Here is a 57,184-nt window from a genome sequence, read left to right on the forward strand (position 1 = left end):
TATTCAAGATGCCGACCCACCGGATGCGCCTTGCGCGTATCGGTTTAAGGTCGCGCGCGATGATGCCGTCAGGTCTCGGCGAGGGTGCCGACGTGATCGGCAATTGCCAACGAGGAAGTCAGCCCCGGCGATTCGATGCCGAACAGGTTGATTAGCCCGGCGACTCCGTGGTCGCGCGGGCCCTGGATCATGAAATCCTGCGTTGCGACGGCCGGGGGCACGATTTTCGGGCGAATTCCGGAATAGCTCGGCATCAGCGCCCCGTCCGGCAGCGTCGGCCAATAGCGCCGGATCGCAGGGTAGAAGCGGTCTGCTCGCGCAGGATCTACCGCGTAGTCGACACTCTGGACCCATTCCACGTCGGGCCCGAAGCGCGCCTGTCCCGCCATGTCCAGCGTGAGATGCACCCCCAATCCGCCGGGCTCCGGCACCGGATAGATCAGGCGCGAGAAGGGTGCCCGCGCGCTGCAGCTGAAATAATTGCCCTTGGCCAGATAGGCAGGCGGGATCATTTCGACCGGCATGCCCTTGATGCTGCGCGCCACTGCTGGCGCGCCAAGGCCCGCCGAATTGACGAGCAAGCGGCAGGCAATGGTCATGGGCGCATCGCCGCCGGCCTCGAACTCGATGCCGCCGGCATTGGCGCGGGCGTACAACAGCGGAGTATGAAACGCGAAGTGGGCTCCGGCTGCTTCGGCGTCGCCCTGCAGCGCCAGCATGTAGGCGTGGCTGTCGATGATGCCGGTGGACGGCGAGAGCAGCGCGGCTTCGCAGTTCAGCTCCGGCTCCAGCGCGCGCGCCGCTTCACCCGAGATCAGTTGCAGGTCGCTGACGCCGTTGGCTTCGGCGTGCGCGCGGATCGACTGCAGCTTTTCGGTTTCCTGCGGAGTCGTTGCGACGATCAGCTTGCCGCAATTGCGATGCGGGACGCCGTGGTCGCGGCAATAGTCGTACAGGGCGCGCTTGCCGGTCACGCACATCTGCGCCATCAGGCTGCCGGCGCGGTAATAGATGCCGGCGTGGATCACCTCGCTGTTGCGGGACGACGTCACGGTGCCGATTCCCTCGGCGGCTTCCAGCACGATCACTTCGCGGCCTGCTCTTGCCAGCTGCCGTGCAATCGCGAGCCCGACGACTCCCGCTCCGATAACGACGCAATCAACCTTGTCCATGTCAGGTTCGGGCCTGGGGATTTGGCGCGGCTATTGCTTGCCGCACCTCGCCATGATCGCCGGTTTTGGGGAAATCGTCCATTAATCAGCCGCTTTGCCGCGGAGTCCGCCGCGCCCGCCTCGTTAATGAAGCATTAATCATGTCAGGGCAATTGCCCTAATTCTGGGCTGCATTCCAGGATTGCAAGGGTAGCCGTTTACCTGATTCAAACCCCCCAGGCCAGACACTGCGTCCGCAATCCGTAGGGTGGGCGATGGCTGAGAAGAACTGGCAGTCAAGCGGCAGGAATTTTATTCCAGCGCTGGCCTCCGCATGTCTGTTCGCCATAGCCGCGCCCTGCGAATTGGCCTGGGGCGCGCCTGCGGCGTCTGGCGGCTATTCGCCGCCCAGTTTCATCAGCGAGTTGGACCCCCGCATGGTCTGGGAATTCCTGATCGGCGGCGTCGTTGTCGGCTCCTTCCTGGCGGCGGTCTGCGTCTGGCTGTTTACGGCTCTACGCGGCTCCAGGCGCGAAAAACGGCGACGCAGCGCGTTCATCAACTCCGCCCTCAACAATCTCAGCCAGGGCGTGCTGATGACCAACGCGCAGAACCGCGTGATGTTCTGCAACGATCGCTTTCTCGAAATGTACGGGTTTAGTCGCGCCGATCTGTCGAGCGAAATGACCGGCCGCGACCTGGTCGAGTTGAGGCGCGTCCGGGGACTACTGAATCTCACCGCCGAAGAATTCGGCGTGCTTGCCCGCCGTCCGGAAGGCATCGTCACCGAACTGCCCGACGGACGATCGATACTTTCGAAGATGTTCCGCCTGCCCAACGGGGGGACGATCGGAACGCATGAGGATTGCACCGAGCAGCGCCGGCTGTCCCGGGAGCTGGCTTCTGCGACGCAGTTTCTGGAATCGGTGCTCGACAACGTTCCGGTCTGTGTCGCCGCCAAGAGCATCGAGGATGGCCGCTACATTTTCGCCAATCGCGCGTTCGAGCGTTTCTCCCGCTTCTCGCGCGACCAAATCGTCGGCAAGCGCGCCAATCAGATCTTCCGGTCGGAAACCGCCAGGAACATCGAGGCCGCGGACCAGGCGGCGCTGAGGGCGCCGGGAGGTCATCACTACAGCGAAATTCTGGTCGAACGCGGAAAAGAAACGCGCGTTCTCTCTTCCAATCGCGTGGTCGCCCGCAACAAGAACGGCGAGCCTGAGTTCCTGATCGCACTGTTCGAAGACGTCACCGAACGGCGGTCGCTGTCGCGGGAACTGGAAGACACCAAGAAATTTCTCGAGCTTGTGCTCGACAACATCCCGGTTTCGCTGACCGTCGAGAGCGCCAGCGACGGACGGTATCTGCTCGCCAACCGCGGCGCTGAGGCTATTCTCAATCGGCGCCGCGAGGACGCCACCGGCCTGACCGCTTCCGACATCTTCAATCCGCGGGAAGCCAAGCTGATTACTTCACGCGACGAGGCTGCGATCAGGAAACGCGGCCTGATCACCGAGGAGCATCCGATCTCCACCAAGGAGGGTCTGCGACTGTTCCTGACCCGCCGCATGACGGTTCTCGACGAGGCCGGCGAGCCGCAATATCTGATCAAGACTCACGAAGACGTCACCGATCGCCGTCAGACCGAATCGCGGATGGCGCACATGGCCTATCATGACGGTCTGACCGATCTGCCGAACCGCGCCGCCTTCCTGCAGGCGCTGGCCCAGATGATCGAGGCCTGCGCGGGCACCGACGAGGAATTCGCGGTGCTCTGCGTCGACCTCGACGGGCTGAAGGAAATCAACGACGTGTTTGGCCACGCCATGGGCGACAAGCTTCTGATCGCGGTCGCGGGCCGCATCCAGGCTTGCGCCAGCGGCGGCGTGGTGGCCCGGCTGTCCGGCGACGAATTCGGCCTCATCATTGACGGCAAGCAGCCGGAAACGGGCAGGGCGCTGGCCGAACAGATCGGCGCAGCCATCGCGGAAGAATTCCTGATCGATGGCAAGTCGGTGCGCGCCGGGATCACCACCGGCATCTCGGTGTTTCCACACAACGGCTCGACGGCGGCGTCATTGCTGGCCAATTCCGGCGCCGCGCTGTTTCGCGCCAAGCAGAAGTCGCGCGGTTCGGTCGGCATTTATGAACCCGAGATGGACCAGCAGATCCGCGACCGCCGGGTGCTGCATCAGGACCTCTCGATGGCGATCAGGAACGACGAGTTGTCGCTGCATTACCAGCCGCAGGCTGCATCCGGTGCAACGGTCGCCGACAGCAAGGTCACCGGTTTCGAGGCGTTGGCGCGCTGGAAGCATCCGGTGCGCGGCTTTGTCTCGCCGGGCGAGTTCATTCCGCTGGCGGAAGAAAGCGGGCTGATTGTCGAAATGGGGGTCTGGATCCTGCGCGAAGCCTGCCGGGAGGCCGCATCCTGGCCGGCGCCGCTGCAGATCGCGGTCAACCTTTCCCCGGCCCAGTTCATGCACGGCGACGTCGTCAGCCTGGTTCATTCGATCCTGCTTGAAACCGGCCTCTCGCCGCACCGGCTTGAGCTTGAGATCACCGAGGGCGTGCTGATCGAGGACTTCGATCGCGGCCTGGCGTTGCTGCGGCGGCTGAAGGCGCTGGGCGTGCGCATTTCGATGGACGATTTCGGTTCGGGCTATTCGTCGCTGAGCTATCTGCAGGCGTTTCCGTTCGACAAGATCAAGATCGATCGGGCCTTCGTCATGAACCTCGGGCGAAACCCGCAATCGGCCGCGATCGTGCGCGCCATCATCGACCTCGGCCACGGCCTTGGAATGTCGATCGTCGCCGAGGGCGTGGAGACCCAGGAGCAGCTCGGCTTCCTCTCGGAAGAGGGATGTGACGCGGTGCAGGGTTATTTTCTCGGCAGGCCGGCGCCGATCGGGCAATACGCCACGCTGGTCAGACGAAGTGGCGCGAACGAAGTCGAAACCGACCGCAAATTGGCCAGCGCCTGAGTCGCTGCGCTGGCTGGTTGACGCACTCCGCTGCAATGCGACCGCGACATCCACTTTTGGCCATCTTGCCCTGTCTAGTGTAGCGGGCCTCTCCAGTGCCCGAAGTAACATTTCCGCATGGCGGATTACGATCTTGCGATCATCGGCGGCGGCTTGAACGGCGTCGGCATCGCGCGCGACGCCGCCGGCCGTGGCCTGCGCGTGATCCTGCTGGAGCAGGGCGACCTCGGCGCCGGCGCATCCTCGGCTTCGCCACGGCTGATTCATGGTGATCTGGCGGAGCTCGAGCGCCGCCATTTTCTTCGCGTTCGTTCGGCGCTCGCCGAGCGCGACGTCTGGCTCCGGATCGCGCCGCATGTGGTGCGTCCCGCGCGCTTTGCCATCCCCGCGCATTCCGACCAGCGCCCGCCCTGGCAGCTGCGTTCCGGGCTCTTGCTCTACGACAAGTTGGCCCCGCGCAACGCGCTGCCGCTCTCCGCCACCATCGACGTCACCCATCACCCGCTGGGCAACGCGCTGAAGCGGCCGTTCGGCACCGCCTTCGAATATTCGGACTGCGTCGTGGACGATTCCCGGCTGGTGGTGCTGACCGCCGCCGACGCCGCAGCGCGCGGCGCGGTGATCCGCACCGGCGCGCGCTGCACGCGCGCCGAACGGGGCAAGACCTGGCGGCTGGCGACGATCGATCGCGGCTTTCGTCAGGTGATCACGGCACGGGCGCTCGTCAACGCCACCGGGGCGTGGACGGCCTCCGTCGCCGAGACGGTGCTGCGCGTGCCGCCGCCAAAAGTCGCGATCATGCAGATGAGCCAGATCGTCGTCCGTCGCCTGTTCGACGGCGACAACGTCTATGTGTTTCAGAACAGCGACGGGCGGCTGGTCTTCGCAAGCCCCTATGAGCGCGATTTCACGCTGATCGGCACCGCGGTCCACGCCTTCAAGGGTGATCCCGCCATCGTCGCGGTGGCGGCCAGCGACGTCGCCTATCTCTGCGATGCGGCGAACCGTTACTTCCGCGAACGGATCGAGGCCGTTGACGTGGTGCGCACGCTTTCCGGCGCCAACATGGTGACAGTCGCCGCGCGGCGTCAGCGCGACGGCGTGATCACGCTCGATCATGGGCGCGGCAAGGCGCCGCTGATCACGATCTTCGGCGGCGATATCACCACCGCGCGGCTGCGCGCGGAGAGGGCGGTCGGCAAGCTGACGCCGTTCTATCCGATGTCAGCGCGCTGGACCGCGAGATCGCCGCTGCCCGGCGGCGATTTCTCCTGGCGCCGCTTCGATGACGAGGTTGACGGCGCGCGCGAGCGTTGGCGGTTTCTCGACGAGGATCAGGCGAGACGGCTGGTCGGGGCCTATGGCACCACCGTCAGGGCGGTGCTCGGCGATGCCAGGCAGCGCGGTGACCTCGGTCCGGCCTTCGGTCCGGAACTGACCGGCGCCGAAGTGCGCTATCTCATGAATCACGAATGGGCGCGGTTTCCCGACGACGTACTGTGGCGTCGCACCAAACTCGGCCTCACCATGCCGGCCCGGGATCGCGAGGCGCTGTCGGCATTCATGGCCAACAGCACCGCACCGAGATGACGGCGTCTCCCTGAATGCTGCCAGAGCATGATCCGGAAAATTGTACAGCGGCTTTCCGAAAAGATCATGCTCAAACCAAGAGCTAAGGCGCGATGATGATTCATCCCAATCTCATCGCGCTTCAGGCCGCGCCTTGCGCCGCGCGCGACCATGCCTCGTCGCGCGCCGACGGCCGGCGGTCGAGACGGGCGGCGATACGGCTCGCGGCCTTGTCGGATTGGCCGGCGCGCAAATAGGCCACGATCAGCGTGTCCTCCCACAATTCGCGCTGGGCGTGGCTGCCGCCGATCCGCGCCAGTCCGGACATTGCAGGCTCGAGATGGCGGATCGCGCCCCCATGGTCGCCCTCGGCGAACGACCGGATCCCGCGGCACAGCTCGATTGCGGTTTGGCCCGGCAGCAGTTTGCCGCTGGCTTCGCGCGCCTCCAGCTGCGCCAAGCGTGTGCCGAACGCCTCACCTCCTGTCGTCGCCGCGGCGAGGGCGAAATGAACGTCGGCGAAGTGCGCCCCGGCCTGCGGGAAGTACTTCCCGCCATAGGCGCTGATCTCCCGCCAGTGCGGCTCCAGGCCGGCGCGGCCCGCCAGCGTCAGCCGCCACAAGAGCGAGGCGCCATCGGTAAAGATGTTCAGCGGCGGATAGGGCCGGCCCGCGGGCTTGATGTGCTGTTCGTAGATCGCAAGCGCAGTATCGGTATCGCCGGCATCGAGTGCGGTCAGCGCCACGTGCCAGGCCAGATGCCCATGCAGGAAGCTCTGGCGGTCATGGGCCGGCATCCATTGCGCAAGAAACTGGCGGCCCGCTGCCATGTCGCCTTGCTCGAACATCGCGTGCGACAGGCCGTGGGCGGCGTTGGCGTTGGCCGATCGCAAGCCCATTGCGCGTTCGGACAGGCTCCGGCCGGTAGAGAGATTTCCGGCCTCGGTGTGCGACCAGCCGAGATAGCTGACGAACCACCAGTCCTCGCCATAATGCCGCGCGTGGCGCTCGCAGATCGCGAGCTTGGCCGCATCGTGATCGGGGCGGCCCGAGAAGGCGTAAAGCCCGAACGCGCCGAGCAGCAGCGCCAGCACCAGGGCGTCGCGTGGATACTGTTCGAGGTGCGCTTCGGCGCCGCTGATGGCGAGTTTCGGCTGGCTCTCGATCACGGCGGCCATGATCTCGACATGGCTGGCCTCGCGCGGCGTGGCGCCGGCCGCGAGTTCGCGGGCCTGCGCGGCCATGGCGCGCGCCTTGCCGCCTTCCATGTTGAGCTGGTGCAGCCGGGCGCGCCCGATATGCGCCAGCGCAAAGCCGGGATCTGCCGCGATCGCCTGGTCAAAGGCATCCTCGGCCCCGTGCCAGGCCGACAGCATGCAATCGACGCCGTTGCGGTAATGCGCCGCGGCGCGGTCGGAGGCGGTGGTTAGCCCAAGATCGTATCGGTCCCGATGCATTGTTCTTGTCCCAGACCTAAGGCAGCCCACGGCGAGTCTAGAAATCGAGCTTGTCGCGTACCGCCTCGATGCCTGCCTTGGCGCAGGCTTCGTCCGCGTCGCCGCCGGGCGCGCCGGAGACTCCGACGGCGCCCAGCAGTGCGCCGGCGGCCTCGATGGGCAAGCCACCGCCGACGATGACGGCACCCGGAAGGTTGCGGATTCCGGCCTGCATCATCCCGGGCTGGCTGATGGCGTTGAGCTCGGTCGTGCTGGTGCGAAAGCTGACCGCGGTCCAGGCCTTGCCGGTAGCGGTCGAAACCGTGTGCGGACCGGCGAAGCGGTCGCGCAGCAGAACCTGCGTAACGCCGAAGCGATCGACGATTGCGACCGTCACCTGGAAGCCGCGCTTGCGGCAATCCGCAATGGTCGCGCGCGCCAGATCCAGCGCCAGTTCGGGGCTCAGTGACTTGTAGGTCACGAGAGCATCCTGGGCGAGGGCGGCGCCGCCAAGCATCGAGCAGATCGCGGTGGCGGCCAGCAGGTTCCTGACGATCATGATGTTCCTCCGCGATCCGTCGCGCCGCGATGAGTTGCGGGCCAAGGGAGCCCCAGACCTTACCAGAGCTGCGAGCATCGGCATCCATAATCTTGTGGCCGCGGCTGCCGAGGCGGTTGAGCGGATGCCGATCCGCCGCTAGCCTGCAGCCTGCGACGGGGCCGCCGGGTGACATGACCGAGGAATCGCCTGATATCGATGCGCCTGCGGCGCTGGCCGGGTCCGCGCCGCCGGTGGATGCGTCCGCCGACCTGCCGCTGCTTCGCATCGAGGGCGTCGGCAAGAAGTTCGGCGCTTTCCGCGCGGTGGACCGGCTTTCGCTCGACATCAGGGAAGGCGAGTTCTTTGCCCTGCTGGGGCCAAGCGGCTGCGGCAAGACCACGCTGTTGCGGATGCTCGCCGGCTTCGAGACGCCGGACGAGGGCCGCATTCTGCTCGGCGGTCGCGACATCGCGCCGATGCCGCCGCATCAGCGGCCCGTCAACATGATGTTCCAGAACTACGCGCTGTTTCCGCATCTTTCAGTGCGGGACAATATCGCGTTCGGATTGCGGCGCGCAGGGATGGCGCGCGCCGCCATCGATATCCGCGTGGCCGAGATGGTCGCGCTGGTCAAGCTCGATGGGTTGGAGAAGCGCAAACCGGATCAGCTTTCCGGCGGCCAGAAGCAGCGCGTGGCGCTGGCGCGGGCGCTGGCGCGTCGGCCGCAGGTGCTGTTGCTGGACGAGCCGCTGGCCGCGCTGGACAAAAAGCTGCGCGAAAGCACGCAACTGGAACTGATGGCGCTGCAGCGCCGCCTCGGCATGACCTTCATCATCGTCACCCACGACCAGGAAGAGGCGATGACGATGGCGAACCGGATCGGCGTGATGGACGCCGGCCGGCTCGAGCAGGTCGCGACCCCGCGCAATCTCTATGAGGCGCCGCATTCGCGCTGGGTCGCCGAGTTCATCGGCGACGTCAATCTGTTCGACGGCGAGATCGCTTCGCGCGATCCGCATCGACTGATCGTATCGACCCGGGACGGCGGAACGATCGTGGTCGCGGAGCCGCGCCAGCCGGTCGGCAAGACCGCGGTGTCGATCGCCATCCGCCCCGAGAAGGTCAAGCTGTCGCGCCGCGGTCCGGCGCTTGACGCAATCGACTCGCACGCCATCAACCGGCTCGAAGGCGTCGTTACCGACGTCAGTTACCTCGGCGGCTTGACCGTCTACCAGGTCAAGCTCGATTCCGGCGCGATGGTGCGCTCGTCGATGGCCAATACGGTGCGGATCGACATCGACGCCTACAGCGCCGGCCAGCGCGTGGTGGTCTGGTTCACGCCCGACGATTGCGTGGTGCTGGAGCAATGAGCGCGCGCAGCATTTTCGCGCGGCCGGCGCGCTTCGCCGCGGTCGCGCCCTATCTCTGGATGGTGCTGTTCTTCCTGGTGCCGTTCGGTTTCGTGCTCAAGATCAGCCTGTCGCAAACCGCGATCGCCCAGCCGCCCTATGTGCCGCTGTTCAACCTTACCGCGGGGTGGGACGCGATCGTGGCGGCGTTGAAGCAGTTGTCGCTGGACAATTTCAGGCTGCTCGTTTCCGACAATCTCTATATCACGTCGTACCTGCGCAGCTTCGTCGTCGCCGTAACCTCGACATTGATCCTGCTGCTGATCGGCTATCCCGTCGCCTATGGCATGGCGCGGCTGCCGCAACGCTGGCAGGCGTTCGCCATGATGCTGGTCATCGTGCCATTCTGGACCTCGTTCCTGATCCGCATCTATGCCTGGATCAACATCCTGCAGCACGACGGGCTGCTCAACAAGGTTCTGCTCGCGCTGCATCTGGTCGCGACGCCGGTGGTGTGGCTGTCGACCGACAGCGCCATGTATATCGGAATCGTCTATTCCTATCTGCCGTTCATGATCCTGCCGCTCTATGCCACGCTTGTTCGGATGGATCCGTCGCAGCTGGAGGCGGCCGCCGATCTCGGCGCATCGCCGCGGCAGGCGTTCTGGCTGGTGACCTTTCCGCTGTCCTTGCCCGGCGTCGGCGCCGGCGCGCTGCTGTGCTTCATCCCGATCGTCGGCGAGTTCGTGATTCCTGATCTGTTGGCCGGATCCGCCTCGATGATGATCGGCCAGACGCTGTGGCTGGAATTCTTCGCCAACAAGGACTGGCCGGTCGCATCGGCGGTCGCCGTCGCGCTGCTGGTTCTGCTGGTGCCGCCCTTGCTGTTGTACGACCGCCTGCAACGCCGCACGCTCGGAGGCGCGGGCTGATGACGCACAAGGTCGGCAGGATATCGCCCTTCAACATCACCGCGCTGGCGCTGGGGCTGGCGTTTCTCTACCTGCCGATCGTCATCCTCGTCATCTATTCGTTCAATGCCTCGCGGCTGGTGACGGTGTGGGGCGGCTGGTCGCTGCGCTGGTACACGGAGGTGTTCAACGACCGCGCGACGCTGGAAGCCGCCTGGATGAGCCTGCGCGTCGCGGCCGTGTCGGCCACGTCGGCGACGCTGCTCGGCACGCTGGCGGCGGTGGGGCTGGCCCGCGGCGAGCGCTTCAAGGGCCGCACGTTGTTTTCGGGTATGCTCCTCGCGCCGCTGGTGATGCCGGAGGTGATCGCCGGCCTTGCCCTGCTGCTGCTGTTCGTTGCGCTGGACGTCGAGCGCGGCTTCTGGACGGTGACGATCGCCCACACCACGCTGACGATGTGTTTCGTCACCGTGGTGGTGCAGTCGAGACTGGTTTCGCTTGATCGCACGATCGAGGAAGCTGCGATGGACCTCGGTTGCGATCCGCTGCAGGCGTTTGTTCGCGTGACCCTGCCGCTGATCTTCCCTGCGATTGCCGCAGGGTGGATGCTGGCGTTCACGCTGTCGCTCGACGACGTCGTGATCGCCAGCTTCACCACAGGGCCGGGATCGGCGACGCTGCCGATCCGGATCTATTCGGAAGTGCGGCTCGGCGTGAAGCCGCAAATCAACGCGATCTGCACCATGATGATCGCGTTCATCGCCGTGGTGATCGTGATCGCCTCGCTCGCCTCGAAACTGTCGAATGCGCAAGGCAGGAGCGCCGCGCCGCTGTAGTTGTTCGTCAGGGCGACAAGGCGGTCGTGCCGGTCGGCGACCCGATGGAAGCAGTGACGGCCAGCCTAGTTCGGCTTCACCGCCTCGGCGGCGGGCGCGGCTTCCGGTGTTGCCGGCCTGACGCCGCCGCCAGTGAAGCGCTCGATCACCGACTTCACCGCATCGCGGGTTTTCCGATCCTTCACCGCATCGAGCAGCGGGGCGGCGCCGGGGGAGCGGCGGATCAGGCTTTCCGGATCGGGAAATACCAGCGGATCCTCCCATGGGCCCTGCACCACGAACGGCAGGTCGAAGCCGGGCGGGGCGTTCGGGGCCGAGGTCAGGCTGGCGACGCCTTTCAGATCGTATTCGCGCGCCGGCACCGAGGCGGTGCCGGTGAGGGTCAGGCGTGTCGCTGATCCCTCGACGCGGATATCCTCGGCGGTGGCGATGCCGTCGTTGAACCGCACCGAGACCGTGAGCTTGTCATACGGCGTCGAACCGCTGCGGAAATTGCCGCCGCCCGACAACGGCCGCCGCTCCAGCCGTTTCAGCAATTGCTCGACGTTGAAACCCGCGATCGCGCCATTCTGGCCGGTCAGGGTCGCGGTCCCGTCGAGCGAGGAGGCGAGCCCGAACGGACTTGCGCCTGACGCCACCAGCGCGACGCTGATATTGCCGCGTCCGGACAGCTTGTTGACGCCGAACAATTCGCTGGCGCACGCCTGCAAATCGACATCGGTGAACTGGAACTGCGCCTGGACGTCGGCGACCGTGTCCGAGCGTGCGATCCCGAGCGAGCCCTTGGCGATGCCGCCATAGATCTGCGCCTCGCCGACCGAGAGCGCCAGCGCGCCGCCGCGCAGGTTGGCGCCAAAGGCGGTGCGGCCGAGTTTGGTGGTGCCGACCGTTACCCTCGCCGCCGACAGGCGCATGTCGAGGTCGGTTGCGGACAGCGAAGTCAGGTCGAACAATTGCCGGTTCCAGTCGCGGGCGCCGCTGGCGAGCAGGCGAACGGTGGAGATATAGGGGGTGAAATCGAGGTTGCCTGCGGCCAGCGTTGCCTGCAGCGTCGGGCGGCCGCTGTTGGCGATGGTCATCACGCCTTCGGCTACGTTGCCATCGAGTTCGACGTTCACGCCGGTCAGGGCAAGGGAGGTGCCTACCACGCTGGCGCGAGCCCTCAGCGCGAAACGGCCGAATCCGCCGCTGCCCGGCGGCGGCTGTCCGGTCCAGCGCAGCGCGTTGCGCAGCGACGGGCTGTCGATGGTGAGATTACCCTCCATCATCAGGCTGCTGCGGTTGGCCACCGAACCGTCGAAGGCGAGCTTGATGGGCGCGCTGACCAGCCGCGCCTTGAGTCCCGAACGGTCGCCTGACAGCATGGCCACGAAGTCGCCTGCGGACAGCGAGCCCTCGACGCGCTCGCCGCGCCAGTCGAATTGGCCGGTCGCCGCGAAGGAGCGCGAGATCGAGGGCCAGGCCAGCGAGAGATCGATATCGCCCAGCAGCTCGGAGATTTGATTTCTCGCGTCCTCGTATTTGAGTACGCCGTCCTGAATCCTGATCTCCGAGAACGACACCTGGTTTTCGGCGCCGGGCTTCATGGTGCGCGCGATGGTATCGAGGAACGGCGTCCAGTTGCTGTCGCCCGGTCCGTGCCTGACCACCCTGATCTGCGGCCGCAGCATCATGACATCGGCGATTTCGAACCGGCGCAGCAGCAACGGAAGCAGCCGCAGATTTGCGGTCAGTACGTCGACCTGAAGCGCCGGATCGACGGTGTCGCTGCCCTTTAAGCCGACGTTGTGAAAGGAAATGTAACTGCCAGGAAACACCGACACGTCGATCGCGCCCATGACCACCAGATCGAGCCCGGTCACGGCGCGGATTTGCGCCTCGACCGCCTGCCGGAGCGCATCACGGTTGAGGAGCCAGGATGTGCCGATCAGGCCAATCAAGGCTGCACCGAACAACACCGCAACCGGCAGCCCCAGGCGCTTGATTGCTTGAGTCATCGTCAATGGCGTATCCGGATCTGACTAAACCGAAGTCGGGTTGATGAAGGTCTATATCGATTAAGCGTCGCTTCGGTCCTGGCAGATGCGCTTCGGTATGTCCGTGCCAACCTACGCAACTTGAAGGGTTTTCTTGACACTTTCAAGGCCGTCATGACGCTGCTTGCGGGCTTGCGGGTCGAAATCCACCGTCATTGACGCGCTGCGAAGAATTCGCCTAATAATCTCGCCATTGTCGGCCTGCAGCCGCTCCCTCCACCAGGTCATGGTTCCATGAACAAGGTCTATCCCGACGCCAAGGCGGCCCTCGATGGCGTCCTCAAGGACGGCATGATGATCATGTCGGGCGGCTTCGGTCTGTGCGGCATCGCCGAGACCCTGTCGGACGCGATTCGCGACTCCGGCGTCAAGAATTTGACGGTGATCTCCAACAACGCGGGCGTCGACGGCATCGGCCTCTCCAGGCTTTTGGAAACGCGGCAGATCAGGAAGATGATCTCGTCCTATGTCGGCGAGAACAAGCTGTTCGCGCAGCAATACCTCGCCGGCGAACTGGAGCTGGAATTCAATCCGCAGGGCACGCTGGCCGAGCGCATCCGCGCCGGCGGCGCCGGCATCCCGGCGTTCTACACCAAGACCGGCGTCGGCACGCTGATCGCCGAAGGCAAGGAAGTGAAGGAATTCGACGGCGAGAAATACATCATGGAACGCGGCCTGTTCGCCGACCTCGCCATCGTCCACGCCTGGAAGGGCGATACCGCGGGCAACCTCGTCTATCGCAAGACCGCGCGCAATTTCAACCCGATGATGGCGACGGCGGCCAGGATGACCGTCGCCGAGGTCGAACACCTGGTGCCGGCCGGCGAGATCGATCCGGACCATGTCCACACGCCCGGCATTTTCGTCAAGCGGATCATCGAAGTGGGCGCCGGCAAGAAGCGGATCGAATTCCGCAACACCCGCCCGCGGCCAGCAAAGGCGCCGGCGGCTGCAACGGGGAGTGAAGTCTGATGGCCTGGACCCGCGAACAGATGGCCGCGCGTGCCGCGAAAGAGTTGCGCGACGGCTATTACGTCAATCTCGGCATCGGCATTCCGACACTGGTCTCTAACTACATTCCCGATGGTATCGACGTCAGCCTGCAGAGCGAGAACGGCATGCTCGGCATGGGGCCGTTTCCCTATGAGGGCGAGGAGGACGCCGACCTCATCAACGCCGGCAAGCAGACCGTCAGCGAACTGCCCTCGACCAGCTATTTCTCGTCGGCGGATTCCTTCGGCATGGTGCGCGGCGGCCATATCGACCTCTCGATCCTCGGCGCGATGCAGGTGGCCCAGAACGGCGATCTCGCCAACTGGATGATCCCCGGCAAGATGGTGAAGGGCATGGGCGGCGCGATGGACCTCGTCGCCGGCGTCAAGCGCGTCGTCGTGGTCATGGAACATTCCGCCAAGGACGGCCCGAAGCTACTGAAGAAGTGCAACCTGCCACTGACGGGGGAGAAGGTGGTGGACATGGTGGTCACCGATCTGGCGGTGTTCACCATCGACAAGCACGGCAAGGACGGCATGGCGCTGATCGAGCTCGCCGACGGCGTCACGCTGGACGAAGTGAAGGCGAAGACCGAAGCCGAATTCCGCGTCGCGCTGAAGAACGCTTAAGAAACGCGAGGCAAAATGATTTTCGTCGTCCCGGCCAAGCGAAGCGCGAGCCGGGACCCATACCCCGACGCCTATCGTTAGGGCGCTGAGGTAGAGACCTTCTTCAAGCAACAGACTACCGGGGCTATGGGTCCCGGCGTTCGCCGGGACGACGGATGCTTGATCCTGTGTCGCAACCTTTACGCCGGCCCCGCCGGCACGTCCGAGAACCGCGTCAGCCACGCCACCGGACCGATGCTGGCGGCGACGATCAACAGTGCGGCGAGCGCGCCTTCCTCGAAACTGCCGCGGCTGGCGTACTGGTAGATCGAGGTCGCCAGCGTTTCGACGTTCAGCGGCCGCAACAGCAGCGTCGCCGGCAGCTCTTTCAGGCAATCCACGAACACGATGATCGCGGCGCCGAGCATCGCCGGCCGCAGCAGCGGCAGATGGATCAGCCGCATCGTCGTGGTCTGCCCGGCGCCCGCGGCGCGCGCGCTGTCGTCGTAGTCGCGTGGAATTCGCTCGAAGCCTGATTTGATGAAGCCGGTCGGCACCGCCAGAAACCGGATCACATAGGCGATGATGACGGCGGCGCCGGAGCCGATGATGATCAGCCCCGGCAGCGAACCGCCGAACCATAGGACGAGCGCAACCAGGGTGTTGTCGATCGCCAGCAATGGCGTCAGCAGGCCGAGCGCCAGCACCAGCCCGGGCAGCGCGTAGCCGGTCTGGGCGATGTTCATGGCGGCGAAGCGCAGCTTGCTCGGCCGCCAGCGCCAGGCCAGGATGGTCGCAAAGCCGAGCAGCAGCGCGGCCAGCGTGGCGAGGCTCGCGAACGCGACCGAGTTGAAGGCGTCGCGCCACAGCGCCATGTCGAAATTCTCGAACAGGCCGCGCCTGAAACTCTGCTGGATTAGAAACAGCAGCGGCACGAAGAAGCCCAGCGCGGCCGGCAGCAGGCAGGCGGCGAACGCGCAAGCGCCCCTGACGCCGGTGAGCGGGGTCCGCTGCGTCAGGCGGGGGCTTTCGGCGGAGAATTCCGTGGTGATGCTGCGGCGGCCGTACCGCTCGATCGCGATCAGGCAGGTCACGATCGCCAGCATGAAGCAGGAAAGCTGGGCGGCGCCGGCGAGGCTGCCGCGGTTCAGCCAGGTGGTGAAAACCGAGACTGTGAGCGTGCGGACGCCGAGATACTCGCTGGCGCCGATGTCGTTGAGCGTTTCCAGCGATACCAGCGCCACGCCGACCGCCAGCGCCGGCCTCGCCATCGGCAGCGAGATCCGCCAGAACGTGGTCCAGCGGCTGGCGCCAAGGGTCTTGGCAACCTCGGCGTATTCGGCGCTCTGGAACTGGAACATGGTTCGCGCCGAGAGATAGACGTAAGGGTAGAGCACCAGCGCGATCACGACGATCGCGCCGGGCAGGGAGCGCAGATCGGGAAGCACCCGCATCGCGTCGTGCAGCGGGAAAAACAGCGCGAGCGCGCGATGAGCCAGGCCAAGCGGCTCGAACAGGTCGACATAGACGTAAGCGGCAAGGTAGGTCGGGATCGCAAGCGGCAGCGGCACCAGCCACAACAGTATTCCTCGGCCCGGGAACTCGTGCAGCGAGATCGTCCACGCCGCGCCGGCGCCGATCACCAGCGACAAGGCGCCGACGCCGCCGAGCAGCAGCGCGGTGTCGCGCAGGGTCAGCGGCAGAACGTAGTCGATCAGATGGCGCCAGACGTCTGGCGCGGGTTGCATCGCCAGCCCGATGATCGAGATGACGGGCGCTGCGACCAGGATTGCAGTGCCTGCCGCAATCGCCGCCGCGATTCGTCCGACGTCGAGGGTTCGGCTCACGCCGGCTCCCGTCCGCTTAAGGCCGGGATCCCACGCAATGCGCCGTCTCCCGCGACGGGCGGGCAGAATTCGGCCGAAGCGCCTTTGCGGACCGATACGATCAATTGTCGAACCCGACCTTGTCCACCAGTGTCGAAGCCGCCTTGCGGTTTGCGGCGATCCTGGCGACCGGCAGCGGATCGGCCTGCAGCTTGCCATAACCCGCAATTGTCGGGTTGAGGCCGACGCCAGCGCGGACCGGGTATTCGTAATTGGCGTCGGCATAGATCTTCTGCGCCTTTTCACCGACCAGCCACTCGATCAGTTTGACGCCGTTGGCCTTGTTGGGCGCATGCTTGGCCAGCAACACGGCCGAGAGGTTGACGTGCGTGCCACCGCCCTCGAAGGTCGGCAGGATAACCTTGGTGGCCTCCGCCCACGCCTTCTTTTCGGGATCGTTGTTCATCATCAGCGCCCAGTAATAGGTGTTGCCGATGCCGATATCGCATTTGCCGGCCGCGACGTCGCGCGCCGCCTCGCGGTCGCCGCCGGAGGGCTTCTGCGCCAAATTGGCCTTGAGGCCGCGCAGCCATTGCTCGGCCTTGGCCTCGCCGTATCTGGCCACATAGGCGGCAAACAGGCCGTTATTGTAGATGTGCTGGCCCGAGCGGATGCAGATCTTGCCCTTCCATTTCGGGTCGGCGAGTTCTTCATAGGTGATCGCCTGCTGCTGGACGCGGTCCTTCGACGCATAGATCACGCGCGCGCGCATCGAAATTCCGGCCCAGTGGCCGTCCGGATCGCGGTATTGCGCCGGCACGGTTTCGTCGACCACCACCGACTTGATCGGCTGCGTGACGCCGGCCTGCACCGCCTCGTCGATGCGGCCGATGTCGACCGTCAGCAGCACGTCGGCGGGGCTGTTGGCGCCTTCCGCCTTCATCCGCTGCTCCAGCCCCGAACTTGCCGAGACGACATTGACCTTGATGCCGCTGTCGCGGGCGAAGGCGTCGAACAGCGGCTGGACCAGCTTGGTTTCGCGATAGGTGTAGACGTTGACCTCGCCATTTCCGGCCGATGCCGTCGGGGCGGCAAGCGCGGTGAAACAAAGCAACGTCGCGGTTGCCGCGGTAATGTGAAAGCTTGACATGAAAGTTGCCCCTGCGGAGGTGGTGGAGACGCCGGTTTCAGTAGCGCGGCGGCCGTCGCGCTGTCAGCAACCGAATGCCTGGAATGCCTTGATTTAGAGGGATTCCAGCGGCGTGATTTAGAGTGATTCCAGGATTGGGGATCCTGTGCGAAGCGCTTGACACCGGGCGGAATGGCGTTGGCATGCTTTGTACTCCGAACTGGCGCGCTTCTGCGCGTGGCGGCATCCCGCGACGCTTGAAGGCGACGGACGAACCGATGTCGAGCGCGTCGGCCTCAATCCCTGCCGTGCTGCCGTTCAGACCTTGAGATGTATCAGGTTGCTGACATCGCGCTGGGGCGCAAAGCGTCCGCTTCCCGCACGATAGCTGCGAGCTTTTCGTCGTAGGTGCGCGGCGCGGCCTTCGTCGCTCCCGCTGCCTGGGACGGGGGCCGCGCGATACGCCAGTCGAGTTCGGTGCGTTTCTGTGGTTCAACGAACTGGACCGCGAATCCGTCGGCCAAATGCCTGACAACGCGTCCGACGCAAGTTCCGACAGCCAGCGGAGTTCCGATCGGCGGCTGCACGTCGGCCGAGATGGCGACGCCGCTTACCGACATGTCGATGACAAAGCAGCTATGGATGGTGCCATCGGCGAAGGTCAGGGCGGAGTGCGGGCTCGCTGGAATGATGCGCGCTTGCTTTCTGACGTCGCGGATACTGGAATCATTTTGCTTCTTTTCAAGCCAGGTGAGCTGGTCCGCCATCTTCGCGCGCTGGGGCAGGTCGATCAAGAGTTCGAGCAGGAAACTGCCGGCCGTGGTGTCGCTGATGCGCCCGTCGAGCTTGCCGAATTCGGCGAAATAGCAGGAGATCTTCTCGCCGATCCTCCCGACGACGGGCACGTCGACCAACATCCGGAACGGCGAAACCCGGCTGGTCCGGCACGCAAAGGAGCGTGGCCTTCCCTCCGGGTCAAACCAGTTAGGAAGCGTATAGCTGCCGCCCACGGCGATCTTGACCGCTCGTTGCTTCTGAAATTTCGCGATCGTCACTGCACAGGCTCCTCGCGATAGAATCTCATCTGGGGTGATTTCGTCTGAACCTTAACATCCGTAAATATACGCGGTCTTGCGAAAGTAGTTCTATTCGCAAGCCTGCGACGGTTTTTTGTGATTCAAGATAATCAAATTCTTTCCAGTTCGTCGTTAATGCAAATTAATGGAATTGCGCCACCACATGCGGGAACATCACCTCGATCAGCGTGCCGGAGCGGCCGCCGGTCCTGACCTGGAACTTGGCGCGGTTGGCTTCGACCAGGGCCTTGGTCAGGGACAGGCTCACGCCCGAGCTTGAGGCCCGGTCCGACGGCGCCGGCATGCTGAATGAATCCAGCGCCGCGGCGACCTCGTTGTCGTTGAGGCCGTGGCCGGTGTCGCGGACCCGCAGCATCACTTCGCCGAAATCCGACAACGCCGTGGAGACGATGACCTGACCGCCGGCATTGGCGAGATGGATCGAATTGCCGATCAGGTTCAGCGTGATCTGGCGCAGCGCCCGCGTATCGGCGATCACCGGCGGCAGCGCATGCGCCAGCGAGGTGCGGATGATGATGCGCTCGCGGTTGGCCTGCGGCTGCATGGCGGCGACGCAGCTCTCGACCAGCTCGTTGAGGTTCTGGCTGGTGAAAGCCAGGTCGAGCTTGCCGGCTTCGATCCGGCTGAGGTCGAGCAGGTCGTTGATGATCGCGGTCACGCGCGCGCCGGAAGCACGGATGTCCTTCAGGTATTCGAGGTAGCGCGCGTTGCCGAGCGCGCCGAAACGCTCACCGATCATCACCTCGGCAAAACCGATAATGGCGTTGAGCGGCGCGCGCACCTCATGGCTGATCCGGGCCAGCACGTCGGCCCTGGCGCTGGCGGCGCGATCGGTCAGCCGCCGCGCCTCGCGCAATTCGCCTTCGATTTTGCGGGCCTGCGACAGGTCGCGGAACACCGCGAAAAACTTCGGGCTGTCGGCGCGGGTGCGCCCTATCGTCATCGACAGCGGAAGGACGCCGCCCTTGCTTTCGCGACCAAGCACCTCGCGCCCCTGACCAAGCAGGCTGGCGATGCCGGCGGACTTCATGCGGGCGAGATATTCGAGGACGTCCTGCCGGCTCTCGGGTGCGAACAGCTCCGCCAGATTGAGGCCTGCCAGCGCCGCGCCGTCGTAGCCGAACAGGGCTTCGGCGCTGCGATTGCAGGAGCTGATGTTTCCCGCGGCGTCGAACATGACGATGCCTTCGGCTGTGGTGTCGAGGATGGCGGAGAGTTCTTCGGCGCGGGCATGGCCGACCGCCGACGGCGCGTCGCGATCGGCTTGATCGACCGTGGGTTCGCCAATTTCAGCCGTCGGGACCGGTCTCGTGTCAGCGATCGCAGCCGCGACCGCGGGGTTCTCACGGCGCGCGTCCGAAAAGATCAGGGCGAGCGCCGAATCGCCGTCCCACGAAATCGTATAGAGGCGGGCATCGGCCGCCGATGATGGTGCGTCCGCGCCGGGAAGCTGGCTCGCCGAAATCGTCACCGGCGTGCCGGTGTCTGATGTCGAGGAGGCACTCGATACGCCGGGTTCGACATAGAGCGCGTCGATACCGCCGGCATCCTCCAGCGCGTGCAGGCTCGGATAGCCGAGCTGGATCAGGAACGCCGCATTGGCGTAGAGCAGCCGGTCCAGCCGGTAGACCAGCACACCGACCGGCAGCAGATCGAGCAACATCTTGTCGCGTCGGGCTTCGCCGCGCGCGGGCGGTTCGGGCGGCGCGAGCCATTCGGGCGGCTTGCTGATGGGTTCGCGCGCGACCGATGCGGCGGGGGATTCCAAGGCGGCGGCCAGGGCGATCTCATTGCCCGTCTCGGTTTCCAGTCGCGCCGACAATTGCCGGGCCAGTTCGTCGAAGGCGCCGTTCTCGATCGGTGTCAGCGGCGCTGGCTTCAACTCGCCGGGGGCGCGGAACGGCAACACGTTCTTCGGTGCGTCCGCGGGCAGATCCGGGATGACCGGCGTCAATGCCCGCCGTTCGGTTTCCAGGGGCGCTGGAATATCGGTTGGGCGAGGGGCCTCGCCGGCAAACGACTCGGTCAAGACGGGCGCCTCGCCCGATGGGGTCGGCCGTTCATCGACGGAAGCCGGTTGCGGGGCCACGGGTTGCCGCGTGACCGGCGGGCTCGGCGGCGGCGTTGGCGTTTCCGTTTGACTGGATTGCAGCGCGGCCTGCGCGGATGCCATCGGGGGGAGGTTGGCGGTGACGATCAGAACGCCGTGACTGCCATCCGGGAAATCGAATCGGGAACAGCTGCAGGTCGCGAGCATGCCGGGCGATGCGCCAAAACCTTGCAGCCGTTCCAGCCGGATGGCGCCATTCGCCCGCAACCGGCTCGCCAGCCGCGCGATTTGCCGCCGATGCCGGTCAACAGGTTCGAAATTTTTTTCGGCAAGAGCCGTGACGTTGGCCGCGCCGAACAGGCGCAGGCCGGCCGGGTTGGCCCAAAGGATCCGGGTGCCATCGGCCGTCCACAACCACGCTGGCATGGCGTTGGCGGCATAGACCGCCAATCGTGGATCGCCGGGCGCGGGCAGCTGAAATTCCCCGTCATTCATCGAAAACGACTTCACCATCCGGCGTCAGGGTCGGCCGCCGGTAGGATGGCAGCTCAAAGGCGCCGCTACTATCGCAAGCCCCGCGCGTCAGGTCCACGGCTGGTTCCTGCCGATAACGTCCATGCGGCGCATGGACTTTATCCGGCGGCCTCTTCCGACCCGCTCGAACCAGAAGCCGTCAGTGGCGTTGTTGATTTGCACGGCTTGATCGAAGGTCTAATATCAAAATCTGGAGGCGCCGGCTTGAGCCGGATACCAGAGACGAGTTTCCCGGCAACGGAACAGGAGTAAACCATGAGCGAGGATGGACGCGAGCGTTTCGAGATACCGACGGACATGCGAGCGATGGCGGAAGCAAGCTTTGAGCAGGCCCGCAAGACGTTCGAAAAATTCGTCGCCTCCGCGCAAGCGACCGTCGGCGTAGTCGAGGAGCGCAACGCCAGCGTTCGCGCCGGCGCCAGGGACATCAGCACCAAGGCCATCACCTATGCCGAGAAGAACGTGCAGGCCTCTCTCGACTACGCCCAATCCCTATTGAAAGCCAAGGATCTCTCGGAGGTCATGCGGCTGCACAGCGAATACGTCCAGGGGCAGATGCGGTCGCTCGCGGAGCAGGCCAGCGAAATGGGCCAGATCGTCAGCAGGGCGGCGATGGACGCCGCGAAGCCCAAGGTCTGACATGAGCTGACGGGACCTGCAGCGGCGGGCGGCCATCGATTGCCGCGCTCCGAAAGCGGGCTGGAATATGCATCCGGCACAGGTCAATCATGCGGCAATGCACCACAGAACGCATTGCGTTGCACAAATTTGCCATGATAGGCATGCTAGATCAACGCGCGCCCATTGATGTGCGCTTCCATCATGCCCGACCTGATCCCTTCGGCGTTGCCGGCCGGTCGCCTGCGTCCGCGAGAGGGAGGAACTGAACCCCATTTATGAAGGATGCATGCCGTGACCAATCCCACCACCCCGTTCTCCGCCTCCATCATCCCGTTCGAAATGCCCGAGCAGGTGCGCGCGTTTGCTGAAAAGGGTGTTTCGCAGGCCCGCGACAGTTACGCCAAGTTCAAGGATGCCGCCGAGGCTCACAACGGCACCATCGAGGCCGTTTTCACCTCTGCCAACAAGGGCGCCAGCGAATACTCCGCCAAGCTGGTCGAGTTCTTCAAGGCCAATACCTCATCCTCGCTCGACTTCGCGCAGGAGCTGTTGGGCGTGAAGACGCCGGCGGCGGCGCTGGAGCTGTGGACCTCGCAGGCCAGGAAGCAGTACGAGACGTTCGCTGCCCAGGCCAGGGAGCTCGCCGAGCTGTCGCAGAAAGTCGCGACCGAGACCATCGAGCCGATCAAGGCAAGCGCGGCGAGATACGACAAGCCGGCCGCCTGACCAAACTGCGATTGTGAGCAGAGGCCCGGGCAATCGGCCTGGGCCTTCTTGTTTCGGGACGGGTTTGCCGGCCGGGTGCGATCCGGCCGGCACCCCGCACTTCAGCGATCGCCCGCTCCGAAGCCTTGCTCCGAAGCCTTGCCAAAGCGAGGCGTTGCACCTAGTTTCCGGCCCATTCGCGACCCCTTTCTTGGGGCTCCGCAAAGGATGCAGTTGTAGCTCAGTTGGTTAGAGCGCCTGTCTGTGGAACAGGAGGTCGGTGGTTCGAGCCCACCCAACTGTACCAACGAAATCAGCCAGTTGGCCTCGTAACCTCGAAGTTGGCTTCCGCCATGGCTGACGGTTGGCGACCGTTGCTTCAAGCAAGGCACGATATCCAGCGCCGAAATGCGCTTTCATCTTTTCGTTCGATGTGAGGCGCCGAGCCGAATACGCCCCGTCACGGGTTCCGGCGCTTGACCGATCGGCGCCCGGTCAGTCCTGTCTGCTCTCGACGATCGAGACCTCCGCGCTCAAGCCGTTCACAAACCGGATCGAACAACTCCCTGACGAAACGGCTCTTGCGATCTTGATGGCGCCGATATCGAACATCTGATGGCGGCGACAAATCGTGGCGAGCGTGTCGCTGCATCCCTATCGTGAGATGATTCCTCGTAGGGGGCAGACCAAGAAATGCCAAAAAAGTTCAGAATGCGCCAGCAGCGCTGCTTTTCCCAATTTGGTCGTTACCGCTGCGTTGCGTTCAGTTGCTGGGTGATAAGGCAAAACTAACGGTTGTCCGCCTACATTTTTGGGGCGGAGGCTCAACCCGGATGTTTTCAGTTCTATCGGAGTGGCGACACGCTGCGGCTCGCATGACCGCAGGACCGAGCGGCTGCGTCAAACCGAATGACGCTGCCAGAGGATGTGCCAGTCGTGCCGCAGGCATGAATGTGCCCTCGCAGGAGCCCTGCAGCAAGCTGCTGCAAGCTCCGAACTTGATCGCTGCGAATATTTCGGCCGCCCACCGGGCTCACGCGTGATGCCTGCACCTCTTGTAAACCATTCCCTCCCGGAAAGCGGCCTGGCCGACGTAATGCTGAACCGGCCCGCCAATGTCGGCGAACCCGAGATGCGCCGGATTCGGGCGGCGCAGATCAACAGCGTGATGCAGCTGGTGCCGCTCACCATGAGCATCGTGGTTGGCAACGCCGCGCTGGTTCTGTTCATCTTCTGGGATTCAAGCTCGTACGTTTTCCTGGCCTCTTGGGCGTCCGGAATCGTGTTGGCGAGTGCCATCGCGCTGCGATCATGGGCCCGATCGCGGCATAATCCTCCCAGGGAAGCATCGCCGCGCGCGACGAGGCGGATGGCGATCCAGGCCTTTGCGCTTGCCGTGGCCTGGGGGATGTTGCCGCTTGCGCTGTTTCAGGAATCTGATCCCACTCGTCAGCTGATCATGAGCTGCCTCATGGCGGGAATGATCGCGGGCGGCGCGTTCTCGCTCTCGATAGTGCCCCAGGCCGGAATCGCCTACACGTGGACCCTGTCCCTGATGGTCGGAACGGCGCTGTTGTCCACCGGCCAGCCGATCTTCATCGCGACCGCGATCTTCGCGCTGATCTATACAATCTTCATCTCGCGCCACATGATCGCGCACGGCAACCTTTTCCTGAACAATCTGAAGGCGCAGTTGGAGCTTGGACAGCAGACCGAAATCATTTCGTTGCTGCTCAAGGAATTCCAGGAGAACGCCAGTGACTGGCTGTGGCAAACCGACGCCGACGCCCGGTTGATTTACGTTCCGCAGCGTTTCGTCGATGTTTCCCGGATGCCGCTGGCATCGCTGCTCGGCGTCCACTTTGCGGAAGTCTTGGGCGTGTTGTGCCCCGACGACGGGGCAGCGGTCGCGGTTCTTGCCGAACAGATGGCGAAACGTGAATCTTTGCAGGAAGTATCGGTCCACGTGGTTGTCGGCGGCAACCCGGGAATGTGGTCACTGAGCGCAAAGCCGACATACGACCATGATGGAACCTTCTCCGGCTATCGCGGCGTCGGCCGCGACGTCACCGAGCGCTCAAGAGCCGAACGGGCAGAGCAGGGACAGGCCCTGGCGCGAGAACGCTTCGAGATTGCCGTCAATAACATGAGGCACGGCCTGTTGTTGTTCGATGCATCTCACCGACTGATCGTGTGCAATGATAGCTATATCGAGATGTACGGGCTGTCGCCGGAAATGATCCAGCCAGGCTGCAGCCTGCGCGAGATCGTTGCGTGTCAGAAACAGACCGGGTCGTTTGGCGGCGACGTCGATCGCTACTGTGACGAAGTGCTGCGCAACATCGCTTTCGACCACGTCGCGGTCGTTGGTACCCGGGATGGGCGCACGATCCGGATAGCGAACAGGCCGCTGGCAGACGGCGGATGGGTAGCGACGCACGAGGACATTACCGATCTGAAGCGGCGGGAAGAAGCGCTGAAGATCCGGTCGGAACAGCTCATTGAAGCCCAGTCGCTCGGAAAGATCGGCGACTGGAGCTACCGGATCGGCGACCGGGACGTGTGGTGGTCGCCGCAGATTTTTGAACTCCTCCGCCATGATCCGGCGACGTTCGCGCCAACCCGGGAGGCGATCATCTCGGTCTATGAGGGAGACGGCGCCGCGAGGGTGCTCGCGTCCCAGGCCGAAACATTGCGCACCGGCAGCACCAGAAGCGTCGATGTAAAGGCCAAGCGCGGCGACGGGTCCGTCGGCGATTTTGTCGTTACCAGCAAGGCGATGAGGGATGCCGGGGGGCGGATTATCGGTTTCGCCGGCACGATTCAGGACATCTCTGACCGTAAATCCGCCGAAGAGAAACTGGAGAAGCTGGCTTATTTTGATCCTCTCACCGGGCTGGCCAACCGGGCGCTGTTTCACCGCGAACTGAACGATGTCCTTACCTACTGCGCGCAAACCGGCTCGCAAGCCGCGCTGCTGATGCTCGACCTCGATCGTTTCAAGGAAGTCAACGACTCGCTCGGACATGCGTCCGGCGATGAACTGCTCGCCAAGGTCGCTCGACTGATATCCCGGGCGCTGGGCAACGACTGCTTCATCGCGCGCCTTGGGGGCGACGAATTTGCCGTCATTCTGCGGGACTGCGCCGACCGAACGGCCGTCCGGGAGATGGTCGCAGACGTGCTTGCAGTGGTTTCCGGAACGGTTCAGCTGGAGCGAGGCGAGATCACGATCGGCACCAGCATAGGTATCGCGTTGATCCCGAGCGATGGCGCAACAACGACTGATCTTCAGAAAAATGCCGATCTCGCGCTATATCGCGCCAAGGAGACCGGTCGTGGCCGCTGCGTGTTCTTCGAGCCTGAACTCGGCGCTGCGATGCAGCACAAGGTCGTGCTGGCCCGCGAATTGCGGAAGGCGATCTCCGAAAACGTCGGTCTTGCCGTGCACTATCAACCGCAGGTCTCGCTCTTGAGCGGCCGTGTCACCGGCTTCGAGGCGCTGATGCGCTGGACCCACCCGACCCTTGGCAATGTTTCGCCTGCTGAATTCATAGCGGTTGCCGAAAGCTCGCAAACCATCTGCGATCTCGGTCTCTGGATTCTGCGCGAGGCGGCGGTTCAGGCCAAGGCCTGGCTCGATGCCGGCGAACCCGCTCGTGAGATCGCAGTCAACGTATCGGCAGCGCAAATCTGGCACACCGACTTCGCGGTCCACGTCGAGAAGGTATTGAACGAGACTGGCCTGCCTCCTCATCTACTTTGCCTCGAACTGACCGAAAGCCTGTTGGCCGATCATGCCGAAGGAAGGGTGCGCATCGTGCTGCTGCAGCTGAAGCGCCTGGGCGTGACGCTAGCGCTCGACGATTTCGGCACCGACTACTCTTCTCTCGGCTATCTTACCCAGCTACCATTCGACAAGATCAAGATCGACCGTATCTTTGTCGATGGTATCACTGAATCGGCGCGCGCCCGAAATCTCATGGGCGGTATCATCGCGCTCGGCCGCGGCCTCGGCATGACGATCGTGGCCGAAGGCGCTGAAACCCCCGATGAGGTCGCCATCCTCGGTGAAATGAGATGTGATACGGTCCAGGGCTATGTATTCGCTCGCCCTGCGGTCGCGACAGAAGCGCTGGTCGTTGCGCAATCTTTTGAGGGCCAGGAATGCCGGGTGGATCAGACGTTGCCCACCATGCTAGCCACGCTGCAAGGTGACCGAAAGACAGCGGCTGTGGCGCGATGATGGCCAGCAGGCCAGGACTTGGTGCCTGCGTCGATTGAACACCGGCAACAGGCTACATCGATGACCGGCGGCTCAAAGTGTCTCCCGCGCCAGGCGCGATATGCTAATTGCTGCGGCCTGTGGCCCGCGCGTGCTTGCGAATCCGAAATCCTTCAATCACACTTCCTTCAGCTGATTTGCGCCGGGGGGATCAAATCGATGTCGTTTTTTCGGACCGGATATCTTCACTTTGGCTTGTTGCTGGGCACCGCGTGCTTGGTTTCGATGTGGCCCGCCGCAAGCAGGTCCCACACTCCCGAGCAGGAGCAGGCCTGCACCGGCGATGCGTTTCGGCTCTGCAGCGCCGACATTCCCGACGTCAACCGCGTGACGGCCTGCATGATCCGCAACAAGTCCCAGCTCTCGCCGCAATGCCGGGCGCATTTCAGGCCCGGTCCCGAGACGGACGAGGTTGCGGTCAGGCCCGTCGGACGGCCAACCGTGATCCGGCCCTAAGCTCGGCACACGGGGTGAGCGCCAAACCTCGAAAATCCAGACGACCTCCTATCCGACGATCAAACCCGCCACGGCCTCTCGGCTATCGCGCAACGGCGCCTTCGCGCGACAGACTGACGCCCTTGCCGGCGGCATGTTTCGTGGACATCTCTCTGGGAAGGAGGAAGTCCATTGAGCGAACACAAGCAGGAGCTCGACCGGCATTTTGCATGGTTCGAAGAGAAGCTGCCGCCACGGCCGGCAAGATTCGTCGGCTGGCTGCGCAAGCCGTCGTCGCGCTACGCGCGGATCCCGGTGGCCATCCTGTTGATGGTAGGCGGGATTTTCGGATTCTTGCCGGTGCTGGGAGTCTGGATGCTGCCGCTCGGACTCGTTTTGTTCGCGCAGGACGTGCCGGCGTTTCAAAAGCCGATGGCGAAGGGGCTCGGATGGGTCGAACGCAAATGGATCGCGCGCGAGCGTGCCAAGGACATGCGTTGAAGCCTCAAGCCACCCGTCGATCCATCATTGCGATTCCATCCCTGGTTGTTCTGCTACCGAGTGTGACTCAAAAACCAGCCTTGTTGGCAAATCCGTGGCTTTGTGGCGACAGACGTTAAATTTTTCTTTCACGAATCAGCGCGGTGATTCATTTTCGTCTCCTAGGGTCAATCTGGAGGCCAAGGTATGAACGTCATAGTTTTCGCTTCGCGTAAGGGAGGCTCGGGAAAAAGTACCCTGGCTGCTCATCTCGCTGCCCATGTTCACAAGGCAACGAAACCCATCCTGCTGGTCGACGCCGACCCGCAGGGCTCTCTCACGCTGTGGCACAAGCTGCGCGGCACCAACGAACCGCCGATCAAGGCCGCGGTGAATTCCGTCAGCGGAATCGTCGCTGCTGCCAAGCGCGACGGCGTTGAATGGGTCTTCATCGACACGCCGCCGAATCTGTCGGCGGTCGTCGAAGACGCCATCAAGAACGCCACGATGGTGATCATCCCGGCGCGGCCCGGCGTGTTCGACGTCAACGCCGTGCAGGAGACGATTCAAACCTGCCGCACGGCGCGCAAGCCCTACGCCGTCGTGATCAACGGCGCGCCCGCGGAGCGCGACGGGGCCGAAAGCCGCATCGTCGCCATCGCGCGCGAAGCGCTGGCAAAGTTCCGTGCGCCGGTGTGGAGCGGTCAGATCACCAACCGTGCCGATCTGCTGATGGCGCTTGGTCAAGGCGAAGGCGCCCGCGAGTACTACGCGGAAGGCCGGGCTGCGGCCGAGATCAGCAGGTTGTGGGGTGCGATCGAACGCTCGATCAAGGCGATTCGCGGGACGGCGTCGGCATCGGGCGCCATGCACAAGCAGGCGGCGTAGCAACGCCGCTTTTTCGGAGCTGCCAAAGAACGCGCGGGTTCCGCGCGTTTTTAGGTCGTGGTGAATTGCCGCCGGGATGGCGCATGGCGACGAAACCGGCGGAGGCGCGAAACGATCCGTGCGGATGCGCGGATTACGCCACCATCAGCATGTAGAACACCACGACCGGCGAAAGGGTCAGGATCACCGACCAGACGCCGACCGCCCAGACAATGTCCTCGGTCGTGAAGCCCTGTTGCTCAGGGGTAGTGTTGTTTTCGAAATGCACGAAACGCCCCCGTGGTTAGTTGTTGTGAGGGCATTGATAGGCGATCGGCTTTAAGAACCCGGTCGCGATTTCGCTCGCATTTAACCCCAGGTGCTACCGCCGATTAACCACGGACGAATGCTGGTTAACGCCAGGTTGCCGCAAAGCTTCGCAGTCGAGCGAAGGCCCGGCCTCAATGATAAGGTCCTTGAGCGTATGATGCGCCGTCAACAAGAAACGACGGGGGCTCCGATGACCGATCACAATCCGAAATATCCGACCTGCGTGCATGCCCAGCGAATGCATGACGTGTTCCTGGTCTCGTCATTCGCGATCTGGGCGATGGTGCTCGGCTTCGCGCCGGTGCTGACCTATCGCCTGCTCGTGAGCTGACGTCGCTTTTTCCCTGCCGCTGTCGGAGGGAGAGGGCTGATCGGGTGCGCCGCGCGACAGCAGCATCCTTCGCCGGTCGAATTCAAAATCCAGCCGCGCCGCCAGCTCTGCGCTCGCGGCCACCATCGGCAGGCGCACCTCGGCGCTGTCGATCAGTCCGCTGCGCGCCAGCCAGTGCTTGGCGGGCGCGGGGCTGGGCTCGGCGAACAGCAATCGCGTCAATTCGGCGACGCTTTCCCAGCAAGCCAGCGCACCGTCCATGTCACCCTGCTTCAGCAGTGTTCGCACCGCCGCGAATGTTTCTGTCTCCATGTGCGCCGACAGCAGGATAGCGCCGTCGGCGCCATCGGTAAGCGCCGCGTGGAAGTGCGCGTCCTCTCCGGTCAGCACGCGAAAATCCGACGGCTTGTGGCGCAGGAATTCGACCGACTGCGCGCGGTCGGCGCCGCAATCCTTGATGCCGACGATGTTCCTGTGCCGGGCAAGCCGCAGCAGCGTTTCGTTGTCGAGATTGACCGCGCTCCGGTACGGGATGTTGTAGAGCACGATCGGCCAGGCGGCGTGATCGGCAAGCGCTTCGAAATGCTGCAGCAGGCCGCGCTGCGAGGGTCTGATGTAATAGGGGCTGGCGATCAGATAGCCGTCGATCGGCCAGGTCGCCGTCTCATCCAGCGCGTCCAGCATCTTCGCGGTCGCGGCGCCGGATAGCCCAAGGCAGACCGGCATGCAGCGTTCGCTGGCCGCCAGTTCGGCGCGCACCGCCACGACCAACTGCTTGAGTTCGGCGGTGTCGAGCGCCATGCCTTCGCCCGACGTCGCCGCGAGGATCAGGCCGTCGATGGGGGAGCCGGCATAGTGCCTGACCAGCCGGCGCAGGCTGGCCTCGTCAAGCGCACCGTCGCGAAACGGCGTAACCAGGGGCAGCCAAAGGCCCTGCAGCTGGCTCTGCAGATCGTTCGCGGCTCGGTCACTCATTGTTGCATCTCCTCGGTGGGTGAGCCGGAGACGGGCAACAAAAAACCCCGTCCAGACGGCGGGGTTTCTGAGATCGTGAATGCGGCAGGTTCTAGCGCGCGCGTCGATCCGGGGCCCCGAGGTGGGACCCTTTTTTCGACGACAATGCGGCGCACGAACGCGTGATCATGAGATCATGATGGTGGCGGTCGGCTCTGTTGTCAATCGGCGGACAAGCTGACACAGGCGGGAGCCGGCCCACAGCGCTGGTCGAAAACCGCGGGCTCGAAAAAAAGCCGGGCTCGAACGAGCCCGGCCCAAGGTATTGGCCACGTGAGGCCGACACAATCACCTTCCAAGAGGGATTACTGAACCGCCGCGCCACTGGAGGAGGGGGACATGTGCGTAGCGCAACCGATCAGTGTAGGATCAATATGATCCCCATCGGCGCCTTCCGGCAACCGCCCGCGCCGCATGTCAGTCATGCGAAGCGCGGGGCCTGCCCGCTTTATGACGGCCAGCGCTGCGCCTTGCTGACGACGAAATCGCGGAACACCTGCACCCGCGCCACCGTTTTCAGCTCCTCCGGATAGACGAAATAGGTGTCGAGCTGGATCGAGTCGGACTCGCCGAACAACTGCACGAGGCGGTTGTTTTCCTCGACCAGATAGTCGGGCAGCGCGGCGATGCCGAGGCCTTGCTGGCAGGCGCGGACCAGTCCCAGGATGTTGTTGACCTTGAAATAGGCCTCGCGCGGACCCGAGCCGTTGCGGCCGGCGTCGATCAGCCAGTTGCGGTTCTGCAGATGCGAGGGGACCTGCGCATCGCCGAGCATGATGATGCGGTGCGAATCGAGGTCGTCCAGGGTGCGCGGCGTGCCGAAACGCTTGATGTATTCCGGCGAGCAGTAGGCGTGGAATCCTATCGAGAACAGCTTGCGCTGGATCAGGTCGGGTTGGGTCGGCTTGCGGGTGCGGATTGCGACATCCGCCTCACGCATCGACAGATCCAGATCCTCGTCGGTAACGATCAGCGAAATTCGGATGTCGGGATAGAGCGCGGTGAATTCGTCGAGCCGCGGGATCAGCCAGTTGATGCCGAGCGCCGGCGGCGTGGTGATCTTGAGGTCGCCGCTTGGCCGCTCGCGGCTGTCGGTAAGCTTGGCCCGCGCCGCCTGCAATTGCATGAACACGTCATGCGCGGTGCGAAACAGCAGGTCGCCCTGCTCGGTGAGGATCAGCCCGCGCGCGTGACGGTGGAACAGCGACACCGAGAGTTCCTGCTCCAGCGCGCTGACCTGTCGCGACACCGCCGATTGCGACAAACCGAGTTGCTCGCCGGCATGGGTGAAGCTGCCTGCCTCCGCCGCCGCGTGAAACACTTTCAGCTTGTCCCAGTCCATGTCGGTTAATCCGTCTCGGGTTCGACGCATGATCACTCCGCCGCTGCACGGTCGCTGGCGCGCAGGGCCAGGAAACGCTCGGCCTCGAGGGCCGCCATACAGCCAAGGCCGGCGGCCGTGACCGCCTGCCGATAGGTTTCGTCGGCCACGTCGCCGGCGGCGAACAGGCCGGGGATCGAGGTCGCCGTCGAGTTCGGCGCCACCTCGACATAGCCCGTTGGTTTCAGCTTGATCTGACCGGCGACGAGGTCGGTCGCCGGCGCGTGGCCGATGGCGATGAAGACGCCGTCTGCCGGCACCTCCGTCAGCCCGCCTGTCCTGACGTTTTTCAGGCGCACATGGGTAACCTTGCCGGGATTGTCGACGCCGCAGATTTCGTCGACGGCGCTATCCCAGATCACCCTGATCTTGGGGTGCTTGAACAGCCGGTCCTGCAGGATGCGCTCGGCTCGGAAGTGATCGCGGCGGTGCACGACGGTCACTTGCGATGCGAATCTGGTCAGGAACAGCGCCTCCTCGACCGCGGTGTTGCCGCCACCGACCACCATGACTTCCTTGCCGCGATAAAAGAATCCGTCGCAGGTCGCGCAGGCGGAAACGCCGAAGCCCTTGTATTTTTCTTCCGAGGGGATGCCGAGCCAGCGTGCCTGCGCGCCGGTGGCAAGGATCACCGTTTCGGCCAGATAGACCTCGCCGCTGTCGCAGGTGAGTCGGAACGGACGCTGCGAAAGCTCCAGCTTGTTGACGAGATCGGTGACGATCCTGGTGCCGACATGCGTCGCCTGCTTCTCCATTTGTTCCATCAGCCACGGACCCTGGATGACGTCGGCGAAGCCCGGATAGTTCTCCACATCGGTGGTGATGGTGAGTTGCCCGCCGGGCTGGATGCCTTGAATCAGCACGGGCTCGAGCATCGCCCGCGCCGCGTAGATCGCCGCGGTGTAACCGGCCGGGCCGGACCCGATAATGACGACCTTGGAATGGATGGCGGCAGGCATCGGTCGGTCCCTCTCTTCTAAGGGCGTTTGGTCAGGGCTTGGGCGTGGTGCACCCCGGAAAGGCATCGCGGTGGCGCTGAAAGTGTCAAATCCAAGTCTAGGACATCTGTGTAGCTATGCAAGAATTGCAATCCAACCAAGCGCATTTTCCACGCGGTTTGACCAGATGGCGCATTGCACGCGTAATAAAATTGCGCCTGACGCGGGAGCTGCGCTAAGAGTATTGCATTGGGCCTGCCAAATACCCCTTGGCAGGCCTCCAGCTCATACGGAAACAGACCCCCGGTGCCGAAGAACCTTGACGAGATCGATCTCAAAATCCTCGCCGAAATCCAGGCCGATGGCCGTATCACTAACGTGGAACTGGCAAAGCGCGTCGGCATATCGCCGCCGCCCTGTTTGCGCCGGGTTCGCACCCTGGAGGAAGAGGGCTACATTCAGGGCTACCGCGGGTTGCTGGACCCGCGCCGGCTCGGCTTTGACGTCACCGTATTCGCGTCGGTGCATCTATCGAGCCAGACGGATGCCGATTTGCGTGCGTTCGAGGATTTCGTCCGCGCCGAGCCCCTGGTGCGGGAATGCTGGATGCTCTCAGGCGAGGTGGACTTCATCCTGAAATGCGTCGCGCCCGACATGGCGACGTTTCAGGAATTTGTCACGCATCTGACCGCAGCACCCCACGTCCGCAACGTCAGGACGTCGCTGGTGCTGCACAATTCGAAGTTCGAAGCGGCGGTGCCCCTCGAAGTGAGGGTGCCGGGCTGAAATTGAGAGTCATTCCGGGGCGATGCGATAGCATCGAGCTACGGTGCGCAATTGCGCACCTGAGAATCTCGAGATTCCGGGACTGGTCCTTCGGACCATCCCGGAATGACGGATTGTGTGATGGCGTCCGATTACTTCTTTCGCATCGCATCGACGCTGTACGGGCCGCCGCCCGCCGTCGACAGATAGAGGCAGGCAAAGCAGAACAGGATCGCCAGCGTGCCGCCGTTGATGAGAGGGAAAAAATTCTTCGGCGCGTGACCGAGGAAATAGGCAAAGGCCATCAGCCCGGAAAGAACAAAGGCGGCGGGCCGGGTGAACAGTCCGATCAGCAAGAGCGCGCCCAGAATCAATTCGAGCACACCGGCAGCTCCCCCCAGTGACATCAATTGCACCTTGTTGAGGAAGGCGTAGGCGTTACCCTCCGGAATCGCCGGAAACTTCAGAAGCTTGGCGACACCGAACTGAAACAGCAGCAACCCGGTGATGAAACGAAGCAGGCTCAGTGCCGCCGGTTGCCATTTCGCAAGCATTTTGTCGAATTGGTCCATGTCATCCCCCCGTTTGACCCGATAGCGTTCCAAAACTAATGCAATGGCTGCGCTTCGTCACCGCTATGTGAACTCATATCAACACCTTGCGAACGGGATCATTCCGCGCCGAGCCAAACCTTGCCCCCGGACACCAGCGCAACAAAAAAGCCGCGTGGTCAACGCGGCTTTTTCGAACGCAGATACCCGGCTGGCTTCGCAGTAAACCCCTACCGCCACTCCACCTTGGTGATCTCGTAGGCCTTGGCGCCGCCGGGCGCCACGACTTCCACGGTCGCGCCCTTTTTCTTGCCGATCAGGGCGCGGGCCAGCGGCGAGGTGATGGAGATGCGGCCCTTCTTGGCGTCGGCCTCGGGCTCGCCGACGATCTGCCACACCGCCTTCTTGTCGGTGTCCTCGTCGATCAGCGTGACGGTGGCGCCGAACTTGACGGTGTCGCCCGACAGCTTGCTGATGTCGATGATGTCGGCGCGCGCGAGCTTGTCTTCGAGCTCGGCGATGCGGCCTTCATTGTGCGACTGCTCTTCCTTGGCGGCGTGGTATTCCGCGTTCTCGGAAAGGTCTCCGTGCGAGCGCGCCTCGGCGATGTGCTCGATGATGCGCGGACGCTCCACCGACTGGCGCTGCTTCAACTCGACCTCGAGAGCGGCATAGCCGCTGGCGGTCATCGGAACCTTTTCCATCATTCTCTTTCCGTCCTTCCATCGTGCGAGCCGCCGACCGGCTGCACGCACGAGCCACGCTTCGATTCGATCAGGCCCTGAACCCAAGGCGAGCCCGACAGCCTATTGATTTCAGGCCCCGTCAGGGGCCTACAAACAACCAAACGAACGATGGGTTCCAGCCATACCGGCTTTTCTTGCCAACCGTTTGGCGGGCGTTTCGCCCGGCAAACGATCAGTTTTCGGAAAAATAGCTTTGCAGCGTGCGGACCTCAAGGTCCCCGCCCAGATAGGCGCGGATGCCCTGGGCGGCCGCCACGGCACCTGAAAGAGTGGTGTAATATGGCACTTTATGCAAGAGGGCAGCACGGCGCAACGAACGGCTGTCGGCCAGCGCCTGAGGCCCTTCGGTGGTGTTGAAAACGAGCTGGATGTCGCCGTTGGTGATGGCGTCGACGATATGCGGCCGGCCCTCCAGCACCTTGTTGACCTTCTCGGTCGGCACGCCGTTGTCGGTGAGGAAGCGCTGCGTGCCCGAGGTGCCCATCACCTTGAAGCCGAGCGAGTGCAACAGGCGGACCGCCTCGGTGATGCGGTGCTTGTCGCTCTCGCGCACCGAGACGAACACGGTGCCCTTGCGCGGCACGCGGGTGCCGCCGCCGAGCTGGCTCTTGGCAAAGGCGACCTCGAACGAGCGGTCGATCCCCATCACCTCGCCGGTCGACCGCATCTCCGGCCCCAGCACCGTATCGACGCCGGGGAAGCGGGCGAACGGGAACACCGATTCCTTGACCCCGACATGGCCGAGCTTGCGCTTCTTCAATTTGAAGTCGGCAAGCTTCTCGCCGGCCATGATGCGGGCGGCGATCTTGGCCACCGGCGTGCCGACGACCTTGGCGACGAACGGCACGGTGCGCGAGGCGCGCGGATTGACCTCGAGCACATAGATGTCGCCGTCCTTGATGGCGAATTGCACGTTCATCAGGCCGACGACGTCGAGGCCGAGCGCAAGCTCGCGGGTTTGCCGCTCCAGTTCCTCGATCATCCCGGCGTCGAGCGAATGCGGCGGCAGCGAGCAGGCGGAATCGCCGGAGTGGATGCCGGCCTCCTCGATATGCTCCATGATGCCGACGACAAAGGTGTCCTTGCCGTCGCACAGGCAGTCGACGTCGATCTCGGTGGCGTCCGACAAATAGCGGTCGAACAGCAGCGGGTTCTTGCCAAGCACGGTGTTGATCTGCCCGGTCTTGTCGTTGGGGTAGCGCGCCTTGACGTCGGCCGGCACCAGCTCGGGCAGGGTGCCGAGCAGGTAGTCGTTGAGCTGGTTTTCCTCGCGGATGATCTGCATCGCGCGGCCGCCCAGCACATAGGACGGGCGCACCACCAGCGGCAGGCCTAGATCGGCGGCCACCAGCCGCGCCTGCTCGACCGAGTAGGCGATACCGTTCTTCGGCTGCTTCAGCCGCAGCTTGTCGAGGATGCGCTTGAAGCGGTCGCGGTCCTCGGCAAGGTCGATCGCGTCGGGCGAGGTGCCCAGGATCGGAACGTCGGCCGCCTCCAGTGCGCGCGCCAGCTTGAGCGGGGTCTGGCCGCCGAACTGCACGATGACGCCGTGCAGCGTGCCGTTGCGGCGTTCGGTCGCGATGATCTCCAGCACGTCCTCGGCGGTGAGCGGCTCGAAATAGAGGCGGTCGGCGGTGTCGTAATCGGTCGATACCGTCTCCGGATTGCAGTTGATCATGATGGTCTCATAGCCGGCGTCGGCGAGTGCGAAGCAGGCGTGGCAGCAGCAATAGTCGAACTCGATGCCCTGACCGATGCGGTTCGGGCCGCCGCCGAGGATGATGACCTTCTTCCGGTCGGACGGCGCGCTTTCGTCGGCGAGATGGCCTGCGAACGGCGATTCATAGGTCGAGTACATGTAGGCGGTGGGCGAGGCGAACTCGGCCGCGCAGGTGTCGATGCGCTTGAACACCGGGCGGACGCCGAGCGCGTGGCGCTTGGCGGTGACCTCGGCTTCGGTGCTCTCCGACAGCACCGCGAGCCGGGCGTCGGAGAACCCCATGGATTTGAGCGTGCGCATGCCGAACGCGTTCGGCGGCAGGCCGTTGGTCCTGATCTTGGTCTCGATCTCGACGATGCCGCGCATCTCGGCAAGAAACCACGGGTCGATCTTGCAGGAGTTGAAGATTTCCTCGTTCGACCAGCCGAGCCGCATCGCCTGCGCTACCTGCAGGATGCGGTTCGGCGTCGGCGTGCCGAGCGCGGCGCGAACCGCGTTCTTGTCATCGTCGCGGCCCAGGCCCTCGATCTCGATCTCGTCAAGCCCGGTCAGGCCGGTCTCGAGCCCGCGCAGCGCCTTCTGCAGGCTTTCCTGGAAGGTGCGGCCGATCGCCATCACCTCGCCGACCGACTTCATCGATGTCGTCAGGGTATGGGAGGCGCCCGGAAACTTCTCGAACGCAAAGCGCGGGATTTTCGTCACGACGTAGTCGATGGTCGGCTCGAACGACGCCGGCGTCGCCCCGCCGGTGATGTCGTTGGCGATCTCGTCCAGCGTGTAGCCGACCGCGAGCTTGGCGGCGACCTTTGCGATCGGAAAGCCGGTCGCCTTCGAGGCCAGCGCCGAGGAGCGCGAGACCCGCGGGTTCATTTCGATCACGACCATGCGGCCGTCGGCCGGGTTGACGCCGAATTGAACGTTGGAGCCGCCGGTCTCCACCCCGATCTCGCGCAGCACCGCCAGCGAGGCGTCGCGCATGATCTGGTATTCCTTGTCGGTCAGGGTCAGCGCCGGCGCGACCGTGATGGAATCGCCGGTATGCACGCCCATCGGATCGAGGTTCTCGATCGAGCAGACGATGATGCAATTGTCTTTCCTGTCGCGCACCACCTCCATCTCGAACTCCTTCCAGCCGAGGACGCTTTCCTCGATCAGGACTTCGTTGGTGGGGGAGGCGTCGATGCCGCGCTCGACGATCTCGATGAATTCGGCCTTGGTGTAGGCGATGCCGCCGCCGGTGCCGCCCATGGTGAAGGAGGGGCGGATGATCGCGGGCAGCCCGATATCATCCAGCGCGCGCAACGCGTCGGGCAGGTTCTTGATCTGGATCGAGCGCGGCGTTTCCAACCCGATGCGGGTCATGGCCTCGCGGAAACGGCCGCGGTCCTCCGCCTTGTCGATGGCATCGGCGGTGGCGCCGATCATCTCGACGTCGAACTTGGCGAGCGTGCCCTGCTTGCGCAGCGACAGCGCGCAGTTGAGCGCGGTCTGCCCGCCCATCGTGGGCAGCAGCGCAAAGCCGCCCGGGACCACGTAACGCTCCTTCTCGATGATCTTGGCGACGATTTCCGGCGTGATCGGCTCGATATAGGTGGCGTCAGCCAGTTCCGGGTCGGTCATGATGGTGGCCGGATTGGAATTGACGAGGACGATGCGATAGCCCTCTTGCTTCAGGGTCTTCACCGCCTGCGTGCCGGAATAGTCGAATTCGCAGGCCTGGCCGATCACGATCGGCCCGGCGCCGATGATCAGGATGGTGGAGATGTCGGTTCTCTTGGGCATCAGCTCTCAGACTGGGAATCAGGCACAAAAAAAGGGCGCGCAGCCGCGCGTCCCTTGAGCCTTAGCGTGAGGGTTGCCCTCGCGCGCGGGTGGTCTTTAGACCAGATTTCGCAGCCGCGAAACCCCCAAAATCCCCCGTCAACCGCGATTTTCGCACCTGCCGTCAGTCAGATGCGGAGCGCGGCGCCTGCCCCAGCGCGTGCCGCGCCACGAACGTCATTCGCCACGGGTTGTGGCCGATATTGACGTGGGCGCGCGAGGCGGAGAAGCCGGCGGCGGCGAGCTTTGCGACCATCCCGGCCTCGCTGTAGCGCTGCAGCCCGACGCGGGAGCGCAATTGCCGGTAGTCGGACAAGGCCGTGCTGGCGAGCCCGTAGAGCGCATCGGTGAGAAAGCCGTGCGCGCGCGCGAATCTCAGCAGCGCCAGCACGTCGCGCCCCATGCCGATCTCGGGCCGCAGCACGTCGCCCAGCACCAGCCGGCCGGTCGGTTTCAACAGCCGGCGAATGACGGCAAAGGCGCGGTCCAGTTCCTCCGGCGTCATGTATTGCGCCACCGAATTCATCACGACGAGATCAACCGACGCCTCGTCCATATGGCGCAAATCGTCCAGCGAGCGCACGCGGATCTTGGTGTTGGGCGCAAACCGCGCGATCAGCCGGCCGCGAACGCCGGGCGCGGGCTCGGCCAGATAGAGCTTGCCGCAGGCGTCCGCCACCTTGACGGCCGAGAGCGCCTCGCCGCAGGCATAGTCCAGCACCACCGAGTCCGGCGAGGAGATGTAGCCGATGATGTCGCGCGCGATGATCTGGAAGTGCAGGTCGCGATGCCGCTTGCTCGCATAGATCGTATGCGTGGAGTCGTAATAGTCGATCCATTCTTCCATGCGGGCGCGTCCGGCATACGGTGGTTCCAGTGAAGGAACCGGCGGCAAGGTGATGCGTTAGGTGGTTCGTCGGCCAATGTCTACTGCCACGGCTGTGCGGTCCCAACAGGAAAGCCCTCATGAGCAAAGCGAACAATAAATCCGGCAAGGTGTCCCCCGATCTCGACACGCCGACCGACCTGCCGCCGGCCGCCGTCGAGAAGGTTTCCGGCGCGCTCAACACGCTGCTGGCAGACGCCTTCGCGCTCTATCTGAAGACCAAGAACTTCCATTGGCATGTCTCCGGCCGGCATTTCCGCGATTACCATCTGATGCTGGACGAGCAGTCAGCGGCGATCCTGGGCACCACCGACCAGCTCGCCGAGCGGGTGCGCAAGCTCGGCGGCCTCACGATCCGCTCGATCGGGCAGATCGCCAAATTGCAGACCATCGAGGACAATGACGAGCCTTACGTGCCGCCGCGCGAAATGCTGCGCGAGTTGATGGAAGACAACAAGCACATGGCGGCTGCGATGCGGAAGGCGCACAAGCTGGCGGACGACAATGAGGACAGGGGCACCGCGCAACTGCTCGAACTTTTTATCGACGAAACCGAGCGCCGCACCTGGTTTCTGTTCGAGGCCAGCCGCCAGGAAGGCGCCAACGCGGCGTAGGTCGGTATCTGTGGCGGCATCGGGCGGGTTGCACATCCCGACCCGCCCGACGAATCAAGCCGCGCCGCTCTTCCACAGCCTGACCAGCGGGCCGCCTTCGCCGCGCACCGGGTCGGACTTCGGCAACCTTACTTGAGGAATCGTCTTCAGCGCCTTCGCATGGTTCTCGGGCGTCGGCCGCGTAATCTGCATCGAAGGTCCGGGCGGATAGGCGCCGACCACGCAAAAATCCCTGCTCGCCGAGATCAATCGATGCCCGGTGCCGGCGGGCAGGATGGCGATGTCGCCGGTTGAGATTTCCAGCGTCTGGCCGCGCTCGCCGCCGAATTGCACGCGGGCCTGGCCGCGGGCGACGCCGAGCGCCTCATGCACGGTGGCGTGATAGTGCAGGTAGTCATAGACGCCGTTGCGCCACATCCCGCCCCAGCCATTGGCGCCGAACAGCGCCTCGATGGTGCTTTCGGGATCGTTGTTCGCCACCTCGACGGCGCGCCGATAGACCAGCAACGGCATCGGGTTGTTGGGCACAAGGCCGTCGTCGGCAAAGAAGAAAGTGAGCGGTTCGATCCCGGCGTCGGCGACGGACATGGTTGGTGCTCCCGCGGGCAATACTACTCCGGGACCAAACCAAAGTCAGCGCTTCACGTTGCCTTCGGGATCTCGAAAACCAGGCAGGTCGTGGTGGCGTGCGCGAGCAGGCGGCCCTTGATGTCGGTGATCCGCGCTTCCGCCGTGGCGGCGCGGCGGCCGACGCTGAGGGTCTTGCCCTCGGTACGGACCGGGCCGGTATCCTCGGTCATGCCCTTGATGAAGGAGATCTTGAATTCCAGCGTGGTGTAGCCGCTGCCGGCGGGCAGCGCGGTGTGGACCGCGAGCCCCATCGCGGAATCCAGCAGGATCGCGGCGTAGCCGCCATGCACCGAGCCGATCGGATTGTAGTGCCGGAATCCGGGCACGCTGTGGAACACGACATGGCCCTTCTCGGCGGTTGAATCGAACGGCTCGACGTTCTGCATGATCGGCGGCGCCGGCAGTTTGCCCTCGAAAATGGCGCGGACGAAGTCCAGCCCCGGCATCGACGCCATGACCTGCGTCGGCGTTACACCGTACTCGACCTTTGAGGCTGTCGTTCTATCGTCCATGGAGAGTTCTCGTCATTATGATTACGATCATCATATTATTGATATATCGCCAAGCGCGGGTGTCGTCACATGATTTCTCATCATGCCCCGGGTTTGCTCCGCTCATGGGTTGATTCGTCATTGCGAGGAGCCAACGGGTCGCGCGAATGCGCGCCCGATGACAGGCTCCGCGACGAAGCAATCCACCCTTGCTTTGCGGCCCGATGGATTGCTTCGCGGAGCCTGTCATCGGGCCGGCCATAGGCCGGACCCGTTGGCTCGCAATGACGGCGGAAGCCGCCTACGCGCGCTTGTTCGCCCGCATCAGGTCGGCGAAGCGCTTGAACAGATAGTGCGAGTCGCGCGGGCCGGGGGAGGCCTCCGGATGGTACTGCACCGAGAACACCGGTTTGCCGTCGAGCTGGATGCCGCAATTGGAGCCGTCGAACAGCGAGATGTGGGTCTGGGTCGCACCCTTGGGCAGCGTCGCCTGGTCCACGGCAAAGCCGTGGTTCATGGAGGTGATCTCCACCTTGCCGGTGGTCTCGTCCTTGACCGGATGGTTGGCGCCGTGATGGCCCTGATGCATCTTCATGGTGCTGGCGCCGACGGCCAACCCCAGCATCTGGTGGCCGAGGCAGATGCCGAAGGTCGGCGTGCCTGATTCGATCACCTTCCTGATCACCGGCACCGCGTATTTCCCGGTCGCGGCCGGATCGCCGGGGCCGTTGCTGAGGAACACGCCGTCAGGCTTTATCGCCAGGATGTCCTCGGCCGTCGTCGTCGCCGGCACCACCGTCACCTTGCAGCCCTCGCCGGCGAGCAGCCGCAGGATGTTTCGCTTGATGCCGTAATCGATCGCGACCACGTTGAATTCGGGCTCGGTCTGGCGGCCAAAACCCTTTTCCCACACCCACGGCGTCTCGTCCCAGGTGAAGCGCTGGGCCGAGGTCACCATCGGCACCAGGTCCATGCCTTCGAGGCCGGGCCATTCACGCGCCTCCTGTTTCAGCGCGGGCAGGTCGAAGGCACCGCTCCTGGCGTGGGCAATCACCGCGTTCGGCATGCCCTTGGTGCGGATCAGCGCCGTCAGCGCCCTGGTGTCGATGCCCGACAGGCCGATGATGCCGCGGGACCGCAGCCACTGATCGAGGTGCCTTGTGGCGCGGTAGTTCGAGGGGTCTGATATCGCCGAACGCAGGATCACGCCGCGCGCGCCCGGCGTCGCCGCCATGTTCACCGTTTCGATATCTTCCTCGTTGGTGCCGACATTGCCGATGTGCGGGAAGGTGAAGGTGATGAGCTGCCCGGCGTAGGAGGGATCGGTGAGGATCTCCTCATACCCCGTCATCGCGGTGTTGAAGCAGACTTCGCCGACGGCGTGGCCTTCCGCGCCAAGGCCGAAGCCCTCCAGCACGGTGCCATCGGCAAGCACGAGCAGCGCGGTCGGTTTGTGGTCCGGCCAGGCCGAGGCGTTTTCAGATGTTGTCATGAGCGCACTTCATAGTCGCAAGCACCCCCGCGCGTCAAAGCCGGAAAGCCCGTGATTCACACGCGCAGGCCGCATATTTGACAGGCAGCATCGCCGACTTAAGCTGGGTTCCTGCGGATTTCAGTCAAATCCGCCCCGAATCTGGAGCCGGGCATGGATGATTCGATGCCTATTCTGCTCGTTCCCGGCCTCGTCTGCTCGCCGCGGATTTATGCCCCCGTGGTGCCGGCGCTGTGGCGGTTCGGGCCGGTCATGGTCGCCAACCACATCCGCGACGACAATATGGCCCTGATTGCGCGCCGGATTCTGGCCGAGGCGCCGCCGCGCTTCGCGCTGGCCGGGCATTCGATGGGCGGCTACATCGCCTTCGAGATCCTGCGGCAGGCGCCCGAGCGGGTGGCGCGGCTGGCGCTGCTCAACACCCAGGCTAGGGCGGATACGCCGGAGGCGACCGCGCGCCGCCGCGGCATGATGGCCCGCGCCCGGGCTGGCGAATACCGCGCCGTGCTCGACGAGCTTTTTCCGGGTTTCGTCCACCCCTCGCGCCGCGAGGACGCGGGCCTGCGCCGGCTGGTCCACGACATGGGCGACGATGTCGGGCCGGAGGCCTTCATTCGGCAGCAGATCGCGGTCATCAGCCGGCCGGACTCGCGGCCGACGCTGGCCGGCATCGACTGCCCGACGCTGGTGCTTTCGGGCGATCAGGACAACACCATCCCGAATTCGCTGTCGGTGGAGATGGCCGACAGCATCCGCAACGCCAGGCTCGTGATCCTGCCCGATTGCGGTCACCTGCCGCAGGTCGAGCGGCCGCAGGCGACCGCCGAGGCGCTGGTCGAATGGCTGCGGAGCTAGTTGTTCTGGGACCGCGAACGGCCTAGATCAGGGCAGGTAAATCCAAAGAGGTAACGCAATGCTGCGCGACGACATCAACAATGCGGTCAAGGACGCCATGCGCGCCAAGGACGAGCGCAAGCTCTCGACGTTGCGCATGGTGAACTCGACCATCAAGAACGCCGACATCGCCGCGCGCGGCGAAGGCAAGCCGCCGTTGTCGGACGCCGATCTGCTCGGCGTTTTCCAGAAGATGATCAAGCAGCGCCAGGAATCGGTCGAACTCTACGACAAGGGCGGCCGCGCCGAGCTTGCGGCGCAGGAGCGCGAGGAGATCGCAATCATCTCGGCGTACCTGCCGAAGCAGATGTCGGAGGACGAGGTGAAGGCGGCGATATCGGCCGCGATATCCGAAACCGGCGCCGCCGGCATGAAGGACATGGGCAAGGTGATCGGGGCGCTGCGCGCGAAATTCGCCGGGCAAATGGATTTCGGCAAGGCCAGCGGCATGGTGAAGGCGGCGCTGACTGGCTGAGTTTCGCCGGCCATTTGATGCATCACGCATGGGCGTGGCAGGCATGCATTCGCCGGCTACGGCAGGTCGCCGCCGCTACTGGACCTGCTACCTGAAATGAGGAATTGTTCGCGCGAGTCCTCACCTCATTCGACAGGTATTTCATGTCAGATTCGATCGCCAAAGACGTTGATGCTGCGCGACCCCTGCTGTTCCAGCCGTTAAGGATCCGTGACCTGACGCTGAAGAACCGTCTGGTCGTTCCGCCGATGGTGCACTATCGCGCCGGGCCCGGCAGCACCTGCGGCTTCTTTCACAACGTGCATCTCGGCCGCTACGCGCTCGGCGGCTTCGGGCTGGTGTTTGTCGAGGCCACGGCGGTCGAAGAGGTCGGTCTGATCAACGAGCATGACCTCGGTATCTGGAACGACGCCCAGGTGCAGAGCTTCAAGCCCCTGATCGCGTTCATGAGGGGCGAGAACACCGCGATCGGCATTCAACTCGCGCATGGCGGCCGCAAATCGTCCTCGCAGCGCGCGATGGACGGCATGGGGCCGCTCACCTCAGAGCAGATCAAGGCGGGCGCCAGGCTGTGGCAGCCGGTCGGGCCGACCAGCGAGCCCGTTGCCGATGGATGGCTGACGCCACGCCAGCTCACCACCGACGAGTGCCGGGCGATGGTCGGCACCTGGGCCAGGGCGGCCCGCAACGCGGTCGCCGCCGGTTTCGATACCATCGAGGTCCATGCCGCCCATGGCTATCTGCTCGCCTCGTTTCTCTCGCCCGTTTCCAACACGCGCAATGATGAATATGGCGGCGATCGCTGGGGACGCATGCGCCTGCCGCTCGATATCGTCGAAGCGGTGCGACGCGAGATGCCTGACGGCATGCCGTTGTTCGTGCGGGTCTCCGCCGTCGACGGCGCGAAGGATGGCTGGAATCTCGATGACACGGTGGTCTTTGCGCGCGAGTTGAAGTCCCGCGGCGCCGACGTGATCGACTGCTCCTCCGGCGGCATATCAGGCTCGGCGACGGCCGCGCAAGTCCCGCGCGGCCTCGGCTTCCAGGTCCCCTATGCCGAGCGCGTCCGCAAGGAGGTGGGCATCGCGACGATGGCGGTCGGCATCATTCTCGAAGCGCAGCAGGCCGAAGCGATCCTGCGCAACGGCCAGGCCGACCTGATCGCGGTCGGGCGGCAATCCCAGTTCAACCCCAACATCGCCAATCACTGGGCCCATGATCTCGGAATCAACCGGAAGTTCGAGGACTGGGCGCCCGAATTTGGCTGGTGGCTCGAGAAACGGATTCGAACCATGGAAGGGTTCGCCACGCCGGTCGGGGTGGTCAAGCGCCAGGCATAGGATGTCGATGCACCATGCTCACCGAAGCCGCCACCTACGAAGAACTCTACCGCAATTTCCGCTGGGACATTCCGGCTCGCTTCAACATCGCGACCGCGTGCTGTGACCGTCATGCTGACGGCTCCGGCCGTCTCGCGCTTGTGTATGTCGACGAAGACGGCGCCAGGATGCGCACCTCGTTCGACGCCGTCGCCGAAAAGTCGCGCCGCTTCGCCAATGTGTTGAAGGCCGACGGGCTGACGCGCGGCGATCGCGTCGCGGTGTTCCTGTCGCAATCGCTGGAATTGCCGATCGCGCATCTCGCCGCGCTTCGCTCCGGCATGATTTCGATCCCGCTGTTTGCGCTGTTCGGCGAGGACGCGCTGGAGTTCCGCCTGTCGAATTCCGAGGTCAGGGCGGTCGTCACCGACGAGGCCGGCTGGGAGAAGCTGGCCAAAATCCGCGATCGGCTTCCGGCGCTCAGGCATGTTTATATCATCGCCGACAAGGCGCCCGAAGGCGCAAAGAATTTCTGGACGCAGATCGACGCGGCGTCGCCGGATTTCGCCACCATTGATACCTCGTCCGACGATCCCGCCTTGATCATCTACACATCGGGAACCACCGGAAATCCAAAAGGCGCGCTGCACGCCCATCGCGTCGTGCTCGGGCATCTGCCCAATGTCGAGATGTGCCACAATTTCCTGCCCCGGCCTGGCGACCTGATGTGGACGCCGGCGGACTGGGCCTGGATCGGCGGGCTGATCAACGGGCTGTTCGCGTTCTGGTATCACGGCATTCCGCTGGTCGGGCATCGCGCGCGAAAGTTCGAGCCGCAGGCGGCGATGGCGATGATGGCGGAGCTGTCGATCCGCAACGTGTTCCTGCCGCCGACGGCGTTGAAGCTGATGCGGCAGGCCGGCGTGACGAACCCCGGCGTCAGGCTGCGCAGCCTCTTCACCGGCGGCGAGTCGCTTGGCGGCGAATTACTCGGCTGGGTGCGCGAGACCTTCGGCATCGACGCGCATGAAGTGTTCGGCCAGACCGAGTGCAATCTGGTGATCGGCAGCAACGCGAACCTGTTTCCGATCCGGCCCGGCGCGATGGGCAAGGCGACGCCTGGCTTCGACGTCCGCATCGTCAACGAGAGCGGCGAGGAACTGCCGCGCGGGCAGCGCGGAATCATCGGCGTGCGCCAGCCCTGTCCCTGCACCATGATCGAATACTGGCGCAACCCGGAAGCCACCGCAAAAAAATACGCCGGCGGGTTTCTCCTGACCGGCGATCTCGGGGTGCAGGATGCGGACGGCTATTTCTGGTACGTCAGCCGCGAGGACGACGTCATCACCACCGCCGGCTATCGCGTCGGCCCTTCCGAGATCGAGCACACGCTGATGAAGCACCCGGCGGTGGCGATGTCGGCGGTGGTCGGCATTCCCGATCCGATCCGCACCGAATCGATCAAGGCCTGGATCGTGTTGCGTCCCGGCTTTGCGCCCGATCAGGCGCTGGCGCGCGAGATCCAGGAATTCGTCAAGGTGCAGCTCGCCGCGCATGAATACCCGCGCTTCGTGCAGTTCACCGATACGCTGCCGATGACTGCGACCGGCAAGGTGCTGCGCCGCGAATTGCGGGCGCTGGGGTGACGGCGCAAGGCGTTTGGCGCCGTCATTCCGGGGCGATGCGAAGCGTCGAACTACGGTGCGCAATTGCGCACCTGAGAATCTCGAGATTCCCCGATGCGCAATTGCGCATCTGAGGTCCGGTGCTAACGCACCGTCCCGGAATGACGACAGGGGCAGGGCGTCCCCCGCCGAAATTTGACCGAGATCAACACACCTCCCGCCCCACCCGTTCTCAATGCCTCAAATCAAACGGAGGAATCGATGAGTTCGGTTTCCGGCAAGGCCGATCCGGTGGTGCGGCGCATCGCGGTGTCCGACATCGCCGAGGCGCTCGGCCAGGGATTGCGGGATTTTCAGGCGGTGCCGCTCTACGGACTCGCCTTTGGCGCGCTCTATGCCGCCGGGGGGATCGCCATCCTGCTCTGCCTGACTGCGTTCGGCATGGTCTATTTCGCCTATCCGCTCGCCGCCGGTTTTGCCATGATCGGGCCGTTCGTCGCCGTCGGCCTCTACGAGGTGAGCCGCCGGCGGGAGGCGGGGCGGCCGATTTCGATGGCCGCGATCTGGAGCACCGTGAAGAGCCGCGGCGAGATCGGCTGGATGGCCTTCGTGACGCTGTTCGTGTTCGTGGTGTGGATGTACCAGGTCCGGCTTCTGATCGCGCTGCTGCTCGGGCTCAACGTCTCGTTCTCCGGCCTGCGCGAGTTCATCATGGTGGTGCTCACCACCAACCAGGGGCTGTTGTTCCTTGCCATCGGCAACGCCGTCGGCGCGGCGCTGTCGCTGATCCTGTTTTCGCTGACCGTGGTGTCGTTTCCGCTGCTGCTCGACCGCGACGTCGATTTCGTCACCGCGATGATCACCAGCGTGCGCGCGGTGGTGACCAGCCCGCTGCCGATGATCGGCTGGGCGGCCCTGATCGTGGTTCTGCTCGCGGTCTCGGCGATGCCGTATTTCCTCGGCCTGGTGGTGACGCTGCCGGTGCTCGGCCACGCCACCTGGCATCTCTATCGCCGCATCATCGCGCCGGTGCCGGGTTAGCGCGTTTTCCGTTTCGATTCCGTCGAAGTGGAAACGGCTCCCGGCGACGTCTTCAGGATTGAACGCAGCATCGACGCCAGATCGTACCGCCGGAACGGCTTTTTCAGGATATGAACTTCCCGGCCGAGCCCATCGCGCACTTCGACGGGATGCCCGGTGTAGCCGGAGGTGAGGAGAATCTTCAGTTCTGGCCGCAGGCGCGCGGCTTGCCTGGCGAGTTCAGGGCCGAACATACCACCGGGCATCACGACATCCGAGAACAGGAGGTGGATTGTCGCGGAGCTGCGCAATATCGCGAGCGCGGCGGGCGCGTCGCGCGTCGCGATGACGCGATAGCCGAGCGAGCCCAATTCGCTTTCAACGAATGCACGCACCATGTCGTCGTCCTCGACAACGAGAATGCTTTCGTTGTCGGCGGACGTGGCGAGTTGATCGGCGGGCGGCGCGGCGCTGGCCTGTGACGCATCCGCGCGGGGAAAGAAAAGCCTGACCGAGGTTCCATGTGCCGGCTTGGAGTGTATCTGCATCGACCCGCCCGATTGTTGAACAAACCCGTAAACCATGCTCAGTCCGAGACCCGTACCTTTCCCCACCTCCTTGGTGGTGAAGAATGGCTCGAAGGCGCGGCGGGCAATTTCGGCCGTCATGCCGGTGCCGGTATCGGTAACGGCGACCATGACGTGATCGCCGGGGCGGGCTTCGCCATTGACGTCGATATCGGAATCACCGAGCGAGGCGTTACGGACCTCGACCGTGAGCTTGCCGCCTGTCGGCATGGCGTCACGGCCGTTGAGTACCAGATTGAGCAGGGCGGACGCCAGTTGCCCGGGATCGACGCTGGCCAGCCACAGATCGTGATCGAGCTGGAAATCGCACTCGATATGTTCGCCCAGCGTCCGTCGCAACAGTTGCTCCATGCCCAGAATCTTTTGGCCGATGTCAGTGCTCCTCGGCATCAATGGCTGCTTGCGCGCGAAGGCGAGGAGGCTCCTTGTCAGGTCGGCGCCGCGCTCGGCCGCGGTTGCGATGTCGTCGGCGATCCCGCGCAATTCCCTGTCTGCCGCCAGCCTGTCCGCGAGATGCTCGGCATTGCCCAGGATGACGGTCAGCAGATTGTTGAAATCATGCGCCACGCCGCCGGTGAGCTGACCCATAGCGTCCATTTTCTGGGATTGGGTGAGCTTCTGATTGAGTTCGTCGATGGAGTTGCGCTGTCGCTCAAGCGACTCGGCGGTGCCGTTGAGCAGCGTCATCAGTCCGCCCAGTTCACCGCGCGGATAGGGTGGGGCAATCCGCGCGCGGAGATCGCCAAGCCCGAGTCGCCTCGCCATCGCGGCGAGGCGTCCGACCTGGCGGCCGACGCTCACGGTCGCCAGTACCCATACGCCGGCGAGCAGCAGCAGCAGGGCCACCGCCAGAATCGCCAGATCCTCGTAAAGGCGGCGGTTGGCGGCAGCAACCAGCCCGTCCTTGGATCGTCCGACCACGATGTAGAGCCCGGCATCGCGGATCGAAGGCGAGCGGGCGACGGCCCAGACATGGGTTCGGCCGTCCCGGCCGGCCACCTCGCGGAATCGCTCGCCGTTCGGAGCGGCCGCAAACCGAAACAGTTCCGAGTCCGCGATCGATGCGCCGGGCAACGCCGCCCAGTCTTTTTCCTGCGGTGCGACCAGCACCATGCCCTTTCCGTCAACCAGCAGAATCTGATTGTCGTTCAACAGGCGTTCGCCGTGATCCCTGATGAATTTCTGCAGATTGAACGACGCCAGCAGGATAAATTTCAGTGCTCCGGTTTCCGCACGCACCGGGTAGGCGATCTGCAATACGGCTATCCCCGTCAGCCGGCCGAACACGGGCTCCAGCGTGACGACGCCGTGCGCCATCAGCGCCTGCCGGAAATACTCGCGATCCCTGAGATCGAGGGTCCGGTTGGTGCGCAGCGAGTCGCAGAACAGGCTGCCGTCCGGATTGATCGTCAAGATGCCGGTGAACTGCCGGTATTCCTCCCGCACGGTGGACAGGAAGGCGGAACAAGCCGCCTGGTCGCTGGTGTCGAGGTCGCGGGCGCGGGCCAGGCCGTAATGCAGTTGGGCAGTGCCCTGGATTTTCCCATCCAGGTCGTTTGCAAGGTCGTTGGCCGTCGCCGACAGATTGGCCAACGCAGCGTTGATTTCGCTGGTGCGATTCTGGACGAAGCGCAGTCCCACGAGGATGGCCGGTACCAGCATCGCAGCGATGACAAGTATCATTAGCCGGGTGCGCAGGCTCATCGGTGCGTCGTCTCACCCTGGAGTCGGTGATGTTCGTTGCGATCAGAAGTGTTCGGAATTTCCGTGCTATCCGTCGAAGATGCCGCCGGCGTACAGTCGATGCCGCCAGCGTGAAGCGCTGATGCTGAAATACCCTTTCGGCAAGCCTGTGTCCACTCATCGCCCGCGTCAATCTGACGGACGTCGATAGCAGGGCGACGCGCGGGAGCTTCCGCGACCCTTTTCGCGTGGCAGGCGCGAGCTTCGCCCGTCTCGCCCGTGCAAGAGAGCCGGGCGAGCAGGTATCGCGCGGCTTCCATCGGCTTGCCGCGCATGCATAATGACGCGATCGCTCTCGCACCGGATTTTTCCATGTCGCTTCAGCCTTATCTCGCCTTCGTCGCCGCCTGCATCGCGCTGGCGCTGCTGCCGGGCCCGGTGGTCACGCTTGTGATCGCCAACGGCCTGCGCTACGGCACCCGCGCGGCGCTGATCAATTGCGCCGGCGCGCAAACCGGGCTCGCCATCGTGATCGTCGTCGTCTCGGCTGGCCTGACCACGCTGATGGCGACCATGGGCTACTGGTTCGACTGGGTGCGCTTTGCGGGCGCGGCCTATCTGATCTGGATCGGGATCAAGCTGATCCGCGAGCCGGTCGCGGGCGTCGAGACCGACGCGCCGCCACCGCCGCCGCGCGGCGGCTTCTTCCTGCAGGGTTTCCTGGTGCTGCTCTCAAACCCGAAAATTCTGGTGTTTTTCGGCGCGTTCATTCCGCAGTTCATGGACATGGAGAAGGATCATTTCCCGCAAGTCGCGCTGCTCGGCGTTACCTTCATGGTGATCGCCGCGATGACCGATGCCGTCTATGCGCTGGCGGCGGGCCGCGCCCGGCTGTTCTTCTCGCGGGAACGGACGCGGCTGCTGTCGCGGATATCAGGCGGTTTCATGATCGGCGGCGGCATCTGGCTGGCGCTGACGCGATCGCGCTGACCTTGAGTCTTTGAACCGCGAGCCGCGAAGGCGCGTCCGATCCGGCGTCGCTGCGACCCAGGCTCAGCCCGGCATCAGCCGCTCCGCGCGCAGCTTGACCTCGATCTCGGCGAGAATCCGCGCCAGCCGGCCTGCCCATGCCGCCTGGCCCGCGGCGTCCGCAATCAGGTCCTGGCGGATTTCGATGCCGGTGTTGATCAGCCCGCGCGCTTCGCCATGCACGGGGATGGTGTAGTCGGTCTCGTCGCTGACCGCGTAGGGCTCGTTGTCGCCGACCACCAGATCGCCCTCGGCGCGCAACAGTTTCAGCAACAGCGGCGCCAGTTGCCTGTCGCGGTGGTAGAGCGTGCCGATATGCCAGGGACGCGCGATCCCGGCATAGACAGGCGTGAAGCTGTGCAGCGCCACCAGCACCGTGGGTCGACCCGCGCCCAGCCGCTGGTCGATGATCTCCCGGATGCGCCGGTGATAGGGATCGAAGATCTGCGCGCGGCGCGCCTGCGCCGCCTCGGGCGCGATGGCCTCGTTGCCGGGGATCGTGGTGGCCTCGCTGATGCGCGGGATCGAGCTTGCGACTTCAGGCGGGCGGTTGCAGTCGATCACCAGCCGCGAATAGCGCTGCGCGATCAGATGGGCGTCGAGCTGCGTCGCAAGCTGCTCGGCGACGCCGGCAATGCCGATGTCCCAGGCGATGTGTCGCGCCAGTTCGCTTTCGGGCAGCCCGAGGTCGCCGAGCGCGCGCGGGATCAGCCGTCCGTAATGGTCGCAGGTCAGCAGGAACGGCGAGCCGCCCGCTTCCCGATATTCGCGCACCGGGGGAACATCTTCGGCACCCAGGAGTAGGGCTGTGTCGCCGGTGTGATTCAAGGCGTTTCCTTACAAGCGCTGCCTATTGAGGCGGCATGCGATCTGGAAGTAGGCAGGGTTCGGCCTAGATTAGACATACCACAATCGATATTTGATAGACGATGCCGCTGCTGACCATCAACCACAAGACCGTTTATCGCTATACGCGGCCGGTCGCGTTCGGCGAACACCGCATCATGCTGCGCCCGCGCGACGGTCATGATCTGCGGGTTCTGTCCGGCACCCTCGAGATCGAGCCGGAGCCGATGCGGCTGCGCTGGATCCATGACGTGTTCGGCAACAGCGTCGCGATCGCAGTTTTCGACCAGCGCGCCGACACGTTGTCGATCACCTCGACGGCGACGGTGGAGCACAACCCGGAGAACGAGTTCGCGCTGACCGCGGACGATCCCGCCTATTTCTATCCGTTCCTCTACGAGGACGAGGAATTGCCCGACCTGCTGCAATTCATCACGCCGCAATATGGCGATCCCGGCGGCGAGCTGTCGGCGTGGGCGCGGACGTTTCTTGACGCCGACGGACCGACGCCGACCTTCAACATCCTGAGCGGGATGACGCATGGCATTCGCGCCGGCTTCAGCTACCGCAAGCGCTATGAGCAGGGCAGCCAGCATCCGCTCGACACGCTGCAGACCCGTTCCGGCACCTGCCGCGATTATGCGCTGTTCATGATCGAGGCGCTGCGCCGTCTCGGCATCGCCGCGCGTTTCGTGTCCGGCTATCTCGCCATTCCCGGCGACAGCGCCCATGGCTATGTCGGCGGCGGCTCGACCCATGCCTGGGTGCAGGTCTATCTGCCGAGTGCCGGCTGGATCGAGTTCGATCCGACCAACGGCATCGTCGGCACCCGCGACCTGATCCGCGTCGCGGTGGCGCGCGACCCGCGTCAGGCGATCCCGCTGCACGGGACCTATCTCGGCGCGGCCGACGCCTTTGCCGGCATGGACGTCCACATCAACGTCGTCTCGGTCGGCGATGACAACCTCCAGCCGCAGCAGGTGTGACCCATGGAGATCAAGGTCGGCTTCGAGATTTCATACACGGCGGTGCAACCGACGCCGATGGTGATCATGCTGAGCATCCATCCGTCGCGCTTTTCCGACATCGTCGGCACCGAGCGGATCGCGGCCGAGCCTGCCGTGCCGATCGGTTTCTACCGCGACGGTTTCGGCAATGTCTGTGGCCGCCTGGTGGCGCCGGCCGGCGGCGTGACGCTGCGCGGTGACGCGCTGGTCCGCGATTCCGGCCTGCCGGACGTGGTGGTGCCGACCGCGCAGCAATTGCCGATCGAGCAGCTGCCCGACGAAGTGATGCAATATCTGATGCCGAGCCGCTATTGCGAAACCGACAGGCTCATCGACGTCGCCTGGTCGCTGTTCGGCAACACCCCGCCGGGCTGGGCGCGGGTGCAGGCGATTGTCGATTTCGTCCATAACCACCTGACCTTCGGCTACCAGCACGCGCACCACATGAAGACCGCGCATGACGCCTACGAGCAGGGCGCCGGCGTCTGCCGCGATTTTGCGCATCTGGCGCTGACCTTCTGCCGCTGCATGAACATCCCGGCGCGCTACTGCACCGGCTATCTCGGCGACATCGGGGTGCCGCCGGATCCCGCGCCGATGGATTTCTCCGGCTGGTTCCAGGTCTATCTGTCCGGCCAGTGGCACACCTTCGACGCGCGCCACAACGTGCCCAGGATCGGCCGCATCCTGATGGGCACCGGCCGCGACGCCGCCGACGTCGCGCTGACCACGAGTTTCGGCCGGATGGACCTGGTCAAGTTCGTCGTCATCAGTGAAGAGGTGGTGCCGGCTTAGCAACTGACGCGCTTTGTCATTCCGGGATGGTGCGCAAGCACCAGACCTCAGATGCGCAATTGCGCATCGGGGAATCTCGAGATTCTCAGGTGCGCAATTGCGCACCGTAGTTCGATGCTTCGCATCGCCCCGGAATGACTGTATGTAATCCCATGATTTCAGATCGTCTGTTCGTCTACGGCACGCTGATGCGCGGCTTCGACCATCCGATGGCGAAGCTTCTGTCGCGCAGTGCGGATTATCTGGGCCCCGCCACCTGCCGCGGCCGTCTCTATCTCATCAAGCATTATCCGGGTCTCGTGGCGTCCAGCGATCCCGCCGACATCGTGCATGGGGAGCTGTACCGGCTGCGCGACCGCGATGCGCTGCTCGGCGAATTCGACATGTATGAGGCCTGCGGCGCGGGCTTTCCGGAGCCGACCGAATATCTCCGCCGCATGCTGGCGGTGACGGACGAGAATGGTGCTGCGCTTGAGGCGTGGGCCTACCTCTATAACTGGCCGGTCGCCGGCCTGCCGCGGATCGCCTCCGGCAAGTTCCTGGAATCAACCGCCCTGTGAATAGTGGCGAGAAGCCTGATAAACATCACTTTCGGGGCTAGCCTGCCTGTATCGATAATCGATTCGCCACCAGCGACCAGGCACACCCTCGATCATGCGCTTCACGCCCCAGTTTCTCGACGAGCTGCGCGCGCGGCTTCCGGTCTCGGAAGTGGTGGGGCGGCGCGTCAAGCTGAAGAAGGCGGGCAAGGAGTGGAAGGGGCTGTCGCCGTTCCAGCAGGAGAAGTCGCCGTCGTTCACCGTCAACGACCAGAAGGGCTTCTACCACGACTTCTCGTCGGGCAAGCACGGCGACGTCATCTCGTTCCTGATGGAGACCGAGGGCGTCGGCTTCACCGAGGCGGTCGAGCGGCTGGCGGCGATGGCCGGCATGGCGCTGCCGGCGGCGACGCCCGACGCCGCCCGCCACGAGCAGCGCCGCAAGACGCTCCATGACGTGATGGAACTCGCCGCGAAGTTCTTTGCCGATACGCTGGCCTCGCGCACCGGCGCGAAAGCGCGCGGCTATCTCGGCGACCGCGCGATCTCGCCGGCGGTGCAGTTGCAGTTCCGGTTGGGTTACGCGCCGGGCGAGCGCTTTGCGCTGAAGGAGCATCTCGGCGCGCTCGGCGTCTCGACCGAGGACATGGTGGAGGCCGGCCTCCTGGTCGCGGGCGAGGATATCCCGGTGCCCTATGATCGCTTTCGCGACCGCGTGATGTTTCCGATCACGGACGTTCGCGGACGCGTCATCGCGTTCGGCGGCCGCGCGCTGGAAAAGGACGTGCCGGCAAAATATCTGAACTCGCCGGAGACGCCGCTGTTTCACAAGGGCGACAATCTCTACAACCTCGCTTCCGCGCGCCAGGCCGCGCATAACGGCAGCCCGCTGATCGTGGTTGAAGGCTATGTCGACGTCATCGCCATGGTCACCGCGGGATTTGGCGGCGCCGTCGCGCCGCTCGGCACCGCGCTTACCGAGAACCAGCTCGCGCTGCTGTGGAAGATGGCCGACGAGCCGATCCTGTGTTTCGACGGCGACCGCGCCGGGCAGAAGGCGGCGTTCCGCGCCGCCGACCTGGCGCTGCCGGGCCTGTTGCCCGGCAAGAGCCTGCGCTTTGCGCTGCTGCCGGAAGGACAGGACCCCGACGACCTCGCGCGCTCCGGCGGCCGGGCCGCGATCGAGGAAGTGATATCCGCCGCGCGCGGGCTCGCCGACATGCTGTGGTCGCGCGAGATCGAGGGCGGCAGCTTTGCCACGCCCGAGCGGCGCGCGGCGCTGGAAGCCCGCATCGGCGAACTCGCCAGCGGCATCCGCGACGAGGTGGTGCGGCGCTATTATCGCCAGGATCTGGCCGAGCGGCTGCGGCGCACCTTCGCGCCCGACCAGGCGCGCGGCTTTCATGCGCGGGGTAATTTTCGCGGCGCCGGCGAATCAGGCCGCCGCTTTGCGCCGCGCGGCACGTTCACGCCGGGTCCGGCGGGCCGAGCAGGCTTTGGCGGCGGCCGCGGGCAGGGGGCGTCGGCCAGCCCGACCATCGACCGCGGCCCTTACCAGGCGGCGAGTTCCCAGCTTGCCAACAGCCCGATCATGCGCAGCCAGCGCAGCGCCATGTCCCGCCGCGAGGCGCTGATCCTGCAGTCGCTGATTAACCATCCCTGGCTGCTGCACGACCACCTCGAGCAGGTGGCGGCGCTGGAACTGGCGCATCCGGAGGCCAACAAGCTGCGCGCCGGCATCATCGCCGCCTTCGCCAACGACCACCACCATTCGCCTGATGTCGGGGAGCAGGCCGAAAAAATGCGGGCCGATCTCGAAGCGCGCGGATTAATTGATATTCTTCAACGGGTTGAGCGATCAATCACAACCTCGGCGGTATGGGGTTCAAAGCCCGGTGCAGCCCGCGAGGACGTTCTTGCCACCTGGCAGCAACTTATTGTCTTGCATCAGAAAACCCACGCCCTACTTAGGGAGAGGAAGGACGCCGAACTGGCCCTGGGCGAGGAGCTCAGCGAATCCAATCTGGCATGGCTGAAGGACGTCAGCGCCCGGCTGGATAGTCTTGACGGCACCGAGGCGCTGATCGAGGGTTTTGGCGAGCTTTCGGGCCGGTTCCGCCAGAGCGTCTGATCGAAATGATGCGGGGATGGCGGCCGCGGGGGCCGTTAAAGGACTCGCCAAATCCATGGTTTGGCGGCAGAAACAGGGTTAATCGAAGCTTAGGGCCCTTGCGGCTAGAAGAGATAGATTCGGCGAAGTGGAATGCGGGGTGGCGAGGTTCTGCGCCGCCCTTTCCGCGTCATGAGCATGCCGCCAGCGGCCATGCTCCGGCGCAAGACTCTTAAGTGACAGTACGAGATAAGTGACAGGTCGAGAAGACGGATTGACGAACGGTCGTCTCGCTCGGGTGCAGGTTTGAATCAACGGCGGGTGTTGCGGCGACGCATTCTCGCGCGAGCGCGTTTCGGGAGCTTGATGAATGGCCACCAAGGCAAAGACGCTGCAGGTCAAGGACAAGGAAAAAGACGACAAGGCAGCCGACGCGCCTGAAAAGGATTCTGCCGACGCGCCGTCGCCGTTGCTCGACCTCACCGACGCCGCCGTCAAGAAGATGATCAAGCAGGCCAAGAAGCGCGGCTTCGTGACCTTCGATCAGCTCAACGAAGTGCTTCCCTCCGACACCACCTCGCCCGAACAGATCGAGGACATCATGTCGATGCTCTCGGACATGGGCATCAACGTGTCGGAAGCCGAGGAGTCCGACGGCGAGGAAGAAAAGGAAGACGAGGCCGACGACACCGACAACGAGCTCGTCGAGGTCACGCAGAAGGCCGTCACCGAGGTCAAGAAGTCCGAGCCGGGCGAGCGCACCGACGATCCCGTCCGCATGTATCTGCGCGAGATGGGCACGGTCGAGCTGCTGTCGCGCGAGGGCGAAATCGCCATCGCCAAGCGCATCGAAGCCGGCCGCGAGGCGATGATCGCGGGGCTCTGCGAAAGCCCGCTGACCTTCCAGGCCATCATCATCTGGCGCGACGAACTGAACGAGGGAAAGATCTTCCTTCGAGACATCATCGATCTCGAAGCCACCTATGCCGGCCCCGACGCCAAGAACAACATGAACCCGTCGATGATCGCCGGCCCCGTCGCCGCCGACGGCCAGCCCGTCAACGGCCAGGCCCCCAACGGCAACGCCGCCGCCATGCCGGCGG

47 protein-coding genes and 1 tRNA gene are annotated in these 57,184 nt (G+C 64.3%); 27 read left to right on the forward strand and 21 right to left on the reverse strand.

All coding sequences use genetic code 11. The features are described 5' to 3' along the window. Positions 1-68: 68 nt before the first annotated feature. Positions 69-1,172, reverse strand: a complete 1,104-nt coding sequence (locus Q0D31_RS22780; protein ID WP_291856336.1) for an NAD(P)/FAD-dependent oxidoreductase — start codon at positions 1,170-1,172, stop codon at positions 69-71. 254 nt (positions 1,173-1,426) lie between these two features. Between Q0D31_RS22780 and Q0D31_RS22785 the strand changes: the two genes are divergently transcribed. Together Q0D31_RS22785 and Q0D31_RS22790 are read left to right on the forward strand one after the other, a co-directional pair. Beyond that, positions 1,427-4,135, forward strand: coding sequence for an EAL domain-containing protein (locus Q0D31_RS22785; protein ID WP_291856338.1), 2,709 nt, complete (start codon positions 1,427-1,429; stop codon positions 4,133-4,135). A 117-nt stretch (positions 4,136-4,252) separates the two neighbouring features. Continuing rightward, positions 4,253-5,725 carry a glycerol-3-phosphate dehydrogenase gene (locus Q0D31_RS22790; protein ID WP_291856341.1) on the forward strand — a complete coding sequence of 491 codons (1,473 nt, stop codon included), beginning with the start codon at positions 4,253-4,255 and terminating at the stop codon, positions 5,723-5,725. A gap of 121 nt (positions 5,726-5,846) precedes the next feature. Here the strand turns inward: Q0D31_RS22790 and Q0D31_RS22795 are convergent, their stop codons facing one another. Continuing rightward, positions 5,847-7,160: a tetratricopeptide repeat protein gene (locus Q0D31_RS22795; protein WP_291856343.1), complete on the reverse strand. Its 1,314-nt coding sequence runs from the start codon at positions 7,158-7,160 to the stop codon at positions 5,847-5,849. A gap of 37 nt (positions 7,161-7,197) precedes the next feature. Then, on the reverse strand, positions 7,198-7,698 hold the full coding sequence (locus Q0D31_RS22800; protein ID WP_291856345.1) for a heme-binding protein: 501 nt from the start codon (positions 7,696-7,698) through the stop codon (positions 7,198-7,200). 173 nt (positions 7,699-7,871) lie between these two features. Between Q0D31_RS22800 and Q0D31_RS22805 the strand changes: the two genes are divergently transcribed. From Q0D31_RS22805 to Q0D31_RS22815, 3 genes are read left to right on the forward strand one after another with little or no spacing between them, the layout of a single operon-like run. Continuing rightward, positions 7,872-9,050, forward strand: coding sequence for an ABC transporter ATP-binding protein (locus Q0D31_RS22805; RefSeq protein WP_291856347.1), 1,179 nt, complete (start codon positions 7,872-7,874; stop codon positions 9,048-9,050). Continuing rightward, entirely contained in the window at positions 9,047-9,961 is a 915-nt protein-coding gene (locus Q0D31_RS22810) for an ABC transporter permease subunit (RefSeq protein WP_291856349.1), read from the forward strand. The genes Q0D31_RS22805 and Q0D31_RS22810 overlap by 4 nt, the downstream gene beginning before the upstream one ends. Further along, the gene (locus Q0D31_RS22815) at positions 9,961-10,776 is read left to right on the forward strand and encodes an ABC transporter permease (RefSeq protein WP_291856351.1); all 816 of its coding nucleotides are present in this window, start codon (positions 9,961-9,963) and stop codon (positions 10,774-10,776) included. The genes Q0D31_RS22810 and Q0D31_RS22815 overlap by 1 nt, the downstream gene beginning before the upstream one ends. 65 nt (positions 10,777-10,841) lie before the next feature. Here the strand turns inward: Q0D31_RS22815 and Q0D31_RS22820 are convergent, their stop codons facing one another. Beyond that, complete coding sequence (locus tag Q0D31_RS22820; RefSeq protein WP_291856352.1) at positions 10,842-12,773, reverse strand: AsmA family protein; 1,932 nt, start codon at positions 12,771-12,773, stop codon at positions 10,842-10,844. A 273-nt stretch (positions 12,774-13,046) separates the two neighbouring features. On the opposite strand from Q0D31_RS22820, the gene Q0D31_RS22825 reads away from it, so the two are divergent. Together Q0D31_RS22825 and Q0D31_RS22830 are read left to right on the forward strand one after the other, a co-directional pair. Continuing rightward, entirely contained in the window at positions 13,047-13,784 is a 738-nt protein-coding gene (locus Q0D31_RS22825; RefSeq protein WP_291856354.1) for a CoA transferase subunit A, read from the forward strand. After that, the gene (locus tag Q0D31_RS22830) at positions 13,784-14,434 is read left to right on the forward strand and encodes a CoA transferase subunit B (protein ID WP_291856356.1); all 651 of its coding nucleotides are present in this window, start codon (positions 13,784-13,786) and stop codon (positions 14,432-14,434) included. The genes Q0D31_RS22825 and Q0D31_RS22830 overlap by 1 nt, the downstream gene beginning before the upstream one ends. 179 nt (positions 14,435-14,613) lie before the next feature. On the opposite strand, the gene Q0D31_RS22835 is transcribed toward Q0D31_RS22830, so the two are convergent. From Q0D31_RS22835 to Q0D31_RS22850, 4 genes are all read right to left on the reverse strand, one after another. After that, entirely contained in the window at positions 14,614-16,260 is a 1,647-nt protein-coding gene (locus Q0D31_RS22835; RefSeq protein WP_291856358.1) for an iron ABC transporter permease, read from the reverse strand. A gap of 100 nt (positions 16,261-16,360) precedes the next feature. After that, on the reverse strand, positions 16,361-17,389 hold the full coding sequence (locus Q0D31_RS22840) for a Fe(3+) ABC transporter substrate-binding protein (RefSeq protein ID WP_291856360.1): 1,029 nt from the start codon (positions 17,387-17,389) through the stop codon (positions 16,361-16,363). Between the two features lie 314 nt (positions 17,390-17,703). Further along, on the reverse strand, positions 17,704-18,423 hold the full coding sequence (locus Q0D31_RS22845; RefSeq protein WP_291856362.1) for a PilZ domain-containing protein: 720 nt from the start codon (positions 18,421-18,423) through the stop codon (positions 17,704-17,706). 163 nt (positions 18,424-18,586) lie between these two features. Further along, positions 18,587-21,010, reverse strand: coding sequence for a PAS domain-containing protein (locus tag Q0D31_RS22850; RefSeq protein ID WP_291856365.1), 2,424 nt, complete (start codon positions 21,008-21,010; stop codon positions 18,587-18,589). Positions 21,011-21,304: 294 nt separating this feature from the next. On the opposite strand from Q0D31_RS22850, the gene Q0D31_RS22855 reads away from it, so the two are divergent. The 7 genes from Q0D31_RS22855 (at position 21,305) to Q0D31_RS22885 (ending at position 28,463) form a co-directional block, all read left to right on the forward strand. Further along, positions 21,305-21,688, forward strand: a complete 384-nt coding sequence (locus tag Q0D31_RS22855; protein ID WP_291856366.1) for a phasin family protein — start codon at positions 21,305-21,307, stop codon at positions 21,686-21,688. 273 nt (positions 21,689-21,961) lie between these two features. Then, positions 21,962-22,396, forward strand: coding sequence for a phasin (locus tag Q0D31_RS22860; RefSeq protein WP_291856368.1), 435 nt, complete (start codon positions 21,962-21,964; stop codon positions 22,394-22,396). Positions 22,397-22,605: 209 nt separating this feature from the next. Continuing rightward, a tRNA-His gene (locus Q0D31_RS22865) sits at positions 22,606-22,682 on the forward strand. A gap of 789 nt (positions 22,683-23,471) precedes the next feature. After that, complete coding sequence (locus Q0D31_RS22870) at positions 23,472-26,621, forward strand: EAL domain-containing protein (RefSeq protein WP_291856370.1); 3,150 nt, start codon at positions 23,472-23,474, stop codon at positions 26,619-26,621. A gap of 198 nt (positions 26,622-26,819) precedes the next feature. After that, entirely contained in the window at positions 26,820-27,116 is a 297-nt protein-coding gene (locus Q0D31_RS22875) for a hypothetical protein (RefSeq protein ID WP_291856372.1), read from the forward strand. A 171-nt stretch (positions 27,117-27,287) separates the two neighbouring features. Further along, positions 27,288-27,596 (forward strand): hypothetical protein, encoded by a 309-nt coding sequence (locus Q0D31_RS22880; RefSeq protein WP_291856374.1) that lies wholly within the window; start codon positions 27,288-27,290, stop codon positions 27,594-27,596. A gap of 186 nt (positions 27,597-27,782) precedes the next feature. Then, on the forward strand, positions 27,783-28,463 hold the full coding sequence (locus Q0D31_RS22885; RefSeq protein ID WP_291856376.1) for a ParA family protein: 681 nt from the start codon (positions 27,783-27,785) through the stop codon (positions 28,461-28,463). A 133-nt stretch (positions 28,464-28,596) separates the two neighbouring features. Here Q0D31_RS22885 and Q0D31_RS22890 read toward each other — a convergent pair whose 3' ends face one another. The 4 genes from Q0D31_RS22890 to trxB all read right to left on the reverse strand — a co-directional run bounded on the left by Q0D31_RS22890 (position 28,597) and on the right by trxB (position 32,457). Beyond that, positions 28,597-28,731, reverse strand: a complete 135-nt coding sequence (locus Q0D31_RS22890; RefSeq protein ID WP_291856379.1) for a hypothetical protein — start codon at positions 28,729-28,731, stop codon at positions 28,597-28,599. Positions 28,732-29,034: 303 nt separating this feature from the next. Beyond that, on the reverse strand, positions 29,035-30,078 hold the full coding sequence (gene dapA, locus Q0D31_RS22895) for a 4-hydroxy-tetrahydrodipicolinate synthase (protein WP_291856381.1): 1,044 nt from the start codon (positions 30,076-30,078) through the stop codon (positions 29,035-29,037). 487 nt (positions 30,079-30,565) lie between these two features. After that, positions 30,566-31,489: a LysR family transcriptional regulator gene (locus Q0D31_RS22900; protein ID WP_291856383.1), complete on the reverse strand. Its 924-nt coding sequence runs from the start codon at positions 31,487-31,489 to the stop codon at positions 30,566-30,568. Between the two features lie 2 nt (positions 31,490-31,491). After that, the gene (gene trxB / locus Q0D31_RS22905) at positions 31,492-32,457 is read right to left on the reverse strand and encodes a thioredoxin-disulfide reductase (protein ID WP_291856385.1); all 966 of its coding nucleotides are present in this window, start codon (positions 32,455-32,457) and stop codon (positions 31,492-31,494) included. A gap of 285 nt (positions 32,458-32,742) precedes the next feature. On the opposite strand from trxB, the gene Q0D31_RS22910 reads away from it, so the two are divergent. After that, positions 32,743-33,222 (forward strand): Lrp/AsnC family transcriptional regulator, encoded by a 480-nt coding sequence (locus tag Q0D31_RS22910; protein WP_291856386.1) that lies wholly within the window; start codon positions 32,743-32,745, stop codon positions 33,220-33,222. 131 nt (positions 33,223-33,353) lie between these two features. Here Q0D31_RS22910 and Q0D31_RS22915 read toward each other — a convergent pair whose 3' ends face one another. The 4 genes from Q0D31_RS22915 to Q0D31_RS22930 form a co-directional block, all read right to left on the reverse strand. After that, a complete protein-coding gene (locus Q0D31_RS22915) occupies positions 33,354-33,773 on the reverse strand; it encodes a DoxX family protein (RefSeq protein ID WP_291856388.1) in 420 nt (139 codons plus the stop codon). 209 nt (positions 33,774-33,982) lie between these two features. Continuing rightward, positions 33,983-34,459 carry a transcription elongation factor GreA gene (gene greA / locus Q0D31_RS22920; protein ID WP_291856390.1) on the reverse strand — a complete coding sequence of 159 codons (477 nt, stop codon included), beginning with the start codon at positions 34,457-34,459 and terminating at the stop codon, positions 33,983-33,985. Between the two features lie 211 nt (positions 34,460-34,670). After that, positions 34,671-38,000, reverse strand: coding sequence for a carbamoyl-phosphate synthase large subunit (gene carB / locus Q0D31_RS22925; protein WP_291856392.1), 3,330 nt, complete (start codon positions 37,998-38,000; stop codon positions 34,671-34,673). A 163-nt stretch (positions 38,001-38,163) separates the two neighbouring features. Further along, entirely contained in the window at positions 38,164-38,886 is a 723-nt protein-coding gene (locus tag Q0D31_RS22930) for a class I SAM-dependent methyltransferase (protein WP_291856394.1), read from the reverse strand. A gap of 119 nt (positions 38,887-39,005) precedes the next feature. Here Q0D31_RS22930 and Q0D31_RS22935 point away from each other — a divergent pair, with 119 nt between their 5' ends. Continuing rightward, positions 39,006-39,539: a DNA starvation/stationary phase protection protein gene (locus Q0D31_RS22935; RefSeq protein WP_291856396.1), complete on the forward strand. Its 534-nt coding sequence runs from the start codon at positions 39,006-39,008 to the stop codon at positions 39,537-39,539. A 54-nt stretch (positions 39,540-39,593) separates the two neighbouring features. Here Q0D31_RS22935 and Q0D31_RS22940 read toward each other — a convergent pair whose 3' ends face one another. From Q0D31_RS22940 to carA, 3 genes are all read right to left on the reverse strand, one after another. Further along, complete coding sequence (locus Q0D31_RS22940; protein ID WP_291856398.1) at positions 39,594-40,127, reverse strand: cupin domain-containing protein; 534 nt, start codon at positions 40,125-40,127, stop codon at positions 39,594-39,596. 53 nt (positions 40,128-40,180) lie between these two features. Continuing rightward, positions 40,181-40,681, reverse strand: a complete 501-nt coding sequence (locus tag Q0D31_RS22945; protein WP_291856400.1) for a PaaI family thioesterase — start codon at positions 40,679-40,681, stop codon at positions 40,181-40,183. A gap of 280 nt (positions 40,682-40,961) precedes the next feature. Next, positions 40,962-42,152: a glutamine-hydrolyzing carbamoyl-phosphate synthase small subunit gene (gene carA, locus Q0D31_RS22950; protein ID WP_291856402.1), complete on the reverse strand. Its 1,191-nt coding sequence runs from the start codon at positions 42,150-42,152 to the stop codon at positions 40,962-40,964. Between the two features lie 153 nt (positions 42,153-42,305). On the opposite strand from carA, the gene Q0D31_RS22955 reads away from it, so the two are divergent. From Q0D31_RS22955 to Q0D31_RS22975, 5 genes are all read left to right on the forward strand, one after another. Then, positions 42,306-43,007, forward strand: a complete 702-nt coding sequence (locus Q0D31_RS22955) for an alpha/beta hydrolase (protein WP_291856404.1) — start codon at positions 42,306-42,308, stop codon at positions 43,005-43,007. A gap of 58 nt (positions 43,008-43,065) precedes the next feature. After that, positions 43,066-43,521 carry a GatB/YqeY domain-containing protein gene (locus tag Q0D31_RS22960; protein WP_291856406.1) on the forward strand — a complete coding sequence of 152 codons (456 nt, stop codon included), beginning with the start codon at positions 43,066-43,068 and terminating at the stop codon, positions 43,519-43,521. Positions 43,522-43,664: 143 nt separating this feature from the next. Beyond that, on the forward strand, positions 43,665-44,861 hold the full coding sequence (locus Q0D31_RS22965; RefSeq protein ID WP_291856408.1) for an NADH:flavin oxidoreductase/NADH oxidase: 1,197 nt from the start codon (positions 43,665-43,667) through the stop codon (positions 44,859-44,861). A gap of 14 nt (positions 44,862-44,875) precedes the next feature. Further along, positions 44,876-46,486, forward strand: coding sequence for an acyl-CoA synthetase (locus Q0D31_RS22970; RefSeq protein ID WP_291856410.1), 1,611 nt, complete (start codon positions 44,876-44,878; stop codon positions 46,484-46,486). A 240-nt stretch (positions 46,487-46,726) separates the two neighbouring features. After that, entirely contained in the window at positions 46,727-47,506 is a 780-nt protein-coding gene (locus Q0D31_RS22975) for a DUF2189 domain-containing protein (protein WP_291856412.1), read from the forward strand. Here Q0D31_RS22975 and Q0D31_RS22980 read toward each other — a convergent pair. After that, positions 47,503-49,776, reverse strand: a complete 2,274-nt coding sequence (locus tag Q0D31_RS22980; protein WP_291856414.1) for an ATP-binding protein — start codon at positions 49,774-49,776, stop codon at positions 47,503-47,505. The two genes, Q0D31_RS22975 and Q0D31_RS22980, sit on opposite strands and share 4 nt — an antisense overlap. A gap of 351 nt (positions 49,777-50,127) precedes the next feature. Here Q0D31_RS22980 and Q0D31_RS22985 point away from each other — a divergent pair, with 351 nt between their 5' ends. After that, positions 50,128-50,745: a LysE family translocator gene (locus Q0D31_RS22985; protein ID WP_291856416.1), complete on the forward strand. Its 618-nt coding sequence runs from the start codon at positions 50,128-50,130 to the stop codon at positions 50,743-50,745. Positions 50,746-50,808: 63 nt separating this feature from the next. Here Q0D31_RS22985 and Q0D31_RS22990 read toward each other — a convergent pair whose 3' ends face one another. Continuing rightward, positions 50,809-51,612: an N-formylglutamate amidohydrolase gene (locus tag Q0D31_RS22990; protein ID WP_291856418.1), complete on the reverse strand. Its 804-nt coding sequence runs from the start codon at positions 51,610-51,612 to the stop codon at positions 50,809-50,811. A gap of 101 nt (positions 51,613-51,713) precedes the next feature. On the opposite strand from Q0D31_RS22990, the gene Q0D31_RS22995 reads away from it, so the two are divergent. From Q0D31_RS22995 to Q0D31_RS23015, 5 genes are all read left to right on the forward strand, one after another. Then, positions 51,714-52,616, forward strand: a complete 903-nt coding sequence (locus tag Q0D31_RS22995; protein ID WP_291856420.1) for a transglutaminase family protein — start codon at positions 51,714-51,716, stop codon at positions 52,614-52,616. Positions 52,617-52,619: 3 nt separating this feature from the next. Then, positions 52,620-53,432 carry a transglutaminase family protein gene (locus tag Q0D31_RS23000; protein WP_291856422.1) on the forward strand — a complete coding sequence of 271 codons (813 nt, stop codon included), beginning with the start codon at positions 52,620-52,622 and terminating at the stop codon, positions 53,430-53,432. Between the two features lie 152 nt (positions 53,433-53,584). After that, positions 53,585-53,992, forward strand: a complete 408-nt coding sequence (locus Q0D31_RS23005; RefSeq protein WP_291856424.1) for a gamma-glutamylcyclotransferase family protein — start codon at positions 53,585-53,587, stop codon at positions 53,990-53,992. Positions 53,993-54,086: 94 nt separating this feature from the next. After that, positions 54,087-56,102, forward strand: a complete 2,016-nt coding sequence (gene dnaG / locus Q0D31_RS23010) for a DNA primase (RefSeq protein ID WP_291856426.1) — start codon at positions 54,087-54,089, stop codon at positions 56,100-56,102. A 349-nt stretch (positions 56,103-56,451) separates the two neighbouring features. Further along, positions 56,452-57,184 (forward strand): RNA polymerase sigma factor region1.1 domain-containing protein (locus Q0D31_RS23015; protein WP_291856428.1); only part of this gene is annotated, 733 nt, incomplete at its 3' end.

This window comes from Bradyrhizobium sp., assembly GCF_022844465.1.
Lineage (GTDB): Bacteria > Pseudomonadota > Alphaproteobacteria > Rhizobiales > Xanthobacteraceae > Bradyrhizobium.

What these genes read in the sequence shown, in the direction of transcription:
- greA (WP_291856390.1), bottom strand. Translation starts at nt 34,459, where the DNA reads ATGATGGAAAAGGTTCCGATGACCGCCAGCGGCTATGCCGCTCTCGAG.
- Q0D31_RS22955 (WP_291856404.1), top strand. Translation starts at nt 42,306, where the DNA reads ATGGATGATTCGATGCCTATTCTGCTCGTTCCCGGCCTCGTCTGCTCG.
- carA (WP_291856402.1), bottom strand. Translation starts at nt 42,152, where the DNA reads ATGACAACATCTGAAAACGCCTCGGCCTGGCCGGACCACAAACCGACC.
- Q0D31_RS22980 (WP_291856414.1), bottom strand. Translation starts at nt 49,776, where the DNA reads ATGAGCCTGCGCACCCGGCTAATGATACTTGTCATCGCTGCGATGCTG.
- Q0D31_RS22930 (WP_291856394.1), bottom strand. Translation starts at nt 38,886, where the DNA reads ATGGAAGAATGGATCGACTATTACGACTCCACGCATACGATCTATGCG.
- Q0D31_RS22840 (WP_291856360.1), bottom strand. Translation starts at nt 17,389, where the DNA reads ATGTCAAGCTTTCACATTACCGCGGCAACCGCGACGTTGCTTTGTTTC.
- dnaG (WP_291856426.1), top strand. Translation starts at nt 54,087, where the DNA reads ATGCGCTTCACGCCCCAGTTTCTCGACGAGCTGCGCGCGCGGCTTCCG.
- Q0D31_RS22785 (WP_291856338.1), top strand. Translation starts at nt 1,427, where the DNA reads ATGGCTGAGAAGAACTGGCAGTCAAGCGGCAGGAATTTTATTCCAGCG.
- Q0D31_RS22855 (WP_291856366.1), top strand. Translation starts at nt 21,305, where the DNA reads ATGAGCGAGGATGGACGCGAGCGTTTCGAGATACCGACGGACATGCGA.
- Q0D31_RS22805 (WP_291856347.1), top strand. Translation starts at nt 7,872, where the DNA reads ATGACCGAGGAATCGCCTGATATCGATGCGCCTGCGGCGCTGGCCGGG.
- Q0D31_RS22825 (WP_291856354.1), top strand. Translation starts at nt 13,047, where the DNA reads ATGAACAAGGTCTATCCCGACGCCAAGGCGGCCCTCGATGGCGTCCTC.
- Q0D31_RS22795 (WP_291856343.1), bottom strand. Translation starts at nt 7,160, where the DNA reads ATGCATCGGGACCGATACGATCTTGGGCTAACCACCGCCTCCGACCGC.
- Q0D31_RS22915 (WP_291856388.1), bottom strand. Translation starts at nt 33,773, where the DNA reads ATGGACCAATTCGACAAAATGCTTGCGAAATGGCAACCGGCGGCACTG.
- Q0D31_RS22780 (WP_291856336.1), bottom strand. Translation starts at nt 1,172, where the DNA reads ATGGACAAGGTTGATTGCGTCGTTATCGGAGCGGGAGTCGTCGGGCTC.
- Q0D31_RS22900 (WP_291856383.1), bottom strand. Translation starts at nt 31,489, where the DNA reads ATGCGTCGAACCCGAGACGGATTAACCGACATGGACTGGGACAAGCTG.
- dapA (WP_291856381.1), bottom strand. Translation starts at nt 30,078, where the DNA reads ATGAGTGACCGAGCCGCGAACGATCTGCAGAGCCAGCTGCAGGGCCTT.
- Q0D31_RS22935 (WP_291856396.1), top strand. Translation starts at nt 39,006, where the DNA reads ATGAGCAAAGCGAACAATAAATCCGGCAAGGTGTCCCCCGATCTCGAC.
- Q0D31_RS22995 (WP_291856420.1), top strand. Translation starts at nt 51,714, where the DNA reads ATGCCGCTGCTGACCATCAACCACAAGACCGTTTATCGCTATACGCGG.
- Q0D31_RS22870 (WP_291856370.1), top strand. Translation starts at nt 23,472, where the DNA reads ATGCTGAACCGGCCCGCCAATGTCGGCGAACCCGAGATGCGCCGGATT.
- Q0D31_RS22830 (WP_291856356.1), top strand. Translation starts at nt 13,784, where the DNA reads ATGGCCTGGACCCGCGAACAGATGGCCGCGCGTGCCGCGAAAGAGTTG.
- Q0D31_RS22875 (WP_291856372.1), top strand. Translation starts at nt 26,820, where the DNA reads ATGTCGTTTTTTCGGACCGGATATCTTCACTTTGGCTTGTTGCTGGGC.
- Q0D31_RS22885 (WP_291856376.1), top strand. Translation starts at nt 27,783, where the DNA reads ATGAACGTCATAGTTTTCGCTTCGCGTAAGGGAGGCTCGGGAAAAAGT.
- carB (WP_291856392.1), bottom strand. Translation starts at nt 38,000, where the DNA reads ATGCCCAAGAGAACCGACATCTCCACCATCCTGATCATCGGCGCCGGG.
- Q0D31_RS22985 (WP_291856416.1), top strand. Translation starts at nt 50,128, where the DNA reads ATGTCGCTTCAGCCTTATCTCGCCTTCGTCGCCGCCTGCATCGCGCTG.
- Q0D31_RS22790 (WP_291856341.1), top strand. Translation starts at nt 4,253, where the DNA reads ATGGCGGATTACGATCTTGCGATCATCGGCGGCGGCTTGAACGGCGTC.
- Q0D31_RS22975 (WP_291856412.1), top strand. Translation starts at nt 46,727, where the DNA reads ATGAGTTCGGTTTCCGGCAAGGCCGATCCGGTGGTGCGGCGCATCGCG.
- Q0D31_RS23000 (WP_291856422.1), top strand. Translation starts at nt 52,620, where the DNA reads ATGGAGATCAAGGTCGGCTTCGAGATTTCATACACGGCGGTGCAACCG.
- Q0D31_RS22970 (WP_291856410.1), top strand. Translation starts at nt 44,876, where the DNA reads ATGCTCACCGAAGCCGCCACCTACGAAGAACTCTACCGCAATTTCCGC.
- Q0D31_RS22945 (WP_291856400.1), bottom strand. Translation starts at nt 40,681, where the DNA reads ATGGACGATAGAACGACAGCCTCAAAGGTCGAGTACGGTGTAACGCCG.
- Q0D31_RS22940 (WP_291856398.1), bottom strand. Translation starts at nt 40,127, where the DNA reads ATGTCCGTCGCCGACGCCGGGATCGAACCGCTCACTTTCTTCTTTGCC.
- Q0D31_RS22820 (WP_291856352.1), bottom strand. Translation starts at nt 12,773, where the DNA reads ATGACTCAAGCAATCAAGCGCCTGGGGCTGCCGGTTGCGGTGTTGTTC.
- Q0D31_RS22850 (WP_291856365.1), bottom strand. Translation starts at nt 21,010, where the DNA reads ATGAATGACGGGGAATTTCAGCTGCCCGCGCCCGGCGATCCACGATTG.
- trxB (WP_291856385.1), bottom strand. Translation starts at nt 32,457, where the DNA reads ATGCCTGCCGCCATCCATTCCAAGGTCGTCATTATCGGGTCCGGCCCG.
- Q0D31_RS23005 (WP_291856424.1), top strand. Translation starts at nt 53,585, where the DNA reads ATGATTTCAGATCGTCTGTTCGTCTACGGCACGCTGATGCGCGGCTTC.
- Q0D31_RS22800 (WP_291856345.1), bottom strand. Translation starts at nt 7,698, where the DNA reads ATGATCGTCAGGAACCTGCTGGCCGCCACCGCGATCTGCTCGATGCTT.
- Q0D31_RS22960 (WP_291856406.1), top strand. Translation starts at nt 43,066, where the DNA reads ATGCTGCGCGACGACATCAACAATGCGGTCAAGGACGCCATGCGCGCC.
- Q0D31_RS22810 (WP_291856349.1), top strand. Translation starts at nt 9,047, where the DNA reads ATGAGCGCGCGCAGCATTTTCGCGCGGCCGGCGCGCTTCGCCGCGGTC.
- Q0D31_RS22815 (WP_291856351.1), top strand. Translation starts at nt 9,961, where the DNA reads ATGACGCACAAGGTCGGCAGGATATCGCCCTTCAACATCACCGCGCTG.
- Q0D31_RS22965 (WP_291856408.1), top strand. Translation starts at nt 43,665, where the DNA reads ATGTCAGATTCGATCGCCAAAGACGTTGATGCTGCGCGACCCCTGCTG.